This window comes from Roseomonas nitratireducens (assembly GCF_017813355.1).
GTDB classification, from domain to species: Bacteria; Pseudomonadota; Alphaproteobacteria; order Acetobacterales; family Acetobacteraceae; genus Neoroseomonas; species Neoroseomonas nitratireducens.
In genome coordinates, this window is the sequence record NZ_JAGIYZ010000001.1 from 1 (window position 1) to 55,293 (window position 55,293).

Annotated in this window: 51 protein-coding genes (1 of these 51 only partly in view); 24 read left to right on the forward strand and 27 right to left on the reverse strand. The window is 73.5% G+C overall.

The genetic code is table 11. The features are described 5' to 3' along the window. The 7 genes from J5Y09_RS00005 to J5Y09_RS00035 all read left to right on the forward strand — a co-directional run. Positions 1-1,429: DcaP family trimeric outer membrane transporter (locus J5Y09_RS00005; RefSeq protein ID WP_209349665.1), on the forward strand; the 1,429-nt coding region annotated here is incomplete at its 5' end. Between the two features lie 131 nt (positions 1,430-1,560). Beyond that, positions 1,561-2,745 carry a patatin-like phospholipase family protein gene (locus J5Y09_RS00010; protein WP_209349666.1) on the forward strand — a complete coding sequence of 395 codons (1,185 nt, stop codon included), beginning with the start codon at positions 1,561-1,563 and terminating at the stop codon, positions 2,743-2,745. Between the two features lie 128 nt (positions 2,746-2,873). After that, on the forward strand, positions 2,874-4,256 hold the full coding sequence (locus tag J5Y09_RS00015) for a M20/M25/M40 family metallo-hydrolase (RefSeq protein ID WP_209349667.1): 1,383 nt from the start codon (positions 2,874-2,876) through the stop codon (positions 4,254-4,256). A 10-nt stretch (positions 4,257-4,266) separates the two neighbouring features. After that, on the forward strand, positions 4,267-5,802 hold the full coding sequence (locus J5Y09_RS00020; protein ID WP_209349668.1) for an AbgT family transporter: 1,536 nt from the start codon (positions 4,267-4,269) through the stop codon (positions 5,800-5,802). Between the two features lie 48 nt (positions 5,803-5,850). Continuing rightward, entirely contained in the window at positions 5,851-6,306 is a 456-nt protein-coding gene (locus tag J5Y09_RS00025) for a hypothetical protein (RefSeq protein WP_209349669.1), read from the forward strand. A 22-nt stretch (positions 6,307-6,328) separates the two neighbouring features. Further along, on the forward strand, positions 6,329-7,006 hold the full coding sequence (locus tag J5Y09_RS00030) for a MarC family protein (RefSeq protein ID WP_209349670.1): 678 nt from the start codon (positions 6,329-6,331) through the stop codon (positions 7,004-7,006). A gap of 28 nt (positions 7,007-7,034) precedes the next feature. Beyond that, positions 7,035-8,864, forward strand: coding sequence for an SLC13 family permease (locus tag J5Y09_RS00035; RefSeq protein WP_209349671.1), 1,830 nt, complete (start codon positions 7,035-7,037; stop codon positions 8,862-8,864). A gap of 58 nt (positions 8,865-8,922) precedes the next feature. On the opposite strand, the gene J5Y09_RS00040 is transcribed toward J5Y09_RS00035, so the two are convergent. The 4 genes from J5Y09_RS00040 to J5Y09_RS00055 all read right to left on the reverse strand — a co-directional run bounded on the left by J5Y09_RS00040 (position 8,923) and on the right by J5Y09_RS00055 (position 12,249). Then, positions 8,923-9,747 carry a 23S rRNA (adenine(2030)-N(6))-methyltransferase RlmJ gene (locus J5Y09_RS00040; protein ID WP_209349672.1) on the reverse strand — a complete coding sequence of 275 codons (825 nt, stop codon included), beginning with the start codon at positions 9,745-9,747 and terminating at the stop codon, positions 8,923-8,925. Positions 9,748-9,873: 126 nt separating this feature from the next. Further along, positions 9,874-10,230: a hypothetical protein gene (locus tag J5Y09_RS00045; RefSeq protein ID WP_209349673.1), complete on the reverse strand. Its 357-nt coding sequence runs from the start codon at positions 10,228-10,230 to the stop codon at positions 9,874-9,876. A 64-nt stretch (positions 10,231-10,294) separates the two neighbouring features. Next, positions 10,295-11,191, reverse strand: a complete 897-nt coding sequence (locus J5Y09_RS00050; protein ID WP_209349674.1) for a diacylglycerol kinase catalytic domain-containing protein — start codon at positions 11,189-11,191, stop codon at positions 10,295-10,297. Positions 11,192-11,196: 5 nt separating this feature from the next. Further along, on the reverse strand, positions 11,197-12,249 hold the full coding sequence (locus J5Y09_RS00055; RefSeq protein ID WP_209349675.1) for an SPFH domain-containing protein: 1,053 nt from the start codon (positions 12,247-12,249) through the stop codon (positions 11,197-11,199). A 139-nt stretch (positions 12,250-12,388) separates the two neighbouring features. On the opposite strand from J5Y09_RS00055, the gene J5Y09_RS00060 reads away from it, so the two are divergent. Further along, complete coding sequence (locus tag J5Y09_RS00060) at positions 12,389-13,057, forward strand: NUDIX hydrolase (protein ID WP_209349676.1); 669 nt, start codon at positions 12,389-12,391, stop codon at positions 13,055-13,057. A 241-nt stretch (positions 13,058-13,298) separates the two neighbouring features. On the opposite strand, the gene tsaD is transcribed toward J5Y09_RS00060, so the two are convergent. After that, a complete protein-coding gene (tsaD, locus tag J5Y09_RS00065; protein WP_209349677.1) occupies positions 13,299-14,345 on the reverse strand; it encodes a tRNA (adenosine(37)-N6)-threonylcarbamoyltransferase complex transferase subunit TsaD in 1,047 nt (348 codons plus the stop codon). Positions 14,346-14,368: 23 nt separating this feature from the next. Between tsaD and hemC the strand changes: the two genes are divergently transcribed. The 4 genes from hemC (at position 14,369) to J5Y09_RS00085 (ending at position 18,801) form a co-directional block, all read left to right on the forward strand. Continuing rightward, entirely contained in the window at positions 14,369-15,355 is a 987-nt protein-coding gene (hemC, locus tag J5Y09_RS00070; protein WP_209349678.1) for a hydroxymethylbilane synthase, read from the forward strand. Between the two features lie 90 nt (positions 15,356-15,445). Further along, complete coding sequence (locus J5Y09_RS00075; RefSeq protein ID WP_209349679.1) at positions 15,446-16,147, forward strand: uroporphyrinogen-III synthase; 702 nt, start codon at positions 15,446-15,448, stop codon at positions 16,145-16,147. Positions 16,148-16,323: 176 nt separating this feature from the next. Beyond that, positions 16,324-17,535 carry a hypothetical protein gene (locus tag J5Y09_RS00080; protein WP_209349680.1) on the forward strand — a complete coding sequence of 404 codons (1,212 nt, stop codon included), beginning with the start codon at positions 16,324-16,326 and terminating at the stop codon, positions 17,533-17,535. Positions 17,536-17,544: 9 nt separating this feature from the next. Continuing rightward, the gene (locus J5Y09_RS00085) at positions 17,545-18,801 is read left to right on the forward strand and encodes a heme biosynthesis HemY N-terminal domain-containing protein (RefSeq protein ID WP_209349681.1); all 1,257 of its coding nucleotides are present in this window, start codon (positions 17,545-17,547) and stop codon (positions 18,799-18,801) included. A gap of 192 nt (positions 18,802-18,993) precedes the next feature. Here the strand turns inward: J5Y09_RS00085 and J5Y09_RS00090 are convergent, their stop codons facing one another. From J5Y09_RS00090 to J5Y09_RS00105, 4 genes are read right to left on the reverse strand one after another with little or no spacing between them, the layout of a single operon-like run. Then, a complete protein-coding gene (locus tag J5Y09_RS00090) occupies positions 18,994-19,743 on the reverse strand; it encodes an FkbM family methyltransferase (RefSeq protein ID WP_209349682.1) in 750 nt (249 codons plus the stop codon). After that, complete coding sequence (locus J5Y09_RS00095) at positions 19,740-20,189, reverse strand: TrmO family methyltransferase domain-containing protein (RefSeq protein WP_209349683.1); 450 nt, start codon at positions 20,187-20,189, stop codon at positions 19,740-19,742. Before J5Y09_RS00095 ends, J5Y09_RS00090 begins: the two co-directional genes overlap by 4 nt. Continuing rightward, the gene (locus J5Y09_RS00100; protein WP_209349684.1) at positions 20,186-21,070 is read right to left on the reverse strand and encodes a VOC family protein; all 885 of its coding nucleotides are present in this window, start codon (positions 21,068-21,070) and stop codon (positions 20,186-20,188) included. The genes J5Y09_RS00095 and J5Y09_RS00100 overlap by 4 nt, the downstream gene beginning before the upstream one ends. After that, positions 21,067-21,720: a glutathione S-transferase family protein gene (locus tag J5Y09_RS00105; RefSeq protein WP_209349685.1), complete on the reverse strand. Its 654-nt coding sequence runs from the start codon at positions 21,718-21,720 to the stop codon at positions 21,067-21,069. The genes J5Y09_RS00100 and J5Y09_RS00105 overlap by 4 nt, the downstream gene beginning before the upstream one ends. Positions 21,721-21,839: 119 nt before the next feature. On the opposite strand from J5Y09_RS00105, the gene aptA reads away from it, so the two are divergent. From aptA to J5Y09_RS00140, 7 genes are all read left to right on the forward strand, one after another. Further along, positions 21,840-23,174, forward strand: coding sequence for an omega-aminotransferase AptA (gene aptA, locus J5Y09_RS00110; protein ID WP_209349686.1), 1,335 nt, complete (start codon positions 21,840-21,842; stop codon positions 23,172-23,174). 8 nt (positions 23,175-23,182) lie between these two features. Beyond that, a complete protein-coding gene (locus J5Y09_RS00115; protein ID WP_209349687.1) occupies positions 23,183-23,968 on the forward strand; it encodes a DNA-binding transcriptional response regulator in 786 nt (261 codons plus the stop codon). Next, a complete protein-coding gene (locus tag J5Y09_RS00120) occupies positions 23,965-24,999 on the forward strand; it encodes a CobW family GTP-binding protein (protein WP_342451365.1) in 1,035 nt (344 codons plus the stop codon). The genes J5Y09_RS00115 and J5Y09_RS00120 overlap by 4 nt, the downstream gene beginning before the upstream one ends. Before the next feature lie 103 nt (positions 25,000-25,102). Continuing rightward, a complete protein-coding gene (locus J5Y09_RS00125; RefSeq protein WP_209349689.1) occupies positions 25,103-26,116 on the forward strand; it encodes a WD40 repeat domain-containing protein in 1,014 nt (337 codons plus the stop codon). Continuing rightward, a complete protein-coding gene (locus tag J5Y09_RS00130; RefSeq protein ID WP_209349690.1) occupies positions 26,113-26,940 on the forward strand; it encodes an aldo/keto reductase in 828 nt (275 codons plus the stop codon). Before J5Y09_RS00125 ends, J5Y09_RS00130 begins: the two co-directional genes overlap by 4 nt. A 73-nt stretch (positions 26,941-27,013) precedes the next feature. Then, complete coding sequence (locus J5Y09_RS00135) at positions 27,014-27,430, forward strand: DUF3775 domain-containing protein (protein ID WP_209349691.1); 417 nt, start codon at positions 27,014-27,016, stop codon at positions 27,428-27,430. Further along, a complete protein-coding gene (locus J5Y09_RS00140; protein WP_209349692.1) occupies positions 27,427-27,840 on the forward strand; it encodes a hypothetical protein in 414 nt (137 codons plus the stop codon). Before J5Y09_RS00135 ends, J5Y09_RS00140 begins: the two co-directional genes overlap by 4 nt. Here J5Y09_RS00140 and J5Y09_RS00145 read toward each other — a convergent pair. The 11 genes from J5Y09_RS00145 to J5Y09_RS00195 form a co-directional block, all read right to left on the reverse strand. Beyond that, a complete protein-coding gene (locus J5Y09_RS00145) occupies positions 27,827-28,549 on the reverse strand; it encodes a DUF1194 domain-containing protein (protein ID WP_209349693.1) in 723 nt (240 codons plus the stop codon). The two genes, J5Y09_RS00140 and J5Y09_RS00145, sit on opposite strands and share 14 nt — an antisense overlap. A 71-nt stretch (positions 28,550-28,620) precedes the next feature. After that, entirely contained in the window at positions 28,621-29,769 is a 1,149-nt protein-coding gene (locus J5Y09_RS00150; RefSeq protein WP_209349694.1) for a DegT/DnrJ/EryC1/StrS family aminotransferase, read from the reverse strand. 99 nt (positions 29,770-29,868) lie between these two features. Beyond that, positions 29,869-31,812, reverse strand: a complete 1,944-nt coding sequence (locus tag J5Y09_RS00155) for a polysaccharide biosynthesis protein (RefSeq protein ID WP_209349695.1) — start codon at positions 31,810-31,812, stop codon at positions 29,869-29,871. Positions 31,813-31,935: 123 nt separating this feature from the next. After that, a complete protein-coding gene (locus tag J5Y09_RS00160; RefSeq protein ID WP_209349696.1) occupies positions 31,936-33,123 on the reverse strand; it encodes a glycosyltransferase in 1,188 nt (395 codons plus the stop codon). Further along, entirely contained in the window at positions 33,120-34,190 is a 1,071-nt protein-coding gene (locus J5Y09_RS00165) for a UDP-N-acetyl glucosamine 2-epimerase (RefSeq protein ID WP_209349697.1), read from the reverse strand. Before J5Y09_RS00165 ends, J5Y09_RS00160 begins: the two co-directional genes overlap by 4 nt. Continuing rightward, positions 34,190-35,467 (reverse strand): glycosyltransferase family 4 protein, encoded by a 1,278-nt coding sequence (locus J5Y09_RS00170; protein ID WP_209349698.1) that lies wholly within the window; start codon positions 35,465-35,467, stop codon positions 34,190-34,192. The genes J5Y09_RS00165 and J5Y09_RS00170 overlap by 1 nt, the downstream gene beginning before the upstream one ends. Further along, on the reverse strand, positions 35,464-36,642 hold the full coding sequence (locus tag J5Y09_RS00175; RefSeq protein ID WP_209349699.1) for a DegT/DnrJ/EryC1/StrS family aminotransferase: 1,179 nt from the start codon (positions 36,640-36,642) through the stop codon (positions 35,464-35,466). The genes J5Y09_RS00170 and J5Y09_RS00175 overlap by 4 nt, the downstream gene beginning before the upstream one ends. A 43-nt stretch (positions 36,643-36,685) precedes the next feature. Continuing rightward, the gene (locus J5Y09_RS00180) at positions 36,686-37,291 is read right to left on the reverse strand and encodes a sugar transferase (protein WP_209349700.1); all 606 of its coding nucleotides are present in this window, start codon (positions 37,289-37,291) and stop codon (positions 36,686-36,688) included. Next, positions 37,260-38,492 carry an O-antigen ligase family protein gene (locus tag J5Y09_RS00185; RefSeq protein ID WP_209349701.1) on the reverse strand — a complete coding sequence of 411 codons (1,233 nt, stop codon included), beginning with the start codon at positions 38,490-38,492 and terminating at the stop codon, positions 37,260-37,262. Before J5Y09_RS00185 ends, J5Y09_RS00180 begins: the two co-directional genes overlap by 32 nt. Beyond that, on the reverse strand, positions 38,489-39,340 hold the full coding sequence (locus tag J5Y09_RS00190) for a hypothetical protein (protein ID WP_209349702.1): 852 nt from the start codon (positions 39,338-39,340) through the stop codon (positions 38,489-38,491). Before J5Y09_RS00190 ends, J5Y09_RS00185 begins: the two co-directional genes overlap by 4 nt. Next, positions 39,340-41,139 carry a heparinase II/III family protein gene (locus J5Y09_RS00195; protein ID WP_209349703.1) on the reverse strand — a complete coding sequence of 600 codons (1,800 nt, stop codon included), beginning with the start codon at positions 41,137-41,139 and terminating at the stop codon, positions 39,340-39,342. Before J5Y09_RS00195 ends, J5Y09_RS00190 begins: the two co-directional genes overlap by 1 nt. Positions 41,140-41,259: 120 nt before the next feature. Here J5Y09_RS00195 and J5Y09_RS00200 point away from each other — a divergent pair, with 120 nt between their 5' ends. Both J5Y09_RS00200 and J5Y09_RS00205 read left to right on the forward strand, forming a co-directional pair. Then, positions 41,260-43,905, forward strand: coding sequence for an SLBB domain-containing protein (locus J5Y09_RS00200; RefSeq protein ID WP_245216710.1), 2,646 nt, complete (start codon positions 41,260-41,262; stop codon positions 43,903-43,905). A gap of 204 nt (positions 43,906-44,109) precedes the next feature. Further along, positions 44,110-46,206: a YjbH domain-containing protein gene (locus J5Y09_RS00205; protein WP_342451366.1), complete on the forward strand. Its 2,097-nt coding sequence runs from the start codon at positions 44,110-44,112 to the stop codon at positions 46,204-46,206. A gap of 3 nt (positions 46,207-46,209) precedes the next feature. Here the strand turns inward: J5Y09_RS00205 and urtE are convergent, their stop codons facing one another. The 6 genes from urtE to J5Y09_RS00235 form a co-directional block, all read right to left on the reverse strand. After that, entirely contained in the window at positions 46,210-46,902 is a 693-nt protein-coding gene (gene urtE, locus J5Y09_RS00210) for an urea ABC transporter ATP-binding subunit UrtE (RefSeq protein ID WP_209349704.1), read from the reverse strand. A 3-nt stretch (positions 46,903-46,905) separates the two neighbouring features. Beyond that, entirely contained in the window at positions 46,906-47,643 is a 738-nt protein-coding gene (gene urtD / locus J5Y09_RS00215; protein ID WP_209349705.1) for an urea ABC transporter ATP-binding protein UrtD, read from the reverse strand. Next, complete coding sequence (urtC, locus tag J5Y09_RS00220) at positions 47,640-48,731, reverse strand: urea ABC transporter permease subunit UrtC (RefSeq protein ID WP_209349706.1); 1,092 nt, start codon at positions 48,729-48,731, stop codon at positions 47,640-47,642. The genes urtD and urtC overlap by 4 nt, the downstream gene beginning before the upstream one ends. Beyond that, entirely contained in the window at positions 48,728-50,293 is a 1,566-nt protein-coding gene (urtB, locus tag J5Y09_RS00225; protein WP_209349707.1) for an urea ABC transporter permease subunit UrtB, read from the reverse strand. The genes urtC and urtB overlap by 4 nt, the downstream gene beginning before the upstream one ends. 41 nt (positions 50,294-50,334) lie before the next feature. Further along, the gene (gene urtA / locus J5Y09_RS00230) at positions 50,335-51,579 is read right to left on the reverse strand and encodes an urea ABC transporter substrate-binding protein (RefSeq protein ID WP_209349708.1); all 1,245 of its coding nucleotides are present in this window, start codon (positions 51,577-51,579) and stop codon (positions 50,335-50,337) included. A gap of 230 nt (positions 51,580-51,809) precedes the next feature. Next, positions 51,810-52,136, reverse strand: a complete 327-nt coding sequence (locus tag J5Y09_RS00235; protein WP_209349709.1) for an NIPSNAP family protein — start codon at positions 52,134-52,136, stop codon at positions 51,810-51,812. A gap of 124 nt (positions 52,137-52,260) precedes the next feature. Between J5Y09_RS00235 and J5Y09_RS00240 the strand changes: the two genes are divergently transcribed. Genes J5Y09_RS00240 through J5Y09_RS00250 form a run of 3 tightly spaced genes read left to right on the forward strand, consistent with a single transcriptional unit; the run spans position 52,261 to position 54,888 of the window. Next, entirely contained in the window at positions 52,261-52,998 is a 738-nt protein-coding gene (locus tag J5Y09_RS00240; RefSeq protein ID WP_209349710.1) for a transporter substrate-binding domain-containing protein, read from the forward strand. Then, entirely contained in the window at positions 52,995-53,729 is a 735-nt protein-coding gene (locus tag J5Y09_RS00245; RefSeq protein WP_209349711.1) for a dienelactone hydrolase family protein, read from the forward strand. Before J5Y09_RS00240 ends, J5Y09_RS00245 begins: the two co-directional genes overlap by 4 nt. A gap of 22 nt (positions 53,730-53,751) precedes the next feature. Next, positions 53,752-54,888: an MFS transporter gene (locus J5Y09_RS00250; RefSeq protein WP_209349712.1), complete on the forward strand. Its 1,137-nt coding sequence runs from the start codon at positions 53,752-53,754 to the stop codon at positions 54,886-54,888. A gap of 1 nt (position 54,889) precedes the next feature. On the opposite strand, the gene J5Y09_RS00255 is transcribed toward J5Y09_RS00250, so the two are convergent. Next, a protein-coding gene (locus J5Y09_RS00255) for an aromatic ring-hydroxylating oxygenase subunit alpha (protein ID WP_209349713.1) crosses the window boundary here: on the reverse strand, positions 54,890-55,293 show its final stretch. The gene runs 601 nt beyond the window's last position; 404 of the gene's 1,005 nt are visible here — the last part of the coding sequence; its start codon lies beyond the right edge, outside the window; its stop codon occupies positions 54,890-54,892.

Below are 55,293 nucleotides of genomic sequence, written 5' to 3' on the forward strand. Positions count from 1 at the left end.
CGCCGCGGCGGCGGATGCGAGCGCCGCGGCGGCCGAGGCCCGCGCCGCGCGCGTGGCGCTGGAACAGGCTCAGGCCGATACGCCGCAGCGCGCCTCGGGCCCGCCCGGCCTCGCGCCACCCGACCCGATGGGCCGGGCCTTCGCGACGGAGGAGGCGCTGCGCTCGGACCTGCCGGGCATCGCCTTCCGTGTGCCGGGCACCGACACGCAGGTCCGGCTCTATGGTTTCGCCAAGCTGACCGCCGCCTACGACCTTGGCCCGCGCAACCAGACCGATGCGCCGGCGCCGCAATCCATCCCGCTGACGGGCAGTGCCGCCGACCGCCAGGGCGGCGATTTCGGCATGACCGCACGCTTCAGCCGCTTCGGCTTCGACACGCGCACGCTGACATCCTGGGGCACGCTGGAGACGCGGCTCGAGGGCGATTTCGGCGGCGGCGCGCCGACCTCCTCCAATGCCGTGTTCCGCCTGCGCCAGGCCTGGGCGGAACTCGGCGACGAGCGCCTGCGCGTGCTGATCGGCCAGGCGAACAGCCTGTGGAACGAAGGCGTCTTCGAGACGCTGATCGACGCGACGAACCTCAACCAGTCCTTCGTGCGACAGGCGCAGATCCGCCTGACCGGGCGGCTCGCGGAAGGCCTGACCGGCCAGGTTTCGATCGAGGCGCCTGAGACGGCCTTCACCTCGACCCTCGGCGTCTTCAGCCCGGGGGCGTCCCTGCAGGGTGGCGCGAGCCCGGCGGTCAGTTCCGTCCCCGACCTGCTCGCCCGGCTGACCTGGCGGCAGGATGGCGTGGAACTCGGCCTGCGCGGCATCCTCCGCCAGATCGAGATCCGCACCGACGGCACCGCGGCGCCGGTCGCGGTGTCCGAGACCGCGCCGGGCTGGGGTGTCGCCGGCCATGTCCGCATCCCGCTGCGGCTGCTGTGGGAGGCGCTCGGCCAGGACGAGATCGCCGCCATGGCCTTCTATGGCGACGGGATCGGGCGCTACTTCGCGGGGCAGACGTCCGGGCAGGACGCGCTGACCGACCTCGGCCTGCCGGGCGTGACCACGCCAGGGCTCGACACCATCCCGTCCTATGGCGCGACGCTCGCCTATCGCCGGTTCTGGGCGACGACGCTGCGCAGCACCTTCTCCTACGCCTATGCGCGAAACGACTACCCGTCCTATGCGCTGGCCTTCACGCCGGGCTCGGCCTCCGCGCTGTCGCTGAACCGGGAGACGCAGCAGGTCTTCGCCAACCTGATCTGGAGCCCCTTCGCGGAGATCCGCAACGGGAGCTTCGGCAGCGGCTGGCTCGATGTCGGGCTGGAATACGTGTTCACGCGGCGCGATCTTTACGGGGGCGCATCGGCGGCCGGGTCGGCCGGCACCGGGCACGGCATCGCCAACCGCTTCCTGTTCGCCGCGGTGGTGCGGTTCTGACGCATCCGCGGTTCCAGGCGTCACATACCCTCGCCTAGACTGCCGCCGCGCGGCCGCACCGGCGCGCGGGACAGCAAGCCGGAAGGATGGCCCTGATGCGGCGCCACGTCGGAACATGTCGGCGGGCCTTGGTGGCCCTGCTCGTCGTCGTGCTGGGGGGCTGCGCGAACATCAGCCGGCTCGACGCGCCGCCGCCGCCGACCATCGAATCGATCCCGATCCTCGGCGTGTCGAATGCGCGCTTCTGGGTCGATGCGAATCCCGACGCGCTGGTGGCGGAGTGGCAGGAGATGCATCGGCGCCAGCTGGCCGCCGCGCCGCGCGGCCGCCTGCCGCCGGCCCATTTCCTCGCGCTGTCCGGCGGCGGCGACAACGGCGCCTTCGGCGCGGGGCTGATGACCGGATGGACGCAATCCGGCCGGCGGCCGAGCTTCGACCTGGTGACCGGCATCTCCGCCGGCGCGCTCATCGCGCCCTTCGCCTTCCTGGGTCCGGACTACGATCCGCAACTGCGGGAGGTCTTCACCGAGGTCGCGCCGTCCGACATCGTCCGGCTGGGCAGCAAGCTGCGCGCGATCCTGTTCGCGGAATCGCTGGGCGACACCTCGCCGCTCTACAAGCTGATCGAGCGCCACGTGAATGCCGAGCTGATGGCCGCGATCGCGCGCGAATACGGCCGCGGGCGCCTGCTGCTGATCGGCACAACGAATCTCGACCTCGGCCGCCCGGTCTTCTGGAACATCGGGGCGATCGCCGCGAGCGGGCATCCCGGTTCGCTCGAGCTGTTCCGGCGCATCCTGCTGGCCTCGGCCTCGATCCCCGGCGCCTTCCCGCCGGTGCTGGTCGATGTCGAGCACAACGGCACCCCGCACCAGGAGATGCATGTCGACGGCGGCGCGACGCTGCAGATGTTCCTCTATCCGCCGCTGATCAACCTGCGCGCCGAACAGCAGGGCCGCATGCCGGCGCGGGAGCGCACGGCCTGGGTGGTGCGCAACGGGCGCCTGGATGTCGAATGGGCGAACACCGAGCGGTCCATCATCTCCATCACCGGGCGTGCCGCGTCCTCCCTGCTGCATTTCAGCGCAGTGAACGACATCGTCCGGATCTACCTGACGACGGCGCGCGACGGTGTGGGCTTCCGCCTTGCCTATATCGGGCCCGACTTCCGCACGCCGCGATCCGAGCCCTTCGAGACCGCCTATATGCGCGCGCTCTTCGCGTATGGGGAGGCGCAGGGCCGCGAGGGCGATCGCTGGCGGACCGGCCTGCGCCCCATCGGATCGATCGAACCGACGACCGCGCCGCCCCGGTGACGGCGCCGGCGGGACGCACCGTCAAGCCGCGGCATGGGATGCCAAGGCGGCGCGCCCGCTTTCCGGACTAGGGTCGAGCAAGGGCCGCGCCATCCGCCATGGCCACGCGCCCGCCAGGAGGAAACGCGATGGATCCGCTCGACGCCGTGCTCGCGCAGGTGGACGCAAATGCCGAGGCCGCGCTCGAGCGTCTTCTCGCGCTGCTCCGGATCCGCTCGATCTCGACCGACCCGGCCTTCGCCGCCGAATGCCGCGCCTGCGCCGAATGGCACGCGGCGGACCTGGCCTCGATCGGCTTCACCGCCGAGTCACGGCCGACGCCGGGCCATCCCATCGTGGTCGCGCATCATCGCGCCGGCGAAGGGCCCTCGGCATTGTTCTACGGCCATTACGACGTGCAGCCGGTCGATCCCGTGGAGCTTTGGGAACACGACCCGTTCGAGCCGCGCGTCGAGACGCGCCCGGACGGCACCAGGGTGATCCGCGGCCGCGGCGCGGCGGACGACAAGGGCCAGCTGATGACCTTCGTCGAGGCCTGCCGCGCCTGGAAGCAGGTGACGGGCAGCCTGCCCATCCCCGTCACGATCCTGCTGGAGGGAGAGGAGGAATCGGGCGGCGTCAACCTGCCCGGCTTCCTTCAGGCGCATGCCGACGAGCTGCGCGCCGACATCGGCCTGATCTGCGACACCAACATGTGGGACGCGGCGACGCCCGCTATCACGACGATGCTCCGCGGGCTGGTGGGGGAGGAGTTCACCATCACCGCCGCCGACCGCGACCTGCATTCGGGCTTCTACGGATCGGCCGCGACCAATCCGAACCACGTCGTCGCGCGCATCCTGGCCGACCTGCGAGACGCCGATGGCCGCGTGACGCTGCCCGGCTTCTACGACGGCGTGCCGGAACTCGACCCGGCGCTGAAGGCGCAGTGGGATGCGCTGCCCTTCGACCCGAAGGCCTTCCTCGGCACGGTGGGGCTTTCCGTGCCCGCGGGCGAAAAGGGCCGCAGCGTGCTGGAGATGACCTGGTCGCGCCCGACCTGCGAGGTCAACGGCATGGGCGGCGGATACCAGGGCGATGGCTTCAAGACCGTCATCCCGTCGAAGGCATCGGCGAAGATCTCCTTCCGCCTGGTCTTCGACCAGGACCCGCACAAGGTGCGGGAGGCGTTCCGCACCTTCGTCCGCGCCCGCGTGCCGGCGGACTGCACGGTGGAGTTCCTCGAGCACGGCGCCGGGCGCGCCATCCGCTTCCCGATCGAGGCACCCGCCTTCCAGAAGGCGCGCCAGGCGCTGACCGACGAATGGGGGAAGGAAGCCTTCTTCATCGGCGGCGGCGGGTCCATCCCCGTCACGCACATGCTCAAGACATCGCTCGGCATGGACGTGATCCTCGCCGGCTTCGGGCTGGAGGACGACCGCATCCACAGCCCGAACGAGAAGTACGACCTGACCTGCTTCCTCAAGGGCATGCGGTCCTGGGTGCGCGTGCTGCACGCGCTGGCGCGCTGAGGCCGCGGCCATGAGCGACGCCGCCGAAGCGCCCAAGACCGCGATGCAGAAGCTGCTCGACATGGTCGAGAGGGTGGGCAACCGCGTCCCCCACCCGGTGATGATCTTCGTCTACCTGATCGGGATCATCATCGTGCTGTCGACGCTGCTGTCGGTGTTCGGCGCGAAGGTCAGCTACCAGGCCTACAACCCCGCCACCGGCAACATCGAGCCCGCCGTCACCGAGGCGCGGAGCCTTCTGACCATCGAGGGCATCCGCTTCATGTACACCGGCGTGGTGGCCAACTTCATGAGCTTCACCGCGGTGGGCGTGATCATCATCGCGATGGTCGGCGTCGGCGTGGCGGAAGAATCCGGCCTGGTGAAGGTGCTGATCCGCAAGCTGGTGATCGTGGCGCCCCGCTGGGCGCTGTGCTGGATCCTGACCTTCGTGGGCATCATCTCCTCGATCGCGGCGGATGCCGGCTACCTGGTGCTGATTCCGCTCGCGGCGGCTGCCTTCCTGTCCGTCGGGCGGCATCCGCTGGCCGGGCTCGCGGTGGGCTTCGCTTCCGTCGCGGCGGCCTTCCTGGTGAACATCCTGATCGTGCCGGTGGACGGCATCCTGACCGAGATCACCAACGACGCCATCCGCCTCGTGGACCCGACCAGGTCGATCGACCTGGCGGCGAATGTCTGGTTCTCGATCGGTTCGGTGGTGCTGCTCACCGTCCTGATCGTCGTCGTGACGGAGCGCGTGATCGAGCCGCGCCTCGGCGCCTACACGGGCGACTACCAGGTGCCTGGCGAGAACGTGCTGAGCGAGGCGGAGTATCGCGGCCTGCGCTACGCCGGCTACGGGCTGCTCGCCGCCCTCGCCTTCGTGGCGTTGCTGCTGCTGCCGCCGGGTGCGCCGCTCCGCCACCCCACGACGGGCGCGATGATCAGCAACTCGCCCTTCATGAACAGCCTGATCGTGACGATCGCGCTGGTCTTCCTGGTCGCGGGGGCGGCCTATGGGCGCGGTGCCGGCACCATGAAGAACTCCGCCGACATCATCGCGGCGATGCAGAAGGCGATCGGCGGCCTGGGCGGGCTGATCCTGCTGCTGCTGGTGATCAGCCAGTTCATCGCCTTCTTCAACTACACCAACATGGCGACGCTGGCGGCGGTCTCGGCGGCCCGCATCCTCGAGGCGCTGAACCTGCCCTCGATCGCGCTGATCATCGGCTTCGTGATCGCCGTCATGGGCATCGACCTGATCATCACCGCGGCGATCGCCAAATGGGCGATCTTCGCGCCGGTCTTCGTGCCGCTGCTGATGCAGCTCGGCGTCGAGCCGGAGGTGGTGCTTGCGGCCTATCGCGTGGGCGACAGCCCCATGAACGCGATCACGCCGCTCAACGCCTATTTCGCGATGATCGTCACCTTCGCGATCAAGTACCAGAAGGAAGCCGGCGTCGGCACGGTGATCGCGCTGATGCTGCCCTATGTGATCTGGATCTCCTTGATCTGGACCATCTTTCTGGCGGGCTGGTACCTGCTCGGCATCCCGTGGGGGCTGTGATGTGTGCCCGCGCCGGCCCGGCGCCCGGATGGCGGGAGGATGACGCCCTTGAGGATCACGCGACGGAGCGCCGTGCCCGCCCTGCTGCTGCTCGCCGCCGCGCCGGCGGCGGCGCAGAATCGCGGCCGGCCGGATCCGAACCCGGATGGCTCGATCGAGATCGAGCAGGTGCGCGTCGGCGCGCTGGCGCTCGGCGCCTCGGTCGGCGGCGGGCGGCTGCGCTTCGGGGGGGAGGAGCACCGCTTCAACCTGCGCGGCATCGAGTTCGGCAGCCTCGGCGTCTCGACCCTCTCCGCGCGGGGGGAGGTGTTCAACCTGCGCCGGCTCGAGGATTTCGCGGGCCGCTATACCGAACGCACCGCCCCGCGCGCGCCCGGCAGCCCATCGGGGCCGGAGACGCGCTTCCTGCGCAACGCCGCCGGTGTGGAACTGCGCCTGCGGACCGAGCGTGCCGGCGGCCAGTGGCGGATCGGCGAAGCGGGCGTCACCATCGAGCTGCGCTGACGCGGCGCGGGCCGGCCGTGTCATGATCGACGGCTTCCTCGTCGCCAAGCTGCTCTCCTTCTGGCTGTTCGGCTTCTCGACGCTGATCAGCATCATCAACCCCTTCGGCATCGCCTTCGTCTTCCACGACATGACGCGGTGGCTGACGGCGCGGGAAAGGGCGCGCCTGGCCCGCCGCATCGCGATCAACGCCTTCATCGTGCTGCTGGTCGCGCTGTTCCTCGGCTCCCGCGTCCTGTCCTTCTTCGGCATATCGCTCGAGGCGCTGCGGATCGGCGGCGGGCTCGCCGTCGCCGCCTCCGGCTGGACCATGCTGCGCGCCGCGCCCGAGGCTTCGAAGGGACCGGAGGCGATGGACACCGCGCCGATCGAGCGCATGGCCTTCTTTCCCCTCACGCTGCCGCTGACGACGGGGCCGGGCTCGATCGCCGCCTCGATCGCGCTGGGCGCGGAGCGCAGCACGGAAGCCCAGGGCGTGCTGCTGGTCAGTGCCATCTCCTCGGTGCTGATCGCGCTGTCCGTCGCGGTCTGCGTCTGGGCCGCCTATGCCCAGTCGGCCGCGATCGCGCGACGAATCGGGCCCCAGGGCACGCTCGTCGCGACCAAGCTGACCGCCTTCCTGCTGCTGTGCATCGGCGTGCAGATAATCCTGACCGGGGTGACGGATGCGTTGCGCCCGCTCCTGGCGGTGCGGGGATGAGGATGCGCCGCGAACCACGAGGACGCCCATGACCAACGACCTGATCCTCGTCCTGGCCCTGCTCGGCGCGGCGATCGCCATGTTCATCGCCAACCGCCCGCGCATGGACGTGGTCGGGCTGCTGATGATCGTCCTGCTGCCCTTCACCGGGGTGATCACGATCAACGAGGCGCTGGCCGGCTTCGCCGACCCCGTCGTCGTGCTGCTCGCCGCCCTGTTCATCGTCGGCGATTCGCTGGTGCGGACCGGCGCGGCGCAGCGGGTGGGGGACATGCTGAGCGCGCGCTCGGGCGGCAGCCCGACGCGGCTGATGATCCTGCTGATGGTCGCCGCGGCCGGCCTCGGCGCCTTCATGAGCTCGACCGCGGTGGTCGCGATCTTCATTCCCATCGCGCTGCGCATCTGCCGGTCGATGGACGTCGCGCCGTCGCAGCTGATGATGCCGCTGTCCGTCGCCGCGCTGATCAGCGGCATGATGACGCTGGTCGCGACGGCGCCGAACCTCGTCGTCAGCGCTGAACTGGTGCGCCAGGGGCACCAGGGCTTCGCCTTCTTCGCCTTCACCCCCTTCGGCGTGCCGATCCTTGTCCTGGCGATCGGATACATGCTGTTCGCGCGCCGCTTCCTGCCCGACCGGCGCCCGCCCCAGGCGGGTGGCCGCCAGGCGCCGAGCCTCGCGGAATGGGTCGAGCGCTACAGCCTCGAGGGCCGGATCTATCGCGTGCGTGTGCTGGCTGGCTCGAACCTCGTTGGGCGGCCGCGCGAGGAGCTCGACCTGCGCCCCGAGGGCGTCAACCTGCTCGCCATCGAACGGCGGCGCTCGCTCGGCACCGCGATCCTGCGGCCCGCGCCCGCCGTCGAGCTGCAGGTCGGGGATGTCCTGCTGATCGACGTCCGCGCGCCGGCGCCGCGGTTGGAGGAACTGCGCGCGATCCATGGCGTCGAGGTGCTGCCGCTCGAAGGCGGCGTCTTCTCCGCCATCCCGTCGCAGGAGATCGGGATGGTCGAGGTGCTGGTGCCGCCCGAATCGCCGCTGATCGGCCAGACGGTGCTGGATGTCCGGATGCGCGGCGAATTCGGTCTGACCGTCATCGGCCTGCGCCACGGCAGCCGCGTGGTCGGGCCGGAGTTGCTGGAGGAACGGCTGAAGGCCGGCGACACGCTGCTGCTGACCGGCTTCTGGTCCGACATCCGGCGCCTCGGCGCCGAGGATCACGAGCTGGTCGTGCTGAACCTGCCGGCCGAGCATGCGGAGATCCTGCCCGCCGCCGGCCGCGCGGCCTTCGCGACGGGGATCCTCGGGCTGTTCGTCGTCGTCATCGTCGCGGGTTGGCTGCCGACGGTGCATGCGGCGCTGATCGCCTGCCTGCTGCTCGGGCTGACGCGCTGCATCGACCTCAAGAGCGCCTATGGCGCGATCTCGTGGAAAAGCCTCGTGCTCATCGTGGGCATGCTGCCCTTCGCCATCGCGCTGCAGCGGACGGGCGGCGTGGAACTCGCGGCCGATGTCGTGGTGGCCTTCGCGGGGGAGGCCTCGCCGCGCGTCCTGCTCGGGCTGATCTTCGCCATCACCGCGCTGCTGAGCCTGTTCATCTCCAACACCGCGACGGCCGTGCTGATGGCGCCGGTGGCCGTCGCCGTCGCCGGCGAGATCGGCGCCTCCCCGCAGCCCTTCGCGATGATGGTGGCGCTTGCGGCTTCGGCCGCCTTCGTCACGCCAGTCTCCTCGCCGGTGAACACGCTGGTCGTCGGTCCCGGCAACTACAGCTTCTTCGATTTCGTGAAGATCGGCCTGCCATTCACGATCGTGGTGCTGCTGGTCTCCGTCGCCATCGTCCCGTTCGTCCTGCCGCCGTAAGGCGGGTCGATCCGCGGCGCGGCGCCGGCGCGCGCGGCCGGCCCTCGCACGCCGTGCATCACTCGGGCGTCACCCGCTGGACGGACACGCCGGCGCCGGCCTCCGTCTCCAGCGCGGCGAGAAGCGCGGCGAGCATATCGCCGGCCGCTTCTTCGAAGCCGAAGGGCGGGTTCACCACCAGCAACCCGCTGCCGTTCAGCCGACGCGGATCGGTGGGCTCGCGCAGCCACAGCTCGGCCGCGACCACGTCCCGCACCGCGGAGGCGCGCAGCGCGTCGTGGAAGTCGCGTACCGGGGCGCGATGCTTCACGGGATACCAGGCGGCGACGATGGCGGCGCGGAAGCGCCGGTTCACCTCGGTGATCGCCGCTGCGAGGCGCGCGAACTCGTCCTCCTTCTCGAAGGGCGGGTCCAGCAGCACCAGGCCGCGCCGCTCGGGGAAGGGGGTCAGGGCGCGGATCGCTTCCCACGCGTCGCGGCGATGCACCGCCACCTGGCGGTCGCGTGCGAACAGCGTCCGCAGTGCGGCATGGTCCTCGGGGTGCAGCTCGCAGCAGGCGAGTCGGTCATGGTCGCGCAGCACGCCGCGGATCAGCGACGGAGATCCCGGGTAGCGCGCCGGGAAGCCCTGCGCGCGCAGCGCGTCGACATAGGGCGCGAGCGGACCGTCCCGCACATCCGCCAGCCGCAGGGCGCCCTTCGCCGCTTCGCCGGTGCGCTGGGCCTCGGTCGCGCCGAGGTCGTAGATGCCCCGCCCGGCATGGGTGTCCAGCACCGCGAAGGGCGCCGGCTTGCGCGCCAGCGCGCCGAGCAGCCACACCAGAAGGACATGCTTGAGGCAGTCCGCATGGTTCCCGGCGTGGAAGGCGTGGCGGTAGTTCATCGTGGCGCGGTCATGGCGCGATGCGGGGCGTCGCGCAATGGCGCGCTGGACGGCGGGTGCAATGGCGCGCTGGACGGCGGGTGCAATGGCGCGCTGGATGCCGGGCGCAATGGCGAGCGGCGCCGCTCAGTAGTGCGCCACCTCCACCAGCAGGCAGCCGCCGGGGCTGGCCAGCGTCGCGCGCCGCGCGCCATGCGCGATCGTCAGCGCGGCCGGCGCGTGCAGCGGCGCGGGATGCCCGTCGATCGACACCTCCCCCCGCAGCAGCAGGTATTCCTGCCAGTAGTCGCCCTCCGATGGCGGTGCCTCGGGCAGGGTGCCGCCCGGCGGCAGGCGCAGCATCTGCACCCGCGCGCCGCGGCCCGTGGTGGGGTCGAGCGAATTGGCCAGGATGCGCACGGCCACGCCCTCCGGTGCGCCGGGCAGGTGGAACCAGCCCTCGCCATCCTCGAACTGATGCACTTCCCCGGCGGTGACGCGCATGCGGGTTCCTCCCTTGGACAGGAGTCATCCTGCGACGCGACCCGGCGCGCGTCCCTGCGCCGGATCAAGCCGGCACGGCGAGGTTGAGCCGCCGCGCCGCGGGCGCGACGGTGACGCGGCGGCCCCAGCCGAAGGCCAGCCGGTCCGTCTCGATGCCGTCGGCGAAGATCGTGCCGCCCTCGTCCATCTCGGACGTCACGGTCAGCGGCGCGTCCTCCACCAGGCCGGCGACCAGGTCCGCCCCGGTCGCCGGCCCCGGCCAGGCTTCCCGCACCAGGAAGCCGAGCCGCGGCGCGGTCGGCGGCAGGTCGAGCCGCCGGCCCGTCGCGCGCTGGATCGAGGCCGCCCAGCCCGTCGCCCCCGTGCCCGTCGCGACGATCAGGCCGGAGGAGGATTGCCTCTCCCGCGCACCGTTCGCCATCAGCGTGTACCGCGCCGATTGGTGGCTGCGATGGCCGATGAAGACCTCGTTCAGCGCGAGCAGGCCCTCCCCGTCGTCGAGCCGCGCCTCGGCCATGGTGCGCGGTTCGAGAGCGATGCTGCCGGCGGCGGCCTCGGCGATCGCTTCCTCCGCCTCCGCGACGCGGAAGCGCACCAGCACCCCGGCGTTGCGGCCGGGCGCGGGGTCGATGCCGATCACGGTCTGGCCATCGAGGTACTTCGCGACGTTGGCGACGAGCCCGTCCGGGCCGAGGGTGAGCACGATATCCTCCGGCCCGAAGACGAAGCGCTCGAGCTCGCCGCGCATCAGCACCGCCTGTCGCCAGTCCGGCGGGATGGCGGCGCGGACGCGGCGCAGGGCCTCGGTGAAGTCGCGATGCGCCGCCTCCACTTCGCTCAGGTCGATCCCCCGCCGCTCCAGCACGAAGCGGGCGGAGGCGAGGGTCGCATGGGTGGCGCGGACACGGTCGAGCTCCGTCTCCCGCCGCACCAGCACCACCCGGGGGGCGAGGATCGCCATGGCCGTCAGGCCCCCTTCCGGGGCGCCGCGAGCGCGGCGCCGAAGGCATCGCCCAACTGCGCGACGATATCCGGGCCGAGATTGAGCGTGCCGATCTTGGCGGACGCCATGCCATGCCGCAGCGCTTCCGCGATGACGACGATGTCCGGCATGGACCGGGCGATCTCGGCGCGGGCGCGTTCCGCCTCCAGCCTGGCGCCGTCGATGGCGCGGGTCGCGGCGGCCTCGGCATCGGCGGCGACGCCGCGGGCCTGCGCGGCGGCGGTCGCGCCGATGGCCTGGGTCTCGCTCGCCGATTCGGCGGCGATGCGCGCGGCCTCGGCCTCGGCTTCGGACCTCGCGCGGGCATTGTCGCGTTCGCGGGCGATCAGCGCGGCGCGCTCCTCCTCCAGCCGGATGCGGGCGCGGGTCTCGTTCTGCGCGATCGCGGCCTCCTTCTCCACCGCCGCGGCGCGGCGGGCGAAGGTGGCTTCGTCCGCGCCCTGCTGCAGGCGTTCGAGCGTCGGCTGGCGCAGCGCGCGCACCAGTTCGGGGGAGGGCGAGAGGTCGGACAGCCGCACGCCGGCGAGGGCCACGCCGATCTCCTCGAACTGCCGGGTCGCGGCGAGCGCGGCCTCGACCGCCTGTTGCAGCGCGCCGATGCCGTCCGCGAGCAGCGTGGCGACGTCGCGCGCGCCGACATGGCGCTCGACCGCCGCCTTCACCAGGCCATCGATGAGCGCGCCGACCTGGGCCACAGGCTCCGCATTCGGGAAGCCGGTGCGCGGGTCGACCGAGAAGTCGAGCCTTTCGCCGAGCAGCAGCGGGTCGGCGGCGCGCCAGGTGACGACGCCCTGGGCGGTGACGGCCTGGAAGTCCCGCGTGACGGCGCTGACGGCGACGACGTTGTCGCGGTCATCGGCCGGCACCTCGACGAGGGAGGTGCCGCCGGCGGTGAGGAACCAGGCGGACAGGCCACGCCCCGAGCGGACGAGGCGGCCGTTGCGGTGGATGGCGAGGAAGGCGGAGGCCTCGGCGCGGGCGTGGGTCCAGGGACCGAGGCGGCGGATGGTGGTCATGGTGGCCTCCTTTCGGGCCGGTGCGGGCGAGGGGCCCGCTGGGGTGCTGCCTTCATACGCTTGCAATTCACAAAATGCAATTTGTAAATTGCATAACGCGCCTTGCAAGTCGGCGCCCGCCCGCCCCATCCTCCGTCCCATGGCCGGCCAGGAAAAACGCCCCATCGTCACCGTGGACACCGTGCTGTTCACGCTGCGCGACGGCCGCCTCGCCACGCTTCTCCAGCGCCGGGACAAGCCGCCCCATGCCGGCAGCCTGGCCCTGGTCGGGGGCTATGTCCGGCCGGAGGAAGACGCCTCCACCACCGATGCAGCCGCGCGCATCCTGGCCCAGAAGGCGGGGCTCGCGGGCCTGTTCCTCGAACAGCTCGCGACCTTCTCCGGGCCCGTCCGAGACCCCCGCGGCTGGTCGCTGTCCGTCGCCCACTATGCGCTGGTGCCGGAAGCAGCCCTCGCCGCCGCGCACGACCTCGACGCCTTCCCGGTCGACGACCCGCCGCCCCTGCCCTTCGACCACGGCGCCATCCTCGCCGCCGCACTCGCCCGCATCCGCAACAAGGGCGCGTGGTCGAGCCTGCCCGCCCTGCTGCTGCCGGAGACCTTCACCCTCCCCGACCTCAAGGCGGTCTACGAGGCGGTGATGGACGAACGCCTCAACGACAGTGCCTTCCGCCGCAAGATCACGGAACTCCGCCTGATCGAGGAAGTGCCCGACGCACGCAGCCCCGCCACCGCGGAACGCCGCCGCCCGGCGCAGCTCTACCGCCTGGCCCGCAGGGCGCTGGTGGCGTTCGACCGGGTGATCTGACGGGGACGCGCGCGAGGGGACGCCGCCCCCTCGCGCTCCCCCGCCGAGGGCCGAAAGGCCCTCGGAACCCAAGTGATTCAATCGGGGATGGCGGGGAGGGGGCTCGCAGGTGCGCCTTTCGCCAAGGCGCCCAACCGCCGCCTCCCCGCCAGCCCCGATCAGGTCCTGGCTTCCAAAGGCCTTTCGGCCTTTGGCGGGGTGAGGTGCGGAGAGGGGCAGCGCCCCTCTCTGCGGCGCCCCATCAAACCCCGGCCAACTCCGCCAGCGGCCAGCGCGGCCTGGGGTTGTGGTCGAGCGGGTCGCTCAGCCCCGCGTGCAGGCGTTCGATGCCGGCCCAGGCCACCATCGCCGCGTTGTCCGTGCAGTAGCGCAGGGGTGGCGCCAGCATCGGCACGCCCGCCATGCCGGCGACGCCGGCGAGTGCCGCGCGCACCGCCTGGTTCGCCGCGACGCCCCCGGCGACCACGACGGCGCTCGCCTCGGGCAGCATGAGGAGCGCGTTGCGCGCCCGGTCCGCCAGCACCGCGGCGACGGCGGCCTGGAAGGACGCCGCGACATCCGGATGCGCCGCGCCCTGCGCCACCGCCCGCGCCACCGCGGTCTTGAGCCCGCTGAAGGAGAAGTCGCAGCCCGGCCGCCCCAGCAGCGGCCGCGGCAGCGGCACCGCCCGCGCGTCGCCGCCGGCGGCCAGCCGCTCAAGATGCGGTCCGCCCGGCCAGGGCAGGCCCATCAGCTTCGCCGCCTTGTCGAAGGCTTCCCCCACCGCGTCGTCCAGCGTGCTGCCGAGCCTCCGGTAGCGACCGAGCCCTTCCACCGCGACGCATTGGCAATGCCCGCCCGAGACGAGCAGCAGCAGGTAGGGAAACGCGGGCGCGCCTTCGGGCAGCAGGCCCGGCAGGCGCGCGGTCAGCGCGTGCGCCTCCAGGTGGTTCACCGCGACGAAGGGCAGGCCGCGGGCGATCGCGACACCCTTGCCGAAGCAGGCGCCGACGATCAGCCCGCCGATCAGCCCGGGCCCCGACGTGGCGGCGACGGCGCCAAGATCGCCGAAGCCCAGCCCCGCGCGCGCCAGCACCCGTTCGGCAAGCCCCGGCAGGGCGGCGAGATGCGCGCGCGCGGCGATCTCCGGCACCACGCCGCCGAAGGCCGCGTGTTCCCGTTCCTGGCTCAGCACCCCCTCGGCCAGGATGCGTCCGTCGGGCGCGAGCACGGCGGCCGCCGTCTCGTCGCAGCTGCTCTCGAGCCCGAGCACCGGCCGATCCAGGGGAAAGCCACCTTCCGCGCGCATGGGCGGGGTTCTATGACGACAGCATGTCCCTTGCACACCCCGCCGCCGTGCCGAAGCATCGCCGCGCCCTGCCGCTGCGCGTCGGCACCCGCGCCTCGCCGCTCGCGCTCTGGCAGACGCGGGACTTCCTCGACCGCGTCACGCGCTTCTGCCCGGTGCTGCGCGACGCGAAGGCGTTCGAGGAACACCAGCTCATGACCTCCGGCGACCTCATCCAGGATCGCCGCCTGGCCGAGATCGGCGGCAAGGGGCTCTTCGCGAAGGAGATCCACGAGGCGCTGCTCGACCGCCGTATCGACTTCGCGGTGCATTCGCTCAAGGACCTCGAGACCGAGATGCCGCCCGGCATCGTGCTCGCCTGCACGCTGAAGAGGGAGGACGCGCGCGACGCGTTGCTGCCGGGGCCCGCCCTGCCCGCCTGCGACCCGGCGAACCCCTTCGCGGCGCTGCCGAAGGGGGCGGTCATCGGCACCTCCTCCGTCCGGCGCCAGTCGCAGCTGCTCCATGCGCGCCCGGACCTGCAGGTCACCATGTTCCGCGGCAACGTCCAGACCCGGCTGCGCAAGCTGGCGGAAGGGGAAGCCGCGGCGACGCTGCTCGCCCTGGCCGGATTGCGGCGGCTGGGGCTCGAGCCCGAGGGCAGCGTCGCCATCGACCCGGAGGCGATGGTCCCCGCCGCCGGCCAGGGCATCGTCGGCGTCACGGTGCGGGCGGACGACACCGAGCTGCACGAACTGCTCTCCGGCATCGAGGACCCCGAGGCGCGCGCCGTCTCCTCCGCCGAACGCGGGCTGCTCGCGGCGCTCGACGGGTCCTGCCGCACGCCGATCGGCGGGCATGCGCGGCTGCTGCCGGATGGCACGGTCCGGCTGACGGGCCTCGTCGCCCGCGCGGACGGGTCCTTCCTGCTGAAGCGGGTCGCGGAAGGCGCGGCGAGCGACGCGGCGCGGCTGGGGGATGAACTCGGGCGGGCGCTGCGGCGGGACAGCCCCGCCGATCTCTTTGCGTAGGAGGGCGGGGGAGGGAACTCCCCCGCGCCCCCTCCTTTGTTTGTCCGTCGGCAAGCCTGCTCGAGCGCCGCGGCCGCGACCCAGGGCGACATGATGGGCCGGGGCATCCTCGTCACGAGGCCGGAGCCGGGAGGGGCGGAGACGGCGCGCGCGGTCGCGGCGCTGGGCTGGCATCCGCTGCTCGCGCCGGCCCTGGTCCTGCGCGCGGCACCGGCCCGCGGCCTGCCGAAGGCGCAGGCGATCCTGCTGCCCAGCCGCGCGGCGGCCCGCGCGCTGCCCCCCGGCGAGACGCCGGTGCTCGCCGTCGGCGCCGGCACGGCGGCCGAGGCGCGCGCGCAGGGCTTCTCGCAAGTGACGGCCGCCGAGGGCGACGCGGCGGCGCTCGCCGCCCTGGCCGCGGAACGGCTCGACCCGGCATCCGGGCCGCTGCTGCTCGCGGTCGGGCGCGGCTACAGCATGGACCTCGCGCGGGCGCTCCGCGCGAGGGGTTTCCGCGTCATCCGCCGCATCGCCTACGAGGCCGCGCCGGCAACCGCCCTGCCCGAGGAGGCCCGTGCCGCGCTCGCCGCCGGCACCGTCGCCGCGGCGCTCTTCACATCGCCGCGGGGCGTGCGGATCACCCTCGCGCTGCTGCGCCAGGCCGGCCTGGCGGACGCCGCGCGCGGCATCCGCGCGCTCGCGATCAGCGAGCGCATCGCCGAGGCGCTGCGACCTCTGCCCTGGGCGGGCATCGCCGTGACGGAGCGGCCCGACCCCGCCCTGCTGCCGGCCCTGCTCGGCCCGCCGGGCTGACCGCCGTCGCAGGCGACCGGGCGCGGTCCCGTCGCGCCGAGCACCTCGAATCCCGCCGGCTTCCGGGGATTCGCCGGAAGTTGGCGGATACGGCGACCGTCGATGGAACCTTGGCCGACAGGAACGACCCAGCGCGGGGGGCGCCATCCGCCGCGCGGATTGCTATAGGGCGGCCCATGACCGAGACCCCGACCTCCGCGATCCGTCGCTACCTCGACCCCGCCGCGCTGCCGCTGCTGATCGGCGGAATCGTGCTGGTGCTGGCGGCGGCCTGGCTCTGGGTCACGCCGCGCCCGGTGCCGCCGCCGCATCCCTCGGTCGCCGCGCTGGCCGCGATGGACCAGCGCGTCGCGGCGCTCGCGGCGCTCGACTCGCGGGTTGCCGCCCTGGCCGCGCTCGACTCCCGGGTCTCGGCCCTGGCCGCCATGGAAGCGCGCATCGCGGCGCTGGAAGCGCGGCCCCCGGTCGACCTGGCGCCCATCGAGGGCCGCATCGCCGCCCTGCCGCCGCCGCCCGACCTGCGCCCGCTCGAAGGGCGCGTCGAGGGCGTCGCCGGCCGCGTCGCGGCGGTGGAGGCCCGCGCGGCGGAGGCGCTCGCCCGCCCCATTCCCGACCCGGCCGCCTTTGCCCCGCGCGGCGCGATGGAAAGCCTGACGACGCGCGCCGACCGCCTGTCCGAGCGGCTCGACGCCGTAGCCGCGCGCCAGCAGGCGGCGGATGCCGAGGCGATCCGCCGGACCGAGGACCTCGCGCGCAGCCTCGCCGACCGCCTTGCCGCGGCGGAGCGCGCCGAGGCCGAGCGCATCGCCGCCGCCGGCGTCGCGCTGGAACAGCGGCTGCGCGGCGCTGAAGCCGCGCTTGCCGCGCGCATCGTGGCGCTGGAACAGGCGCAGGCCCGAGTCGCCGCGCTGGAAGCCCGTGCGGCGCGGCTGGCCGCCTTCGATGCGCTGCGCGTGCGGCTCGAGGCCGGCCAGCCGCTCGGCACGGCGCTGGCCGCGATGCCGGAGGCGCCGGCGGCGCTGCTCCGCTACGCCGCCGCCGCCCCGCCGACCGAGGCCGCGCTGCGCCTGGCCTTCGAACCCGCCGCCCGCGCGGCGCTGGCGGCAAGCGAGCCGGCGCGGGAGGGGCAGTCGATGCTCGACCGCGCGGGCGCGCGGCTCTCGGGCCTCGTCACGGTCCGCCGGGGGGAGGAGGTCGTCTGGGGCGACGCCGCCGCCGGGGAGATCGAACGCGCCCGCCGCGCGCTGGAGGCAGGCGACATCGAGGGGGCGCTGGCGCGGCTCGAACGCCTGCCGCCCGCGGCGAAGGAAGCACTGGCCGCCTGGGCCGCGGAGGCCCGCGCGCTGGTCGCCGCGCGCGCGGCGCTCGCCGCCCTGGCGCCGGGCTGAGGCGCGGGCATGGGTCGCGCCCTTCTTCTGCTGGCGGCGCTCGCCGCCATCACCGCCGCCGCCTTCCAGCTCGCCAACACCGGCGGGCGGGTCGAGATCGAGGTCGGCGACACCTGGATCGGGGTGACCTTTCCGGTCGCGGTCACGCTGCTGGCGGTGGGTTTCCTGGCGCTGCACTGGCTGCTGCAGTTCCTGGGCTGGCTTGGCGGCATGCCGGGACGGCGCCGTGCCGCCCGCGCCGCGCGCCGCCGCGTCGAGGGCGACGTGGCGGTGACGCGCGCGCTGGTGGCGCTGGCCGCCGGCACGGCCGAGACCGCGCGCATCGAGGTCCGCCGCGCGCGGGAGATGCTGGGCGACACGCCGCAAACGTTGTTGCTCGCCGCCGAGGCCGAACGCCTCGCCGGGCGGGAGGATGCGGCGACCGTCGCCTTCAAGGCGCTGGCCGGGCGGTCGGATGCGCGCTTCCTCGGCCTGCGCGGCCTGTTGCGCCAGGCGATGCAGCGGGAGGATTGGGCCGCCGCCCAGCGCCTCGCGAAGGAGGCCGAGGCGGTGAACCCCGGCGCGGCCTGGCTGCGGGAGGAACGGCAGGTGCTCGCGCTGCGCACGCGGGACTGGCGGGAGGCGCTGGCGCTGTCCCCGCCCGCCGGGCCGCGCGCCGCGCTGGCGCTCGCCGCATCGGAGCAGGAGGCCGAGCCGGCGCGGGCGGCGGAGCTCGAGAAGCTGGCCTTCACGGCGGATCCCGCCTTCGCGCCGGGCGCGCTGGCGCATGCGAAGCGGCTTGGGGCGGCCGGGAGCGCGCGGCGCGCGCGGGCGGTGCTGGAGCAGGCCTGGCTCGCCGCGCCGCATCCTGACATCGCCGCGGCCTGGCTGGCCGGGACGCCGGAGAAGTTGGCCAAGGTGAAGGCGGCGGAGGACCTGGTCCACCGCAACCCGGACCATGCCGAAAGCCGCCTGCTGATGGCGCGGTTGGCGCTGGAGGCCGGGCTGACCGGCCGGGCGCGCGGCGAACTGGAGGCGCTGCTGGCGGCGGGTTCGGCCGACCGCCGCGCCTACCTGCTGCTCGCGCAGCTGGAGGAGGCCGAGCATGGCGACACCGCCGATGCCCGCGCCGCCCAGGCGAAGTGGCTGCGCGGCGCTGCCAACGCCCAGGGCGCGCCACGCTGGCGCTGCGGCGCCTGCGGCGCGGAGCATAATGGCTGGAAGGCGGAATGCGCCGGCTGCGGCACGGTCGGCCGCATCGCGTGGTCGGCGCCGGCGAAGGGGTAGGCCGGCCTCGGCATCCGCGGATGCGCAACAAGCGGATCGAGGCGCAGCGTCGATCCGAGAGCGCGAAGCGCGACCGCGCCCGGACCATCAGCCGCGCCCGGCGCACCAGGACACGGCGCGCAAGCCAAGCCCGCGCATGCGGGCGCCGGCGACGGAGGCAAACCAGGACTCCTCGCCGGCACCTGAGGCAAGCTAAACGACTCGCTCCGGCATCAGGCTCGCATACACATCGCCGCTGTTCGCTTCATGCGGCAGCGCGGCGATCCATCTCGCCATCGAATCGGCATCGAGCGGCGCGGCGTGCTCGAAGCGCATGCTCTCGCCGAGGCAGGCGTTGAAGGCGCGGTAGCCGAGCGCCGCGAGCAGCGCGAGGCATTCCGCCGCCACGTCGCGCTGGATGGTGGTGAATTCGAAGGACAGCGCGTGCGGCGGGCGCGTCAGGCCACGCAGCACCGCGGCCTCGAAGCCTTCCACGTCGATCTTCACGAAGGCCGGCAGACCGTGGCGCATGGCCAGCGCGTCGAGCGTCGTGACCGGGCGCGCAAGGGTCGCGTCCCAGCGCTGGCCTTCCCAGCCGGCCGCGCCCTCGGCCGCGGCGATGAAGGCGTCGGAGGCTGTTGCAACCGTCGGGTTGGCGGTGTTCAGCCGCAGCACCGCTTCCCCTTCCGCCGCGCCGAGCAGCGCCTGCACCAGCGCGATGCCGGGGTCGTCGCGGAACACGAGGCGCAGCGCGCGGGCCAGGCGCGGCTGCGGTTCCACCGCCACCACCCGCGCGCCGAGGCGGCGGAAGGCGAGCGCCCGGTCGCCCACATGCGCCCCGACATCGAAGGCGAGGTCGCCGGGGGCGAGGAAGCGCGCATAGAAGGCATCGAGCAGCGCCGCGCGGCCCGGCGCGTGGTAGGTCCGCAGCGAGGCGCCGACCGCCTTGGCGAAGCCCGTCATGCCGCCCGCGCCGGCTTGAGGTCGATGAGCGGCGTGCCGTCGACGCAGTCCAGGCCGCGGACCGTGACGGCGTCCTCGGCGACCGCCACCACCTCCACCACCGATGTCGCGATCGGGTTGGGGCGGTTGGGCGAGCGCAGGGCGAAGGTCCCGGCCGGCGCGCGCCCCTTCGGCGCCTGCACGAGCAGGTCCCGCCGCGCGAGGTGCATCCAGTACAGCACTTCCAGCCGGTCGCCGGGCGCGATGCCGCGCAGCGCGGGGCGCCAGGGGGCCTCGACCTCGATCCGGCACTCGGGCCCATCGGGCTGGCCGCGATGGGGGCATTCGGCCCGCGTCGCGAAGGGCGTGCGGATGCGGCCGATGAAGGCCAAGCCGGCGTCCGAGCGGTCGGGGACGCCGCCTTCGACCTCCCCGGGGCGCGTCGCGTGCCAGGCGGCCGCGCTCATGCGAAGACGATCGCCGCGCCGGCTGCGAAGGCCGGCGGCACCATGACGCCCTGGGGCGCTTCCAGCGTCGGGATGCCCGCCAGCACGCGCCGCGCGGCCGCGCCGCCATCGGCGGTGCGCACCACCATGCCCGCCATGTACGGGGAGGCAGGCGGGCTGACGCCGGGCAGCACCGTGGGCAGCGCCGCCTCGGTCAGGATCCGCACGCGGGTTTCGATCACCGGCGCGAAGGGGCCGGCGGCGCGCGCCGCGCCGGGCAAGCGCAGCAGGAAGCCGCCCGCCGGGTCCGGTTCCACGGCAAGGCCCGACAGGCGGGACAGGCGCGCGGCCGTCTCGGCGGGTTCGGCCGCGCAGAGGATCACCTCCTCCAGCGCCTCGGCCTTGTTGGCGTGGTCCATCCAGCGTTCCTGCCACACCAGTTCGGGCGTCAGGTGGCGGATCAGCTGGATGCGGCCCTCGGGCGGGTCGGGGAAGGGCAGGCGGGCGAATTTCGCGATCGGGCCGCCGGCCTCGACCGGGCGTTCCAGCCAGGCGATGCCTGGGATGTCGAGCCCCGCGGCGCGCAGCCGCGCGAGGTTCGCCTCCGGGTCCTCCATCGCCAGCGCGAGGATGTGCATCCCGGTATAGCGCGCGAGGAAGGCGTTGAGCGTGTTGTCGTACAGCGCCGGATCGAGGATCGCGATCAGCTCGATATAGCCGTGCCTGAGGAAGGCGCAGCGATTGCCCGACCCGTATTTCTCCACGGGCAGGTCGGGCCGGCGCCGGCCCGATTGCTGGGCGATGGGCGACAGGGCGAAGCCGAGCCGTTCATAGGCCGCGGCCATGGGACCGAGGTCGCGCGCGGCGACGCCCACATGGTCGATCGCGACGGCGGTGCTCATGCGGGGTTCTCGTATTTGTCGAGCTGCCAGGCGGCGGGCTCGGCCGCGGCCTCGGCGTACCAGCGTTCCATCAGCGGATGCGCGCGGACCGCCGCGACGTAGGCGCGCGAGGTCGCGGAGAGCTCCGGCCCCCAGGTCAGGAAGCGCGTCGCCACCGGCGCGTACATCGCATCCGCCAGGCCGAAGGCGGGCCCGAACAGGAAGGGGCCGCCATGGGCCGACAGCGCCTCGGCCCAGATCGCCTCGATGCGGGCGATGTCCGCCAGGGCTTCGGGCGTGCGGCGCTGGCCGGGGAAGCTGCGGCCGATGTTCATCGGCATGGCCATGCGCAGGCCGCGGAAGCCGGCATGCATCTCGGCGGCGATGGCGCGGGCATGGGCCCGGGCGGGGCGCTGCGCGGGCCAGAGCGCCGGGGCGATCTCAGCGCAGTATTCCGCGATGGCGAGGCTCTCCCACACCCGCGCGCCGTCGTGTTCCAGGTACGGCACGAGCCCGGCCGGCGTGGCCTGCTGCACCGCCGGGGTCACGCCGCCGGCGAGCGGGATCACCACCTCCTCCACCTCGAGTCCGGCGAGGCGCACCGCGAGCCAGCCGCGCAGCGACCAGGACGAATAGCGCTTGGTGCCGATGACGAGCCGTCCGTTGGCCATGCCCGCGCCCTCCTTCCGGCGCGGGCGGAGACTGCCATGCCGGGGCCGCCCGGCGAAGCCCGCTTGCCCGGGGGCGTCCAAGGGTGTTCCTTGCGGGCCTGCCGAGCCCGGAGGCCCCGATGAACGAGATCAGCGTGCCGCGTCCGAATTCCCTGGACGCCTTCTGGATGCCCTTTTCCGACAACAAGTACTTCAAGGGCGACACGTCGCGGCTGCTCGCGCGCGCCGAGGGCATGCACTACTACACGCCCGAGGGCCGGGAGATCCTGGACGGCACGGCGGGGCTGTGGTGCTGCAACGCCGGCCATGGGCGGCGTGAGATCGTCGAGGCGATCCAGAAGCAGGCCGCGATCATGGATTTCGCGCCGACCTTCCAGCTGGGCCACCCGATCGCCTTCGAGGCGGCGGCCCGCGTGGCGGAGCTGGCGCCCGAGGGCATGGACCGCGTCTTCTTCACCAATTCCGGCAGCGAAAGCGCCGACACCGCGCTGAAGATCGCGCTCGCCTACCACAAGGCCCGCGGGGAGAGCAGCCGCGTGCGGCTGATCGGGCGGGAGCGCGGCTATCACGGCGTGGGCTTCGGCGGCATGTCGGTGGGCGGCATCGGGACCAACCGCAAGCAGTTCGGCGCGCTGCTGCCCTATGTGGACCACCTGCCGCACACCCATGGGCTGAAGGAGAACGTCTTCGCGCGGGGCGAGCCGCCGGCGGGCGCGCACCTGGCCGATGCGCTCGAGAACCTGGTGGCGCTGCATGGCGCGGAGACGATCGCGGCCGTGATGGTCGAGCCCGTGGCGGGGTCCACCGGCGTGCTGGTGCCGCCCGTGGGCTACCTCAAGCGGCTGCGCGATATCTGCGACCGGCACGGCATCCTGCTGATCTTCGACGAGGTGATCACCGGCTTCGGGCGCCTGGGCACCAATTTCGGCGCCGAGCGGCTGGGCGTGACGCCGGACATCATGACCATGGCCAAGGGGCTGACCAACGCCGCCGTGCCGATGGGCGCGGTCGCCGTGAAGAACGGCATCTACGACGCGATCGTCGAGGGCACCGCGGCGGGCATCGAGTTCTTCCACGGCTACACCTATTCCGGGCATCCGCTGGCCGCCGCCGCGTCGATCGCGACGCTGGAACTGCACAAGACCGAGGACCTGCCCGGCCGCGCGCGGGCGATCGAGCCCTATTGGCAGGATGCGGTGCACAGCCTGAAGTCCGAGCCGAACGTGATCGACACGCGCGACATCGGGCTGATCGGCGGGATCGAGCTGGCGCCGCGGGCCGGCAAGCCCGGCCAGCGCGCCATGTCCGTGTTCCGCCGCTGCTTCGACGCCGGCGTGCTGGTGCGCGTGACGGGGGACATCGTGGCGCTCTCCCCGCCGCTGATCGTCGAGCGCCCGCATGTCGACCGCATGGTCGGCACGCTGGCCGAGGCGATCCGCGCCGAGGCGGCCTGACGGCCGGCATGGCTGAGCAGGAGGCAGAGGAGCAGCCGCCGCCGCTGGTGGTGCTGCTGGTCGACCCGCTGGCCGGGCCGCGCTCGGTCACCCAGCGCATGCTGGAGGCCGATGGCCACAAGGTGCATGTGGGCGGCGATTGGGCCGCGGCCGAGCGCCACCTGCTGCACCAGCAGATCGAGGCGGTGCTCATCGGCCTCACCGGCTTCGGCTTCGACGGGCTCAAGGCGGTGAAGGAGTTCCGCAAGCGCCTGCCGCCGCAATGCGACCTGCCGGTGGTCGGCATCGGCACGGGGCAGCAGCGGTCGGAAGACAGGCACGCCTTCGACGCCGGCTGCGACCAGCTCCTCGTCCGGCCCTTCGAGCCGGAGATGCTGCGGGAGGCGCTCGCCCGCGCCTGGCGCCTCCGCCGTCCGCCGCAGCAGCTGGACGACGAGAAGCGCGCCGCCCTGCGCACGGTGCACGGCCCCGCCGCGCTCGCCGCGCTGGACGATGCCGTGATCGCCGAGCAGGCCGCGATCGTCGCGCGCTTCTACGAGCATGGCGCGACCACCGAGGAGTATGTGGCGGCCGGCACCGCGATGGCGGCCGCGCTGGACGGGATCGGCCTCGTCGCGGCGCGGGACACCGCGGAGCGCCTCGTGACCCATTCCGCGGAGGGGCGGCGGCGCGTCTATCCGCTCATGTCCGCCCTGATCAAGGCGCGGGTCGCGCTGCGCGGCGACAGGATGATTGCGGCCCGCCAGGACCCCATATGGGCGGCGAGCGACACCACCCCCGGAGAGACCCAGTGAGCGAAACGAATGCGCGCGAGCCGGTGCCCGTCACCGTGCTGACCGGCTACCTCGGCGCCGGCAAGACCACGCTGCTCAACCGCATCCTGAGCGAGAACCACGGCCGGAAATTCGCCGTGGTGATCAACGAGTTCGGCGAACTCGGCGTGGACAACGACCTCGTCGTCGATGCGGACGAGGAAGTGTTCGAGATGAACAACGGCTGCATCTGCTGCACCGTGCGCGGCGACCTGATCCGCATCCTGGGCGGGCTGATGAAGCGGCGCGAACGGTTCGACGGCATCATCGTCGAGACGACGGGCCTCGCCGACCCCGCGCCCGTCGCGCAGACCTTCTTCGTGGACGAGGACGTCAAGCGCGCGACGAAGCTCGACGCCATCGTCACCGTGGTGGACGCGAAGCACCTGCCCGCGCGGCTCGCCGACAGCAGCGAGGCGCAGGAGCAGATCGCCTTCGCCGACATCATCGTCCTGAACAAGATGGACCTGGTCAGCGCCGAGGAGGCGGCCGAGGTCGAGCGACGCATCCGCGCCATCAACCCCTATGCCGAGATCCGCCGCGCGACCAAGTCCGACGTGCCGATCGACGCCGTGGTTGGGCGCGACGCCTTCAACCTCGCCCGCATCCTGGAGCGCGAGCCCGAATTCCTGTCGGGCGAGGATGAGCACGAGCACGATTCGGCGGTGAACAGCGTGTCCTTCGAGGTGGATCGCCCGATCGACCCGGAACGCTTCAACGCCTGGATCACCCAGGTGCTGGCGGCGAAGGGGCAGGACCTTCTGCGCACCAAGGGCGTGCTGCACTACGAGGGCGACAGCCGCCGCTTCGCCTTCCAGGCCGTGCACATGATCGCCGACGGCGACTTCATCGGCGAGGCGAAGGACAGCGACGCCCGCCGGTCCAAGATCGTCTTCATCGGGCGCGACCTGAACCGCCCCTGGCTGCGCCGCGGCTTCGAGGCCTGCCAGGCCGGCGAGGACGAGGCGAAGATCCAGGCGGAGATCGCGCGCTGGAGCCCGCCGCCGGCATGAGGCGCGCGACATCGTCGCCCTGGCTCCCGCCCTCGCCGTCAGTTCCCAACAGACAGAAGAAGGAGGGGGTCCGGGGGAGTTCCCTCCCCCGGCCTTTCCACCCATGAGCGCCACCGAAGCCGACTTCCTCCTCGAATCCCGTGGCAGCGCGAGCGAACTCGGCGCCTGGGTCATCGGCCTCGCCTTCTCGCGCGACAGCGCGCTGGCAGCCTTCGCGCTCGGCGACGGGACGGTGCGGCTCTCCGCAGCCTGGGCCAGCGTCGCGGCGCATGACGGCGCCTGCCTCGCCATCGCGCCCGACGCGAAGGACGGCTTCGTGACGGGCGGCGACGATGGCCGGATGGTGCGCGTCGCACCCGACGGCACGGCGACGGAACTCGCCAGGTACGGCTCCCGCTGGGTCGAGCAGGTGGCGACGCACGACTCCGGCCTGCGCGCCGCAGCGGTCGGCAAGGCGGTGCATCTTCTGGACGGGAAGGGCGCGGCGCTGAAGTCGCTCGCCCATCCGTCCTCCGTCACCGGCATCGCCTTCGACGCGAAGGGCAAGCGCATCGCGGCGTCGCACTACAACGGCGCCTCGCTCTGGTTCGTCGCGGCGAAGGAGGACAAGCCGCGGCTGCTCGAATGGAAGGGCAGCCACACCGGCGTCGTCATCAGCCCGGACGGGACGCATGTCGTGACCTCCATGCAGGAGAACACGCTGCATGGCTGGCGGCTGGCCGATGGGCAGCACATGCGCATGGCGGGGTATCCGTCCAAGACCAAGTCGCTCGGCTTCACCGCGAAGGGGCGCTGGCTCGCGACGGCGGGGGCGGATTGCATCGTGCTCTGGCCCTTCTTCGGCGGCGGGCCGATGGGCAAGGCGCCGACCGAACTCGCCGGCGGCGACGGCGTGCTCTGCACCATGGTCGCCTGCCACCCGACGCAGGAAGTGGTGGCCGCCGGCTTCGGGGACGGGCTGGTGCTGATCGCGGATATCGGCTCGGGGCGCGTCGTGCCGGTGGCCGCGCCGCGCGGTTCGGCGGTCTCGGCGCTCGGCTGGAACGATGTGGGCTCGCACTTGGCCTTCGGGACGGAGGCGGGCTTCGCCGGCATCGTGGACCTGACGCGGCGATGAAGGCCCCGATCCTCGAGACGCCGCGCCTGCGGATCCCGCGCCTCGGACTCGGCACCTGGGCGCTGCGCGGGGCGGAGGCGCAGCGCGCGGTCGAAGGCGCGCTCGGCCTCGGTTATCGCCACATCGACACGGCGGCGATGTACGGCAACGAGGAAGCGGTCGGCGCCGGCCTCGCCGCCTCGGGCCTGAAGCGCGAGGACATCTTCCTCACCACCAAGGTCTGGTGGACGGACCTCGCGCCCGACGCGCTGCGCGCTTCGGCGGAGGCGTCGCTGAAGCGGCTCGCCACGCCCTATGCCGACCTGGTGCTGATCCACTGGCCGGCGAAGGGGATGGACCTCGCCGCCTCGCTCGGCGCCTTGCAGCGGCTGAAGGCGGATGGGCTGGCGCGCGCCGTCGGCGTCTCGAACTTCCCGCCCGGGCTGCTGCGCCGCGCGCTCGGCCTCGGCATCGCGGAGATCGCGGCGCTGCAGGTCGAATGCCATGTCTATCTCTGGCAGGAACCGCTCGCCGCGCTGTGCCGGGAGCATGGTCTCGCACTGACCGCCTATTCGCCCGTGGCGAAGGCGAGCGTGAACGACGACCCGGTGATGCGGGCGATCGCCGCCAAGCACGGCGGGAGCCCGGTGCAGGTGGCGCTCGCCTGGCTGCTGGCGCAGGAGAACCTGGTCGCCATCCCGAAATCCGGCCGGATGGAGGGGCAGCGCGACAACCTCGCCGCCTGCAGCCTCACGCTCGACGCGGCGGACATGGCGGCGATCGCGGCGCTGCCGAAGGATCGGCGCCTCGTGAACCCCGAATTCGCGCCGGACTGGGCAGCCTAGCCTGCGGCCCGGGGGTGGCACGCCGCCCCCGGCCCATGCTTGATTGCCGCGCAAATCGACCGGAGCACCGATCATGCCCCCACGCAGCGACGACGAGGAATTCGACCTCGGCATCAGCCTCGAATCCATCGCCGCGATCGTCGACGCGGCCCGCGCCGTGCAGGAAGGCGAGGAAAGCGGCGCCGTGGCGCGGGAGGAGGACGAGGAGGAAGGCCTCGACGCCGAGGACGAGGAGAACATGGATGAGGACGCGCTGCGCGCCTTCATCGCCGACCTGAACGAGGACGAGCAGGCCTCCCTCATCGCGCTCGCCTGGATCGGCCGCGGCGACTATTCCGGGGAGGAGTGGGAGGAAGCGCGGACGCTCGCCAAGGAGCGCAACATCCGCGACCCCTCCGAATACCTGCTCGGCATCGAGATGCTGGGCGACATGCTGGAGGAAGGGCTCGCGGAACTCGGCCTGTCGCTCGAGGATGCGGACGGCTCGTGAGGATCCTGCTGGTCCTGCCGCTCGCGCTCGCGGTCGCATCCTGTTCCGCCCGCGATTCCGCGGTGGCGGAGGACGGGCGCGAGAGGCTCGTCGGCCTGCGCGCGGACGATCTGCGGCTGTGCGCCGGCGTGCCGAACCTGACCGCGTCGTCCGCCGGCGGGGAGTTCTGGACCTATGACCGCACGCCGCCGGCCTCGGGCGTCTCGGCGCCGGTGCCTGTGATCGGCGGCTCGCTCAGCGTGGCCGCGGGCTCGACCTGCCGCGTGACGTTCCAACTGGTGGACGGGCGCGTCACGCGCATCGGCTATTCGGCCGAATCGGCGCTGCCGCTGTCGCAGAACGCGGCCTGCGCGCCGGTCGTGCAGGGCTGCCTGGGCATGGTCGACCGGGGCACGGTCAGGCGGGAATAGGCCCGTCCCACGGCCGGCCGGCGATCTCCCGGATCAGCTTGCGCTTCACCGCGACGCCGAAGCTCTCGAAATCCTCGGCGACGATCATGAAGGCGCCGTCACCGCCGATCACGTTCTCCCGGTAGTAGTCGTCGAGCGGCACCGGCGGCAGCCGCCCGAAGGTCGGCCGGTCGTTGACGATGGGCAGGCCGTTGATGGTCATGCCCTCGGCGACCGCGGCGTCGCGTTCGCGGTCCGCCGGCGGGCCGGAATTGTTCACCCCGTCGCCGGAGACGTCGATCACGCGCCGCGTCGCCTCCCACGGGCATTCCGCCATCGTCGCGCGCGAATGGCGGATGGCGCCGGAGATCGAGGTCCAGGACAGCGAGGCGCGCGGCGCTTCCGCGAGTTCCGCGGCCCAGGCATCGGCATGCGCCTGCGTCGCGATCCGCCGCCAGGGGATGACCGTGCGCTGGTACTCGATGCCGGCCCATTCGACATAGGCGATGCCGACCGCGCCGATCATGCCGCCACGGATGGCCGCGACCACCACGGGGTCGGACACGGCCGTGCGGTAGCCTTCCCGCTGCAGCCGCGCCTCGTCCTCGTCGATCGAGCGCGAGACGTCGACGGCCAGGACGAGGGCGACATCGACCGCCTCCTCCGCCCTCGGGCCGCGGAGCGGAACGGCCGCGGCGCCTGCCGCGGCGAGAAGGGTTCTCCGGCGCATCGTCGCCTCCTCGGCTCGATGCGCCATGGTGCGCCGCGGCGCAGCCCGAATTCAACCGTTACGTGTGGCCGTTACAGGGCGGCCAGCACGGCTGCGGCGGCGCGCGCCGCATCCGCCTCGCTCATGTAGGGGTGCATCGGCAGCGACAGGACTTGGTGGCAGAGCGCCTCGCTCACCGGCAGGGCCGGCGGGCCGCCGGCGACCGATGCCGCGTGATGCGCCGCATAGGCCGGTTGGTGGTGCAGCGCCTTCGGGTAATAGATGCCGCAGCCGATCTTCGCCTCGCCCAGCGCCGCCTGCACCCGTGCCCGCGTCGCCGCCTCGGGCAGGCGGATGGTGTAGAGGCCATAGGCGTTCTCGGCGCCCGTCGGGTTGCGCTGGACGCCCACGCGCCCCGACAGCGCCGCGTCATAGGCGGCGCCGACCCGCCGCCGCTGCGCGAGTTCCCCTTCCAGCAGCCCCATCTTGGCCAGGAGGATCGTCGCCTGGATGGTATCGAGCCGGCCGTTCATGCCGGTGCGCTCCACCTCGTAGCGCGTCTTGCCTTCGCCATGGGTGCGGAGCGAGCGATACAGGTCGGCCCGCGCCGCGTCGTCGGTCAGCAGCGCGCCGCCGTCGCCATAGGCGCCGAGCGTCTTGGTCGGATAGAAGGACAGCGCCGCGGCATGGCCCCAGCGGCCGAGCCGCTTGCCGTGCAGCGCCGCGCCGAAGGCCTGCGCCGCGTCGTCCAGGGCGAACATCCCCTCCCGCGCGCAGATCGCCTCGATCGCCTGCCAGTCCGCCGGCAGGCCGAACAGGTCCACGCCCACCACCGCCCGCGGCCGCAGCCTGCCGTCCTTCTTCACCAGCGCGATGCGGCGCTCGAGGTCGGCGATGTCGATGTTGAAGGTCTCGGCCTCCACATCGACGAAGACGGGCGTCGCGCCGAGCACGAGCGGCACCTCCGCCGTCGCGGTGTAGGTGAAGGCGGGCAGGAAGACCGCGTCGCCGCGGCCCACGCCCTCGGCCATCATCGCGATCTGCAGCGCATCGGTGCCGGAGGAGACGCCGACGGCATGCGCGCAGCCGGCGAAGGCGGCGAGCCGTTCCTCGAATTCGCCCACTTCCGGCCCGTTGATGAAGCGCCCGCTGTCGAGCACCGCCGCGATGCGGCGGTCCAGCTCGGGCCTGATCAGGGCCTGCTGGGCCTTCACGTCGAACAGCGCGATGGGGGCGGTCATGTCTGGTCCTCGGGCTCCCGCAGGGTAGGGGCCCTCATAGACCCTGCCGCCGCGTCGCGCGAAATCACCCTTGGTGACCTTGTGCAACGCAACGCGCCGCTACCGTGTCGCGACCGTTCCTTCCGGCGCGTGCTCGAATTCCGGCACGAGCCGGCCGAGCTGCGCGAGCGCCGTGCGCGGGCTGCCGCCGCGCGACGCCGCCGCGATCTCGTCGATGGCGCGCCCGACCAGCGCCGTGTCGGCCGTGCGCGGCGTCGCCACCAGCAGGCCGGGATATTCGGTCGGCCGCGGCGCCTCCTTGCCGTGGAACAGCTCCTCGAACAGCTTTTCCCCGGGGCGCAGGCCGGTGAAGCGGATCTCGACATCCTCGTCCGGGCGCAGCCCGGCGAGGCGGATCATCCGCCGCGCGAGGTCGACGATCTTCACCGGCTCCCCCATGTCGAGGACGAAGATGCCGCCCTCGGCCAGTTCGGGGGGCATGTTCTCGGGATCGGTGGTGCCGACGACGCTCGCCTGCAGCACGAGGCCCACGGCTTCGCGCACCGTCATGAAGTAGCGGCGCATGTCGGGATGCGTGACGGTCAGCGGCCCGCCGCGTTCCAATTGCCGGCGGAACAGCGGCACGACGGACCCGGTCGAGCCCAGCACATTGCCGAACCGAACCGTGATGCAGCGCATCCCGGCCGTGGCGGGCCGCGCTTCCTCGCCGCGGGTGGCGCGGGCGTCCATGTCCAGCGCCTGGCAGTACATCTCGGCGAGCCGCTTCGACGCGCCCATGACCGAGGTCGGGTTCACCGCCTTGTCGGTCGAGATGAAGACCATCGCCAGCGTGCCGACCGCGCGCGCCGCATCGGCCACGATGCGCGTGCCCAGCGCGTTGGTCAGCAGCCCTTCCAGCGGGTCGTTCTCGACCATCGGCACGTGCTTCAGCGCGGCGGCGTGGAACACCAGTTCCGGGCGGATCTCCTCGAACAGGCGGCGGATGCGGGCTTCGTCGCGCACATCGGCGAGCACGGCGCGGCGCGCGACCTCCGGGTGCTTTTCCCGCAATTCGAGGTCGATCTCGTAGAGAACGTATTCGCCGTGGTCGAGCAGCGTGAGCGTGGCCGGCCCAAGCGCGGCGACCTGGCGCGCAAGCTCTCCGCCGATCGTCCCGCCCGCGCCGGTGACCAGCACGCGCCGCCCCTGCACCAGCCGCGCCATGCCTTCGCGGTCGAGCGGCACCTGCGGCCGGTCGAGCAGGTCCTCGATCGAGACCGGGCGGAGCTCGACGCGCCGTTCCCCATCCCCGCCCGCCGGATCGAGCCGCGTCGGCGCCGGCGCGCGCCGCACCGGCACGCCATGCCGGTCGGCGGCGTCGAGCAGCGCTTCCAGCGCCGGCGGTTCGAGCCCGGAGGCGAGCACGATGACCGAGGGCAGCCGCCCTTCCGCGCGCAGGGCGTCCAGCACCTGCTCGGTATCCTCGACCGTGCCGAGGATGGCGTGGCCCTGCATCCGCCGCCCCGCCTGCCGCGCGCGCAGCGACAGGATGCCCAGCACGCGATAGGGCGCCAGCCGGTCGCGCGACAAGGCGCGCAGGAACAGGTCCGTCCCTTCCGCCGCGCCGACCAGCAGCACGTTCTGGGCATCGGGCGCGGCTGCGCTGGCGTGGCGTTCGGCCTGCAGCAGGCTGGCCACCCGCGCGGCCAGCAGCAGCGCGGCGAGCGTCGCGCCGTGGATCACCGGGAAGGCGCCATTGGGTGGGCGCCACCCATCCGCGACCTGCAGGCCGGCGATGAACAGCATGGCTGCGCCGGCGGCCGCGCCGACCACGGCCAGCAGGTCCTTGAGCCCGGCGAATCGCCAGTACTGCACCGGCAGGCGCAGCGGCGCGCCGGCGGCGAGCAGCGCACCCACTGCGCCCGCGATCGCCGGCGCCCACCAGCCCGCCGGCGGCCAGGCGCCGGGGGCGGCGAGCCACAGCGCGACCGGCAGCGCGGCCGCGGCGAGCAGGCTGTCCAGCGCCAGGTTCAGCAGGATTCGATGCGACGGGCCGCGGGCCATGCGCCGGCTATAGGCCGCGCCCGCGCCGTCGGCCAGTGCCGCGTGGCGCCGCCGGTGGCCGGGCCCCTGCCTGCCGGCGCCCTTCCGGGGCCAATCCCGGCGGATCGCCGCGCGCGCCGCCCATCACGCGGTGGCGGGCGGCAGCGGCGCGAGGTCGCGGTACAGCGCCACCAGCCGCGCCGCCTCCCCCGCCCAGCCGAAGCGCCCCAGTGCCGCTTCGCGCCCGGCGGCGCCCATGGCCGCGCGCCGCCCGGGGTCCGCCAGCGCCGCCACGGCCGCCGCGATCGCCGCCGGGTCGGCGGTGTCCACCAGCAGGCCGCAGCCGGCCTCCCGCACCACCGCCGCCGTTTCTGGCGCGAAATCCGGCGCGATCACGGGCAGGCCCGCCAGCATGTAGTCGAACAGCTTGTGCGGCAGGGCGAGACGGTGGTTGCGATCCACCGGCTGGAACAGCACCAGGCCGATGTCGCAGCCGGCCAGGGCCTCGGGCAGCGCGTCCTGCGGCTGCCAGCCGCGATCCTCGATCCGGTCCGCGACGCCGAGGCCCGCGGCGCGGGCGCGGAAGGCGGGCTCTGTCTCGTCCGTGAAGCGGCCCAGCAGCCGCAGCCGCGTGCCCGCCGGCGCCGCCGCCAGCACATCCGGCAGCAGCATCGACCCGCGCGTGCGCCCCAGCACGCCCAGATGGACAAGGGTAAGCGGTCCGTCCGCCATGCGCGGCGGCGGCGCCGGCACGGGCAGGGCATGGTTGCGCACGGGAACGAGGCGCGCGGGGGGCGGAAAATCCTCCGCCAGCCCATCCCGCGCCAGCACCACCGCATCGGCCAGCCGCCCGGCGATCCGGCAGGCCGCGCGGAGCGCCGCCCGCGCCAGCGGCCGCAGCGCCGGCGGCAGCCGCGTGTCGAGGCGCGAGGGATAATGCTCATGCACGTCGATCACGACGCGCGCGCCGGACCGGCGCGCGGCGAGCAGCGCGGCGAACCAGGCGTCGGGCTCATGCGCATGCAGCACCGCCGCGCCCGATCGCGCCGCGCGGCGCACCAGTGCGGGAAAGCCGAGCAACCGCCCCAGCCAGCCGCCGCCGCGCCGGTAGGGCGCGAGCGCCACGCCATCGAGCTGCTCGCGCCCGCTGCGCGCGCCGCGCGTCGCGACATCCGGGCAGAGATGCCGCACGCGCCACCCGGCCGCGGCCAGCGAAGCGCCCTGCTTGCGCACGATGCGCACATCCTCGGGCGGATGCGCGGCGGACAGCATGACGATGAGCGGCGCGGCGCCCTGGCCGCCCTGCCGCCATGCCTGTCCCCGCCCGGTCATGGGCGGAGAATCTCCGCGAGATGCGCGCGCATCCGGTGTCCCGCCCTGCCATCCCAGAGCGGAATCGGCGCCGCGCGGCCCGGCGGGGCCATGACCGCATCGGGCAGCTCCTCCGGCGCCACCAGCCGGTTGCCGCCGGCGGCGAGCGTGACCGGCCGTTCGGTGGACGGGCGCAGCGTCAGGCACGGCAGGCCGAGCAGCGCGGCTTCCTCCTGCACCCCGCCGCTGTCCGTCACCGCGACCCGCGCGCCATCCATCAGCGCCAGGAAGTCGAGGTAGCGCAGCGGCGGCAGCCGCAGCACGCCCTCAGGCAGGTCGAAGCCGAAGGCGGCGAGCCGCGCCGCCGTGCGCGGATGCATCGGCCAGGCGAGCGGCAGGCGCCGCGCCGCCGCCGCGAGGCCGCCGAGCACGCGCCCGAGCATCCCCGGGTCGTCCACATTGGCGGGCCGATGCAGCGTGACGATGCCATAGCCGCCGCGCGCGTGCCCCCCCGGCAGCGGTCGCGTCCGCGCCGCCGGGCGATGGCGCAGCAGGCTGTCGGCCATGGCGTTGCCCACGGCGCGCACGCGCGCGGGCGGATGGCCCTCGGCCAGCAGCCGCGCCGCCGTCGCCTCGTCCGGCGCCCAGAGCGGGTCGCAGATCGCATCCAGCGCGCGGCGGTTCACCTCCTCCGGCATGTCGGCGTCGTCGCAGCGCAGCCCGGCTTCCAGATGCGCGGCGCGGATGCCGCGTTTGCGCGCGGCCAACCCGGCCCCGAGCGCCCCGTCCACATCGCCCGCCACGACAATTAGCGCGGGGCGTTCCGCCGCCCAGGCGGCCTCGCAGGCGATCATGGTGCGCGCCACGCGTTCCGCCGGCGCGCCGCCCGCGATGCCGAGCGCGATGGCCGGCGGCGGCAGCCCGAGATCCTCGACCAGGTCGCCGAACATCGTCGCGTCGTGGTGCTGGCCGGTGTGCAGCAGGCGCGGCGTGCAGATCGGCGGCGCCTCGGCCAAGGCGTGCCAGAGTGCCGCGATCTTCGGCAGGTTGGGCCGCGCCGCCACCACCAGGTGGAGGATTGGCGCCATCAGCGCGCGCGCGCGCCTTGCCCGCCGGATGGTACGGCGCTGCGGCGGGGCGCGGCGTCGGCGGCGGCGCGTTCCGCGACATCGCAGAAGCGCTCGGCCAGCAGGCGCTGGTCCCACAGGGCGACGGCCTGGCGGCGCGCGGCTTCCCCCATGCGGACGCGCAGCGCGGGGTCGGCGGCGAGGCGTTGCAGCGCATCGGCCAGCGCCGCCGCGTCGCCCGGCGGCACGGCGATGCCCGAGGGCCCGTCCTGCACGATCCGCGCGGCGCGCCCGGGCTGGTTCGTCACCACGGGCCGCCCGGCCGCGAGCCCGTCCATCAGCTTGTTCGGGCTGATCCATTCGGCGAAGGCAGGCTGGTCGGCCAGCAGGTGCAGCGCGACCTGGCCGCCGGAAAGCAGCGCGCCGAGCATCGGCCGCGGCAGCGGGTCGAGGAAGGTGACGTTGCCGAGCCCCTCGGCCGCCGCGCGCGCAAGCAGCGCCGGCTTTTGCGCCCCGTCGCCGACCAGCAGGATGCGCAGCCGCCGCTCGCCGCGCGCGCGGAGCAGCGCGGCGGCGTCGAGCAGCGTGTGCAGTCCGTTCGCCCGCCCATGCGTGCCCGCATAGATCGCTAGGCATTCCCAGGGCATCGCCGGCGGCGGCCGCCAGGGCCCGACATGCGGCCCGAAGGTGCCGAGGTCGCAGCCATTCGGCACGACATGCACCCGCGCCGGGTCGGCGCCGCGCTCGAGCGCGGTTTCCGCCATGCCGTCCGACAGCGCGACGATGCGCGCCGCGCGCCGGCACGCCGCATCTGCAAGCCGGTTCATCGCCGCGAGCACCGGCCGCGGCACGCCGCCCAGCGCGCGCGGCAGTTCGGGCCAGGGGTCCCGAATCTCGAACAGGAAGGGCGTGCCGCGCCGCATCCGCGCCGCCAGCGCCGGCAGCGCCACCGTCAGCGGCGTGGAGGAAGCGACGACAAGGTCGAACCTGCCGGACGCGGCGAGCCCCGCCGCGCGCCGCGCGAAGCGCAGGAAGGCGACGGTGCGCCGCGCCAGCGGCATGGCGTTGCCATAGGGGATGTCGAACTCCACCACCCGGTGCCGCCCGACGCGGCCTTCCCGCGCCCCGTCGCGGTAGGCCCCGCCAAGGCCGGTCGCGGCGCCCTCGTACCGGCCGCAGGCGACCGTCACGGCATGGCCGCGCGCGGCCAGCGCCTGGGCCATCGCATGGCTGCGCTGCGGCACCGCGCCGGCGGGCGCCGAGTAGTGCTGGTGCAGGTAGAGGATGGACAGGCTCATGCGCGATGGCAGCCGCGGATGGCCGCGACGATGCGCGCTTCCTCCGTCGCCGTCATGGCGGTGCCGGAGGGCAGGCAGAGCCCTCGCGCGAAGAGTCCCCGCGCCACCGCCCCGCCGGCCGACGGCGCGCCGGCGAAGACAGGCTGGTCGGGCAGCGGCTTCCACACCGGCCGCGATTCCGCGCCGGCGGCGGCGAGCGCGCGGCGCACATCCTCCCTGTCCGCGCCGAAGCGGGCCGGGTCGACCAGGATGGCGCTGAGCCAGCGCGTCGCCTGGCCCCAGGCCGGTTCGGGCATGAAGGCGAGGCCCGGCAGGTCGCCGAGCGCCGCCCGGTAGCGCGCGAACAGCGCCCGCCGCGCCGCGATGCGCGCCGCCAGCGCCGTCAGCTGCGCGATGCCCACGGCGGCGAGCAGGCTCGGCATCGCATAGGCATGGCCGGTCAGGGCGTGCTGGTAGTGCGGCGCGGGGTCCTTCGCCTGCGTCGCCAGGTGCCGCGCACGGCCGAGCAGGATCGGGTCGTCCCCCGCCAGCGCGCCGCCGCCGCCCGCGGTGACGATCTTGTTGCCGTTGAAGGAGAAGGCGGCGAGCCGCGCGCCCTGCCCCGCCCGCCGCCCGCGGATCGTCGCGCCGAGGCCTTCCGCGCTGTCGCTCAGCACCGGCACGCCATGCCGGTCGCAGGCGGCGAGGATCGCGTCGAGCTCGCTCGCCTGGCCGTAGATGTCGACCGCCACCACCACCTTCGGCAGGCGCCCGCGTCGCGCCGCGGCGGCCAGTTCCCGCCGCAGCAGGTCCGGGTCGAGGGTCCAGGAGTCCGGGGCGACGTCGAGGAAGCGCGGCACCGCGCCCATCTGCACCGCGGGCGCCACCGTCGCGATGAAGGTGAAGCCCGGCGCCCAGACCTCATCCCCCGGTTCCACGCCGAGCACCCGGTAGGCGAGGTGCAGCGCCGCCGTGCCGGAACTGGTCGCGAGCACGTGGCGGAAGCCGGTCGCGGCGCAGACCGCATCCTCGAAGGCCGCGAGCGCCGGGCCGGCCGGCGCGACCCAGCCGCTGTCCAGCACGCCGCGCAGCGCCGTTTCCTCGAGCCCCGTCAGATGCGGCGGCGAGAGCGGGATGCGGCGCGGCAGGCCCGTGACCGCATCTGGCGCGATGGCTGGCTGGGCACGGCGCGGCATCGCGATGAACGTCACGGAGGCAGAATAATCGATTTCCTCGCTATCAACCAGGGGTTATATCGGAGTCGTTGCGAAAGGCCGGCATGGTCGCGTGGCCGGGCGCCGTCGCGCCGCGCCCGCTGACCGCCAGCGCCGCGCAGCGCGCCAGCAAGGCGAGATCCCGCGTCAGGCGCGGCGGCGCGTCCGCATAGGCGGCATCCAGCGCGAGACGCGCCGGCCAGGGCACCGCGTTGCGCCCCGCGGCCTGCGCTGCCCCGGCAAGCCCCGGGCGCACCAGCAGCCGCCGTGCCTCGCGCGGCGTGTAGCGCGCGACGTAGGCCACCGGCAGCGGGCGCGGGCCGACCAGGCTCATCTCCCCGCGCAGCACATGGACCAGCTGCGGCAGCTCATCGAGCGCGCAGCGCCGCAGCAGGCGCCCCAGCCGCGTCAGCCGCGCCGCGTCCTCCCCCGGCCCCTCGCGCATCGTCCGGAACTTCACCAGCACGAAGTGCAGCCCGCCACGCCCGGCGCGCAGCTGCCGGAACAGCACCGGCCGGCCGAGCGCGAACCGCACCAGAAGCGCGATCGCCGCCATGAGCGGCGCGAGCGCGACGAGCAGCGCCGCCGCGCCGACGACATCAAGCGCGCGCTTGCCGAAGCCTGCGTACATGGCGCGGTGCTGCCTCCACTCCCAGGCCGAGCGCGAGGCCCAGCGCGAACCAGCCCATCCGGTTGCCGAGGTCGGTCGAGACCATGGTCGTGAGCGCCACCGGCAACACCAGCGCCGCGACGCGCGCCGCCCGCCCGGCCTCGGCCCGCGCGGCGAGGCGCAGCGCGACGAGCGCGCCGCCGCCGAACGCGGCCAGCCACAGCACGAAGCCCGGCAGCCCCGCTTCCACCAGCGCTTCCAGCGCGTGGTTGTGCGGATGCAGCCCGCGCCGTTCGCCATGCCCCGCGGCAATGGCGAAGCCGCCCGGCCCGAGGCCCCAGGGCAGCGCGCGGCCGGCGAGATCGAGCGCCCCGCCCCAGAGCCCCGCGCGGCCCGAGGCGGCGAGATCACCCTCAGCGATGCGCTCGACCGTGCGGAGTCCGGCGGCCAGCGTCGGGTCCGCGAGCAGCACCGCGAGCCCCGCCAGCCCCCCGCCGGCCACGAGCGCGGGCCAGGCCAGCGCCGCCCCGGGCCGCCCGCGCCGCCACAGCAGGATGGGCGGCACGGCGGCGACGGCGAGGGCGAGCGCCGCGAGCGCCGCCCGCCCGCCCGGCAACAGCGCGGCGGCGGCCAGGGCGAGGTTCAGCGCGACCCAGGGCAGGCGTCGCGCGCCGCGCGCCTCGGTCGCGCGCAGCGCGGCGAGCCCCGCGGCCGAGGCGATGGCGAGCCCCGCCACCTGGTACTGCACGCGCACCAGGTCGGGATTGGCGCCGGGCAGGCCGCCCAGCACGACGCGGTCGGTCGCGATGCCCCAGGCGATGGCACCCGCGACGAAGGCGCCGATGGCAAGCGCCGCGTCGGCACAGCGCCGCAGCAGCGCCGCATCGCCCGCGACCATCATGCCGGCGGCAAGCATGGCGGGGGCGAGCAGCACCGCCTCGGGCAGTTTCGCGGCGAGCACGGTCGAGGACGGGCTCCAGGCACCGGCCAGCGCGAGCCAAAGCCATAAGGCACCGCAGGATGCGAGCGGCAGCGCGAGCGACGGCGCGACGCGCCAGTCCCGCGCGAGCGCGTGGAGCGGCAGCAGCATCGCCAGCAGCATCGCCGCGGCGAGGGTGACGTCGAAGGGCAGGGCGGCGAGCGGCGGGGCCGATTTCAGCGCGCCGCCGAACTGCATCGCCGCGGCGGCGGCGCCGATGCTGGCGGCGGCCGCGCCCTTCATTCGGCGGGCGCCGTCTCGGCCTGCGCGCCGCGCAGCAGCAGCAGCGCGAGGGCTGCGAGCACCGCCGCGAGCGGGGCGGCGAGCGCCAGCAGCGCGACCAGCAACGGGCGGTTCGGCAGCGAGGGCCGTAGCTCGACCGAGGGGGCGGAGACGAGCCGTGCCGCCACCACCTCATCCGCCGAGACGACGAGGCCGGCGCGCTGCTGCTGGGCGAGCAGCTCGTACAGGCTCGCGCGCAGGAAGACGTCGCTCTCCTGCGCGATGCGCCGTTCCAGCACGGCGATGCGGCGTGCCGCCTGCTCGGCGAGGTCGGCGCGCACCTTGGCCTCCGCGAAGCCGTGCAGCCGCGCGAGCAGGGCGAGGGCCAGGGCGGGGTCGGCATGCGCGACCTCGATCGTCCAGGTGACGGAGGCGAGGCTCTGCGTGACGGAAAGATTCCGCTGCAGCCAGTCCAGCACGTCGTCGGCGTCCGCCGGACGGTCCAGGCCCATGGCGCGGCGCAGCATCCCGCCAGGGCCCTCCGCGCGGGCGTCGGTCAGCGCCTCGGCGATGGTGGTGCCGGCCATGGCGTGGCGGGCGGCTTCCGGCGTGCGCAGCGCGCCGAGATAGACCGCGAAATTGCCGGCCGGGCGCGTGTCGAGCAGCCCGCCCGGCGCGAAGGGCGTGGGCGCGAGCAGGGAGGAGACGGCGAAGGCCGTCGTCTCGGCGGGCGCGACGATGGCCTGTGCGACATGCGCGCGCGGCGCGGCGAGCACGAGCGCCGCGCCGGTGGCCCAGATCGCGAGCGCGGCGCCGAGGATCCTGCCGCGCCAGCGCCACAGCCCGGCGATCAGCAGCGCGGCGGGCATCAGGCCACCTCCACGCGCGTCGTCAGGCACCCGACCGGCGCCGCGGCGACGAGCTCCAGCACGGGCGCGGGCCGCACGACGCCATAGGCGGGGCTTTCCCAGCCCTCGGCGAGGCGGATGGCGCAGGGCGCGTCGGCGGAAAGACGAATGCGCGCGCGCGGTCCTTCCGCGCCGTCCGCCGTCGCCCGCCATGGGCCAGGGCCGAGGCGCCAGCGCAGCACCGCGCGCGCGAAGGGGCCGGAGATCCGGTCCCGGACGGCCAGGCGCCGCGCGCCGAGGTCGAAGCGGCGTTCGTGCCGGCAGCCGCGATGGTCGGTCATGGCCGCGCCGTCCGGCAGCGCGGTGCAGCGCGGCCAGCGTGCGAACAGGAACCGCCCGGCCCGCGGCATCTGCGGATGGTCGTCGAACTGGATGGTGTTGTGGCCGGCGACGCCAACGAGCGCATCCGTCCAACTGCCCCGCCCGGGCGGCGGCGTGTAGGCGCCGGTTCCGCCATCTGCCAGCAGCGGCACGCCATCCGCCGTCAGGTCGAGATGGAGGATGTCCTCCTGCCCCGGGCGGAAGCGCAGCGGCGCGCCGGTGCGCAGCAGCAGGCGCAGCCCGTCGCGCGCAGCGCCCATCCAGCCCTCGCTGCGCCACGCCGCATCGCCCGTGAGCACGGCGCCGGCGGGCGCGAGGCCGAGCCAGGCGCAGCCCGGATCCGCCGCGCCGCCCACATCGGCGTCGCAGAACATCCGCGCGGCGCGCGCCAGGCTGCCGCGCGCGTCGAAGGGTCCGCGCAGCGAGAGGTCGGCGAGCGCGGAATCGTCGCAGGGCCCGCAGCGCGGCAGCGCGCCCGTCGCCGGGTCCGCAGCGCGGTGGAGCCAGCGCGTGGCGGCCGCGGCGCGCGCGGCGAAGGGCGCGGCGAAGGGTGGCGCGCCATGGCGGCGGCGGAACCATTCGGCGAGCGCGAGCGTGTCGAGCAGCAGCCGGTGATAGGCGGGCGAGGCTTGCGCGAAGGCGCCGTCCGGCGCGACCAGCCGCGTGACGGCACGCGCGAGGTCGCGCGCGCCGCGGGTCGACATCATCGCATCCCGCAGCAGCAGGCCCAGGACGAACAGGCCGGCGGGCTCGCTGACCGCATGGTTGTTGTCCTGGGCCATGGCATAGGCGCGCGTCGCGGCGATGCGGCGCGCATGCAGCGCGAGCAGCGCGCGCATGGCCGGTGGCGGGTCGCGGTCGGCGTCCAGCAGCGCGAGCGCGAGCGCCAGATGCAGCGCGCGCAGCGCCGCTTCCTGGCCGCAGGCCCAGGCCGGCCCGCGGAAGGCGGGGTTGGCGGCGGCCCAGCGGGCGAGCAGCGCCTCGGACGCGGCCAGATGCCCGTCTGTCGGCGCGAGGCGTGCCGCCATGGCGAGCCAGGGCAGCGCGGCGAGCCGATGGCGTTCCCAGACGGGGCGGATGTCGCCGGCCCCATGCAGGTCGAGCGCGACGGCCTGCGCCATGGCGTCGAACGGCCCATGCCAGCCGCCGGCGGTCGCGGCGTCCGCCGCCGCGGCGAGCGCGGCCGCATCACCGGGTGCGCGCGCCGGCTGGGCCGCCCGAGGCAGGAACGGCCCCGAAAGCGGATCATCGCCGGCGCCGAGCGCCCTGGCGGCAATCCCTGTCGCGACCCGCATCCGATGCCACAGCAGCAGCCCGACGGGACGCGGTCCCAGCCGCCACGCGGCATCGGCGAGCAACAGGGCGCGCGGCCAGCCGGGTGCCACGCGGCCTGTCTCGGCCGGGGTGGCAGGCGCGGCCGAGGCCAGGTGTCTGGACATGGTCACGATATCGGAACAGTTGTATATCAGGAATGAATCCTGCCGCCAGACGATAGAAGCCCCGTGTCGCATCGCCCGAGGAGAGGACCACCGCCCTGGCCGCGGCGCCTGCTGGCGACGATGGCTGGGCTCGTGGGTCTGGCAGGTTCGGCGCTGGGGCAGACCGGGCCCTCGCCGCTGCTCGCCCCACCGAGCCTTCCCCCCGCCATGGCCGCACCCGGCGCGCTTCCCGGACTGTCGCCCGGCGCGACGGGAGAGGCGCTGCAAAGACTGCTCGATGCCGGCGCCACGCGCGGCCCGCCCGCCGGCCTGCCGCGCGGCGTCGCGCCAGCCGCGCCGCCGGCGCAACCCGCGCCCGTGACCCCCTACGCGGAGGAACCGCTCTCGGCCGCGGAATCCTTCTTCGCCGGGCGGCTCGACGGACCGCCGCTGCGCCAGTTCGGCTACGACACCTTCCGCAACGGCGCCGCCCCCGCGCCGGCCTTCGGCGCCCTGCCGGACGACTACGTCCTCGGCCCTGATGACGAGGTGGTGCTCGCCTTCCGCGGCCGCGCGCGGCAGACGCTGACCCTGCGCGTGGGCCGCGACGGGGCGCTGCTGCTGCCGGACCTGCCGCCGGTGCCGGCCGCCGGGCGCACGCTGGCGGCGCTGCGGGCGGATCTCGAGGCACGGGCGGCGCGCGACCTGTCGGGGTCGGAGGTCTTCGTCTCGATCGGCCAGGTCCGGCAGGTGAATGTGCTGGTGGCCGGCGAGGTGCTGCGGCCCGGCTTCCACGGGCTGAACGCGCTCGCCTCGGTGCTCGACGCGCTGTCGGCGGCCGGCGGCGTGCGCAAGACCGGCTCCCTGCGCGCGATCCGCGTCGAGGGGCCGCGCGGGCGGCGGACCATCGACCTCTACGCCGTCATCGCCGACGCGCCGGGCGATGCCGATCTCGCGCTGCGCGAAGGGGACCGCATCGTCGTCCCGCCCGTCGGCGGCACGGTGGCGGTGGCCGGGGACGTGGCGCGGCCGGCGATCTACGAATTGCCGCCGCGCGCCGCGGCCGCCCCGCTCGCCGAGATGCTGGCGCTCGCCGGCGGCACGCTGCGGGCCGGCGGCAACCGGCTGCTGGTGCAGCAGAACGATGCCGCCGGGCGGCGGTCCTTCGCCGAACTCGCGCCGGCTTCGACGCTGCGGCGCGGCGATGCGCTGCTGGTGCAGCCCGGCGCCGACGTGGCGGCGAACCTCGTGCGCCTGTCGGGACACGTCGCCGCGCCGCTGACGCGCGCCGCGGCGGGCGGGCCGCGCCGGCAGACCGTGCGCGGGCTGATCGGCGACCGAAGGCTGCTGCGCGACGATCCCTATGTGCGGCTCGGCGTGGTCTGGCGCGCCGATGCGCGCACGGGGCAGCGCGGCTATCTCGGCTTCGACCTTGGCCGCGCGCTGGAAGGGCGCGGGGATCTGCCGCTGCAGGATGGCGACGAGGTGGTGGTGCTGGCGCGCGCCGACGTCGCCTTCCTCGCCTCCCCCGCCGTGCAGCGTGCGCTGCGGGGGGAGGCGCCGGTGCCGCCGGCGCAGGGCCAGGCGCCCGCGCCGGATTGCCCGGCGCTGCTCGCGCTCGCCGTGGCCGCGCGTGCCTCCCCGCAGCGTTTCGCCCATGCGCGCGGCGCGGGCTTTCCCGATATCGGCGCGGCACCCTGCCCGCAGGCCTTTCTCGACCACCCCGACCTGCCCGTGTTCCTGATCGACCAAGCGGTGGTGCTGACCGGGGAAGCGCGGCGGCCGGGGCTGTTCCCGATCGTCGAGGATACCGGGCTCGACCAGGTGATCGCCGCCGCCGGCGGGCTGTCGGACGCGGCCGACCTGCGCGTGGTGGAATTCGCGCGCGAACCGCCGGAGCCTTCAGGCGCCATCCCGCTCGCGCGCACGCGGCTCGACCTGACCAGCCGCAACTTCGCGGCGATCCGCCTGTCGCCACGCGACACCGTGCGCATCCCGCGCGGCTTCGGCGACCGCGATACCGGGCCCGTGACGCTGGTGGGCGAGTTCCTCCGCCCCGGCACCTACGACATCCGGCGCGGGGAACGCCTGTCGGAAGTCATCGCGCGCGCCGGCGGGCTGACGCCGCAAGCCTATCCCTACGGCGCCGTCTTCACCCGCGACAGCGTGCGCCAGCGCCAACAGGAAGGCTTCCAGCGCACGGCGCGGGAGCTCGAGACCAGCCTGATCCAGGTCGCGGCGGGCCAGGCGGTCGCCGGCACGCGCGGATCGACCGTCGATCTCGGCTCGGCCATCACCGCCGGGCGCGAACTGGCCAATTCATTGCGCGAAGCCCGCGCCGCCGGGCGCATGGTGGTGGAGGCGAACCCCGTCATCCTCGCCGCGCGGCCCGAGCTCGACGTGCTGCTCGAGCCCGGCGACCTCGTCGCCATGCCGAAGCGGCCGAGCGAGATCACCGTCGTCGGCGCGGTGCTGAACCCGGGCTCGCTGCAATTCCGCACGGGATGGCGTGCGTCGGACTACGTGCGTGCCTCCGGCGGGGCGCAGCGCTTCGCCGACCCGCCGCGCGCCTTCATCGTGCTGCCGAACGGGCAATCCACCGCCGCGGGCCTGTCCGCGTGGCAGCAGGGCGGGCCACCCGTGCCGCCGGGCAGCCTCGTCGTCGTGCCACAGGATCCGAGCCCCTACGAAACCTGGGGCTTCGTGCGCGACCTGACGCAGGTGCTGGGCCAGGTATCGGTCTCCGCCGCCGCGCTGGCCGTGATCGCGCGCGAGGCGAACCGGTAGGGCGTGGACGGCGGTGGCGCGACGGGGAGGGCGCTGCCCTCCCCGCACCCCACCCGCCAAGGGCCGAAGGGCCCTTGGAACCCGATACATGGGCGGTTGGAGGGAGGGGCGCGAAGCGCGCCCGGGCGTCCGCGCGTCTTCAATGCCCCTCCCTCCAACCGCCCATCTCATGGTGTCCAGAGGCCTTTCGGCCTTTGGCGGGGGGTGCAGGGGGGCAGCGCCCCCCTGCTGCTGTCCGCCGCCCTCCTCGCCCTCCCGCTCCCCGCCCGTGCGCAGGACGGCACCGGATCGAACTGGGGCGGCGTCGGGTTGGTCGAGATGCGGAATGCGCGGTTTCGCCTGGATGGGATGGTGGAGGCGGGCGCGTCCTTCCGGCATCAGCGGCGCTTCTGGTTTGTCGGCTTCCAGGCGCTGCCCTGGCTCGAGACGACCTTCCGCGTCGCCGAACGGCTGAACGGCACGACGGGCGAAGGGATCGTCTCCGACCGCGCCTTCGACGTGAAGATCCGGCTGTGGGAGGAGAATGACTGGCGGCCCGCGCTCGCGGTGGGGATCCAGGACATCGCCGGTACCGGCCTGTATGGCGGCGAGTATGTCGTCGTCTCGAAGCGCTTCTGGGATGTGGACCTGACGGTCGGGCTCGGCTGGGGGCGGCTGGGCACGCGGGCGGACGGGAACAATCCCTTCCTCGACATCTCGCCCCGCTTCGGGGAGCGGACGCGCGATGTCGGCCAGGGCGGCACGCTGCGCATGGGCAGCTATTTCCGCGGCGAGGATGTCGCGCTGTTCGGCGGCATCGAGTGGAGCCTGCCGGGCTTCGAGACGCCGTTCGGCACCGTCGAGGGGCTGCGCGCGAAGATCGAGATCAGCGGCGATGCGCTGCGCGATGAACGCGGCGGCTATCCCGCGCGCACGACGAACCTGCGCGGCGAGGCGCGCTCGCGCGTGAATGCCGGGCTGCAGTGGTCGAGCGACTGGCTCGACCTTGGCGTGCACTGGGTGCACGGGACGGATCTGGTGCTGCGCGCATCGGTGCGGATGGACCCCGCCGATCCGCCGCGCGCGCCGCTGGCGCCGCCGCCCGCCATGCCGGGGCGTGGTGGGGCGGCATCGCCGGCCGAGCGTGTCTTCGCGGCGCTGGGGGAAGTCGGGCTGCGCGGGCTCTCCTTCGGTGTTGTCGGGGAGGAAGCGCGCATCGCCGTCGCTGGCGGGCCGTACCGCACCCTGGCGCATGTGGTCGGGCGCGTGGCGCGCGCGGTGCAGCCGCATCTGCCGCGCGGCGTGGATCGTCTGCTGATCGCTTGGCAGCGGGAAGGCGTGGAGATTGCGCGCGTGCTGATCCCGCGCGCGGCATTGGAAGCCGCCGCCCGTGGCCATGGCAGCGCGGAGGAGGTCTATGCCGCCGCGATCCTGATGGCGCCGGGGGAGGCGTTCGAGGACGTGGAGGCGGCGCGGGGCCCCTTCCTCGACTGGTCGCTGGAACCGCGGTTGCGGGTCGTGCTCGGCGATCCGTCGCGCACCTTGCGCTGGCAGGCGGCGCTGGTCGCCGGCGCGCGGCTCGGCTTCGGGCAGGGGCTGGCGCTGGGCGGCAGCGTGTCGCAGGTGGTGGTGCAGAACCTCGATGGCGCGGCGCCGTCCGATTCCGTGCTGCCGCGCGTGCGGTCGGACTATGCGCGCTATGCCGATGAGGGGCGCGACCTCGCCGTGCCGACGCTCTATGGCGAGCGCATCTGGACGCCTGCGCCGGATGTCTTCGCGCGCGTCACGGCCGGATATCTGGAGCCGATGTTCGCCGGCCTGTCCGGCGAGGTGCTGTGGCGGCCGCATGACCGCCCCTACGCGCTTGGCGTCGAGGTCGCGCATGTGGCGCAGCGGGATTTCGACCAGCGCTTCGGCCTGCGGGACTACCGCGTCACGACGGGGCATGTCTCGGTCTACGCCGACCTTCCCTGGTGGAACCTGACGGCGACGGTGCGTGGCGGGCGCTATCTGGCGGGCGACTGGGGCGGGACGCTGGAGGTCGCGCGGCGCTTCGACAGCGGCATCGAGGTCGGCGCCTTCGCGACGCTGACCGACGTGCCCTTCGCGCGCTTCGGCGAAGGATCCTTCGACAAGGGGCTGTTCATCCGCGTGCCGCTCGACCTGTTCGGCGCGCGCACGCGGTCCTCGGTCGGCACGGTGATCCGCCCGACGCAGCGCGATGGCGGGCAGCGACTCGCGGTGGACAATCCGCTGTGGGAGGTGACGCGCGACGGGCGGGCGGAGGCGCTGGCGCGCGGCGCCGCCTGGTTCACGCGATAGCAGTTAGACCGTCAGCAGCGGCCGGACGGCGTCTTCCTGCAACTGGTCGGCGGGGCCATCCAGCACGACCTCGCCGCGCACCATGACGGCGATGCGGTCGGCAAGTTCGCGGGCGAAGTCGTAGTACTGCTCGACCAGCACCACCGCCATGCCGCGGTCGCGCGACAGGTGCCGGATGACGCGGGCGATGTCCTTGATGACGGATGGCTGGATGCCTTCCGTCGGCTCGTCGAGGATCAGCAGCCGCGGTCGCGCGCAGAGCGCCCGGCCGATCGCCAGCTGCTGCTGCTGCCCGCCGGACAGGTCGCCGCCGCGCCGGCGCAGGAACTGTCGCAGGATGGGAAACAGGTCGAAGATCTCGCCCGGCACCTTAGACCCGCGCGGGGCGGCGGCAAGCGCGGTCTCGAGGTTCTCCTGCACCGTCAGGAAGGGGAAGATCTCCCGCCCCTGCGGCACGTAGCCGATGCCGGCGCGGGCGCGTTCGGCCGGCGGCAGGCGCGTCACGTCGCGCCCTTCCCAGGTGATGCTGCCGCCCTGCACGCGTTCAAGCCCGATGATGGCGCGCAGCAGGGACGACTTGCCCACGCCGTTGCGGCCGAGCACGGCGGTCACCTTGCCGGGTTCGGCGACCAGCGACACGCCGCGCAGGCAGCGGGAGGCGCCGTAGGAGAGGTCGATGGCGGCGACGTTCAGCATGCTTCAGCGCCCGAGATAGACCTCGACCACGCGCGGGTCGTTCTGCACATGGTCGATCGAGCCTTCCGACAGCACGCTGCCTTCGTGCAGGACGGTGACGCGGCAGCCCAGCGCGCGGACGAATTCCAGGTCGTGCTCGACGACGACCACGCTGTGCTTGCCGGCGATGCGGGCGAGCAGCGCCGCGGTGTGCTCGGTCTCGGCATCCGTCATGCCGGCGACGGGTTCGTCCACCAGCAGCAGTTCCGGGTCCTGCATCATCAGCATGCCGATCTCGAGCCACTGGCGCTGGCCGTGGGAGAGGATGCCGGCCGGGTCCTGGGCGCGGTCGGTCAGGCCGGTCTCGGTCATCACTTCCTCGACCCGCGTGCGGCCCTCGCCGGACAGGATCCAGCGCAGGCAGGCGATCGGGCCGCGCGGCGCCTTCAGGGCGAGTTCGAGGTTCTCGAACACCGTCAGCGCGTCGAACACCGTCGGCTTCTGGAACTTCCGGCCGATGCCGAGATTGGCGATCGCGGCTTCGTCCATCCGCGTCAGGTCCGAATCCCCGAAGGTGGCGATGCCTGCGGTGGGGCGCGTCTTGCCGGTGATGACGTCCATCATGGTCGTCTTGCCCGCGCCGTTGGGGCCGATGACGGCGCGCATCTCGCCCGGTTCCACGACCAGAGCGAGGTTGTTCAGCGCCCGGAACCCGTCGAAGACGACCGACACGCCGTCGAGATAGAGCCGCCGCCCCTTCACTTGCCGCGCCCCTGCAACAGGCCGATCAGCCCCTTCGGCAGGAACAGCGTGACCGCGACGAACAACCCGCCGAGCACGAACAGCCAAAGGTCGGGCGCGGCGCTGGTCAGCCAGGTCTTGAGTCCGTTGACCGAGAAGGCGCCGAGCACCGCGCCGACCAGCGTGCCGCGGCCGCCGACCGCGACCCAGACCACGGCCTCGATCGAGTTGCCCGGGCTGAACTCGCCGGGATTGATGATGCCGACCTGCGGCACGTAGAGCGCGCCGGCGAGCCCGGCCATCATGGCGGAGGCGACGAAGGCGAAAAGCTTGTGCCGCGTCACGTCGTAGCCGAGGAAGCGGACGCGGCTTTCCGCATCGCGGATCGCGGTCAGCACGCGGCCGTACTTGGTCGCGGTCATCCAGCGGCACAGCAGGTAGCAGACCACGAGCGAGACGAGGGAGGCATAGAACAGCGCCGCCCGCGCGGCGCCGGTGTTCAGCGGCATCCCCAGCAATTCCTTGAAGTCGGTGAAGCCGTTGTTGCCGCCGAAGCCCATGTCGTTGCGGAAGAAGGCGAGCATCAGCGCATAGGTCATGGCCTGCGTGATGATCGACAGATAGACGCCGGTGATGCGGCTGCGGAAGCACAGCCAGCCCAGCACCAGCGCGAGCACCCCCGGCACGAGCAGCACCATCAGCATGGCGAAGGCGACATTGTCGAAGCCGAGCCAGTACCAGGGCAGCTCGCGGTAGCCGAGGAACACCATGAAGTCCGGCAGCACCGGATGCCCATAGACGCCGCGCGGCCCGATCAGGCGCATCAGGTGCATCCCCATCGCATAGCCGCCGAGGGCGAAGAAGGCCCCGTGCCCGAGCGAGAGGATGCCGGCATAGCCCCAGGCGAGGTCGAGCGAGAGGGCGAGGATCGCGTAGCAGATCCACTTGCCCGAGACGGAGACGAGGAAGTCCGACACATGCAGCGCATGCGTCTCCGGCAACTGGTTCAGCACCGGGAAGGCGGCAAGCAGGCAGACCGCGCCGATCATGCCCGCCCGCAGGCCGAGCCGCAGGCGCGACGGCGGGGTATCGAGGGCGGTCGCGCTCATGCTTCCGCCGCCCGGCCCTTCTGCGGGAACAGCCCGCGCGGGCGCCGCTGGATGAAGACCATCACGGCCACCAGCACGAAGACCTTCGCCAGCACCGCGCCCGCCCAGGGTTCGAGCACCTTGTTGACCAGGCCGAGGCCGAAGGACGCGATCAGCGTGCCCGCCAGGCTTCCCACCCCGCCGAACACCACCACCAGGAAGCTGTCGATGATGTAGCCCGTGCCGAGATTGGGGGAGACGTTGTCGATCTGGCTCAGCGCCACGCCCGCGATGCCCGCGATGCCGGATCCGAAGGCGAAGGTCAGCGCGTCCACGCGCCCGGTGCGGATGCCCATGGCGGCCGCGATCGGGCGCCGCTGCGTCACCGCCCGCATCTCCAGCCCGAAGCGGGTGAAGCGGATGGCGGCGACGATCAGGAGGAAGAAGGCCAGGCTGAACAGCAGGATCCACAGGCGGTTGGCGGTGACGGGAATGTCGAAGGGCAGCATCAGCGTGCCCTGCATCCAGGGCGGGCTGGTGACCTCGCGGTTCTGCGCGCCGAAGGCGAGGCGCACCGCCTGCTGGATCATCATGCCGACGCCGAAGGTCAGCAGCAGCGTCTCCAGCGGCCGTCCGTAAAGGTGCCGGATCAGCCCGCGTTCCATCAGCAACCCGGCGAGCCCGGCGACGAGGAAGGCGGCCGGCACGGACAGCGGCAGCGCGAAGGGCGCGAGGCCTGGGATGTCGCGCAGCGCCTGCTGTACGAGGAAGGTGGTGTAGGCGCCGAGCATGACGAATTCGCCATGCGCCATGTTGATCACGCCCATCACGCCGAAGGTCACGGCGAGGCCCAGCGCCGCGAGCAGCAGCACGGAGCCGAGCGACAGCCCCTGGAAGAAGGTCTCCGCCGCGCGACGGACGGCGAGCCGGCGGTCGATCGCCGCGACCGCGGCCTCGATCTCGGCCAGCAGTTCGGCATTCTGGGCGCGGGCCTCGAGCAGGATCGCGCGCGCCTCGGGCGAGGAGGACGCGCCGAGCGTCGCGATCCCCGCGCGCTTCTGCGCCGGGTCGGTCGCGACGATCCGCGAGGCGGCGAGCGCGAGTTCCATCCGTTCGCGGATGCGCGGCTGCGTCTCCCGCGCCAGGGCGGCGTCGAGCAGCGGGACGTTCTCCGCCGAGCGGCTGCGGAACACGGCTTCGGCCGCCGCCAGCCGTTCCGCCGCGTCGGGCGAGACCAGTTGCAGCTTGCCGAGCGCGCCGCGGAGCGCCACGCGAACGCGGTTGTTGATGCGCACCGTCTCGGCGCCGGCGGCGTCGGCGGGCGCGCCAGTCGCGGCCTCGATCCCGCCGGAATCGGTGCGGATGACGAGCGTGCCGTCGGCGCGGCGCAGCAGGCGTCCATCGGACAGCGCGCGCATCGGCGCGATGGCGCGCGGGTCGCCGAGCGAGCCGAGCCGGTCGGCCGCTTCGGCCTGCGCGCCGAAGCCGCCGCCGAGCCCGGCCAGCGCGTCGAGGAAGGCGTCCTGTGCCCGCGCCGGCAAGGCCAGCGCGACCATCAGGACAAGGGCGAGCAGTCGTGCCATGTCAGTCGGCGGCGGGGCGGCGCGGGGCCGCCCCGGTCGCGTCACCCGCGACGCCGGTTGGCGTTCTCGGGGATGAAGGGGGACCAGTTCTCGGCCACGATCGGGCCGGACGTCTTCCAGACCGTGTTGAACTGCCCGTCCGCCTGGACCTCGCCGATCATGACCGGCTTGGACAGGTGGTGGTTGCGGTGCATCTCCAGCGTGAAGCCGGACGGCGCATCCACCTTCTGGCCGTACATCGCCGTGCGCACGGCATCGACGCCCGTGGTCCCGGCCTGCGCCACCGCCTGCGCCCACATCTTGAAGCCGACATAGGTCGCTTCCATGGGGTCGTTGGTGACGCGGCGCGGGTTGTTGATGTAGGCGCGCCAGAGGTTCAGGAACTCGGTGTTCGCCGGCGACTGCACCGACATGAAGTAGTTCCAGGCGGCCAGGTGGCCGACCAGCGGGCGGGTGTCGATGCCCGCGAGCTCCTCCTCGCCGACCGAGAAGGCGACCGAGGGGATGTCCTCGGCCTTGATGCCCTGGTTGCCGAGTTCCCGGTAGAAGGGAACGTTCGCGTCGCCGTTGATGGTGGAGACGATGGCGGTCTTCTTGCCCTCGCCCGCGAAGCGCTTCACCCGCGCGACGATGCCCTGCCAGTCGCTGTGGCCGAAGGGGGTGTATTCCTCGAGGATGTCGGCATCGGGGATGCCCTTCGAGTTCAGGAAGGCGCGCAGGATGCGGTTGGTCGTGCGCGGATAGACGTAGTCGGTGCCGAGCAGCGCGATGCGCCGGGCGCCGCCGCCATCGGCCGACATCAGGTATTCCACCGCCGGGATCGCCTGCTGGTTCGGCGCGGCGCCGGTGTAGAAGATGTTCCGGCTCTCCTCCTCGCCCTCATACTGGACAGGGTAGAAGAGCATGCCGTTCAGCTCCTCGAACACCGGCAGGACCGACTTGCGGGACACCGAGGTCCAGCAGCCGAAGGTCACGTCCACGCGGTGCACCTGGAGCAGCTCGCGCGCCTTCTCGGCGAACAGCGGCCAGTTGGAGGCGGGGTCGACCACCACCGCCTCGACCCGCCGGCCGAGCAGGCCGCCGCGGCCGTTGATCCAGTTCACCATCATCAGCACGGTGTCGCGCAGCGCCGTCTCGCTGATCGCCATGGTGCCGGACAGCGAGTGCAGAACGCCGACCTTGATCGGCGCGCCCTGGCCGAAGGCCGGGCTGATCGCCGGGGCGGCGAGCGTGGCGCCGAAGCCCATCAGCGCGGCGCGGCGCGAGATCCTTGTCACGTCGGTCATGGGGCTTCGCCCTCCTCCTGCTGCGCAGGCCGCTTCCGCGCGCCACCGGAAATCGGTGCGCCGCGTCCTGCACGGTGGATGGGCAAAGCGAACCGCGTGCCATGCGCGAACCGCGGGCAAGGCGGGACAAGCTGGCCGGAATGCCTGCCGGCGCGGCAGAATTGGCGCGCCGGCGGGTCGTTCTGCGTGTCGAATGGGCACATGACGGCCGGGTCATGGCCCCGACAGGGTCACTTCACCGAGGAAAAGCCCGTCGGCTGCAGGATGGCGTTGGTCACCTGCGCGACGATGGCGCCGTCCTTCTCGGTTTCGGCCCGCGCCTTCAGCCATTCGGGGTCGGCGGCGAAGGCGTTCCACTTCGCCTCCCGCTCCGCGAGCGATTCCCAGGCCAGCAGGTAGTGCAGGTCCTGGTTCGATTCGCCAATCAGCGTCGTCCAGAAGCCTGCCTGGCGGATGCCGTGCTTCGCCCAGAGCTTCAGCGTGATGGTCTCGAACCGGTTGAGCAGCGCGGGCAGGCGGCCCGGCACGCAGCGATAGATGCGCAATTCGTGGATCATGTCTCGTCTCCTCCCGCCCGCTTGGCGGCGCGGGCAGCATGCGCGGCGCGGCGCCGCGCGCAAGGCCGCGCCCTGGACGGGCGCGCGCCATCGCCGTCTACTGCCCGGCGATGAGGAAACGACCATGACCCAAGATGTGCTCGCGGCGCTGGCGCCGCGCGGCGTGCTGCGCGCCGGGATCAACCTCGGCAACTTCCTGCTGGTGAACGGCCGTGGCCCGAATGGGGACCCCGAAGGCGTCGCCCCCGGCATGGCGCGCGCCATCGCCGACCGGCTCGGCGTGCCCGTCCGCTACGTCCCGTATCCGAGGCCGGGCGACGTGGCCGATGCCGTCGGCACGGATGCGTGGGATATCGCGCTGATCGGCGCCGAGCCGCAGCGCGCCGAGCACATCGCCTTCACCGCCGCCTATGCCGAGATCGAATCGACCTACATGGTCCCGCCCGGCTCCCCCATCGCCACGATCGACCAGGTGGACCGGCCCGGCGTGCGCATCGCCGTCACCGCGCGCGCCGCCTACGACCTCTGGCTCGAGCGCAACGTCCGCCATGCGACGCTGGTGCGGGCCGAAGGACTCGACGGCGCCGCGAGGCTGTTCGTCGAGCAGGGGCTGGAGGCGCTGGCCGGCCTGCGCCCGCGGCTGATCGCCGATGCCGCCGCCATGCCGGGCACGCGCATCCTGGACGGCCAGTTCACCGCCGTGCAGCAGGCGGTCGGCATGGCGCGCGGCCACGCCGCCGCCGCCCGCTTCCTGGCCGACTTCGTCGAGGAGGCTAAGGCCAGCGGCCTGGTGGCGGGCCTGATCGCGCGCCACGGCGTCCAGGGCCTGAGCGTCGCCGGCCCGGCGGAGCGCGCCGCATGATCGAGACCACCGAGGACATCCCGACCCGCGACGGCGCGATGGAGACCTTCGTCGTCCGCCCCGATCGCGGCCTGCATCCGGCCGTGCTGATGCTGATGGACGCGCCCGGCATCCGGGAGGAACTGCACGACATGGCGCGCCGGCTCGCCACCGCCGGCTACTGCGTGCTGCTGCCCAACCTGTATTACCGCGCGGGGCGCGACACGAAGTTCGGCCCCGGCGTGCTGACGGAAGGCGACCCGGACCGTGCCCGCATGCGCGCCATCCGCACCCGCATGACGATCCCGCCGGCGATGGAGGATGTGGGCGCCATGCTCGCCTTCCTCGATCGCGCGGGGATCGCGGCGCAAGGCCCCGTCGGCGTGCATGGCTACTGCATGAGCGGCCCCTACGCGCTCGCCGCCGCCGTGCGCTATCCGGGACGCATCGCCGCCGCGGCCTCCATCTACGGCACCTGGCTGGTCAGCGAGGCGGAGGAAAGCCCGCATGCGACGCTCGGCCGCGGCCGCGCCGAATTGTACATCTGCTGCGCCGAGCATGACGACCTGGCACCCCTGCCGATGGTGGCGGAACTGCGCGCGCTGTTCGATGCCTCGGGCGCGCAGGGCGAGCTCGAGATCCATCCCGGCGTCCATCACGGCTTCGCCTTCCCCGGACGCTGGTGCTACGACAAGCCGGCGGCGGAGCGGCATTGGGAGAGGCTGATCGCGCTCTATCGCCGGCGGCTCTGAGCGCGTGGCGCCGATGCCGCCCATGCCCTGGGCGCTGCTCGCCGCGGGCTGCTTCGCGATGTTCGCGGCTTCCTCCTCCGGCACCACGCGCGCGCCCTTCCTGCTCGACATGGCGCGCGACCTCGCCTCCTCCCTGCCCATGGTGGCGAACCTGATGGCGGCGACCTCCATCTCCTGGGGCGTGTCCTCCATCCTCGCCGGGGCGGGATCGGACCGGTGGGGGCGGCGGCCCTTCCTCGTGCTCGGGCCGCCGGGGCTCGCGCTCTGCCTCGTCGGCGTCGCCATGGCGGAGGGATACTGGGCGGTCGCGCTCTGGGTCACGCTGGGCGGCTTCTGCGCCGGCGGCTTCACCGGGGTGATCATGGCGGAAGCCTCCGCGCGCACGGTGGATCGCCAACGCGGGCGGGCGCTCGGCTGGATCATGGCGGGGCAGTCGGTGACCCTGCTGGTCGGCGTGCCGATGGCGGCCTGGATCGGCGCGCATGTCGGCTGGCGCGGCGTGCATGTGGCGACGGCGGGGCTCGCGCTGCTGGCCGGGCTGTTCCTGTTCCTCGCGACGCTGCGCCCGGCCGGCGATGGCGGCGGCGGGGGCGGCGCACGGCCGAGCCTCGCGGGTGCGATGTCCGGCCCCGTGCTGCGCCTGCTGTCGATGGGTGTGGCGGAGCGCGTCTGCTACGGGCTGACGGCGGTCTACTACGCGACCTTCCTGCAGGCGACGCACGGGCTGTCGGCCGCGGGCGTCGCGCTGCCGCTGCTGGTCTTCGCCTTCGGCCACATCCTCGGCACGGTGATCGGCGGGCAGGTGGCGGACCGGCTGCCGAACCGGCGGCGGACCTTCGGCGTCACGCTGATCCTGTCCGCCCTGGCGGCGCTGCTGCTGTTCGGCTGGACGCCGTCCCTGGCCGTGACGGTCGCGGCGGGGTTCCTCTATGCGCTGGTGATCGCGGTGGCGCGGCCCTGCCTGATGGCGGCGCTGGCCGAGGTGCCCGACGATGTCCGCGGCACCGTGCTCGGCATGAACGTCACCTCGGCGAGCGTCGGATGGCTCGCCGCGGCGGCGCTGGGCGGCGCGGTGGTGGGGTCCTTCGGCTTCGCGGGCTTCGGGCCCTTCGCGGCGGGCTTCGCGCTGCTCGGCGCAGCGCTCGCGCTGCGGCGCTGATTCAGGCGGCTTGCGTCGCTTCCCGCGCGATGACCGCGGCCAGCATGCGGCGCATCAGCACGCCGGGGCGGTCGGAAGGCATGTTGAACTCGATGCCCGATTGGTCGAGCGGCACGTCCGGGTCGGTGCTTTCCAGGATGTCGCGATCCTCGTTCGTCACGATGCGGTCGAAGGCGATCACGTCTTCCGCCTTCGCATCGGCTTCGGTGTCGTTGCGGAAGACGAACTGCACGACCTGGCTGTTGGCATCGTCGATCGGCGTCGCGCAGGTGACGATGCTGTGGGACAGGCCGTTGGGGTAGCGGATGCGCAGCTTGCGCAGGAAGGGCATGTACCAGCGCCCGCGCATCGAACGGACGGTCTCGTCATTGTCCATCCGCAGCACCTTCTTCTGGATCTCCGGGT

What these genes read in the sequence shown, in the direction of transcription:
- J5Y09_RS00090 (WP_209349682.1), bottom strand. Translation starts at nt 19,743, where the DNA reads ATGACGGGCTTCGCCAAGGCGGTCGGCGCCTCGCTGCGGACCTACCAC.
- J5Y09_RS00130 (WP_209349690.1), top strand. Translation starts at nt 26,113, where the DNA reads ATGAAGGCCCCGATCCTCGAGACGCCGCGCCTGCGGATCCCGCGCCTC.
- J5Y09_RS00015 (WP_209349667.1), top strand. Translation starts at nt 2,874, where the DNA reads ATGGATCCGCTCGACGCCGTGCTCGCGCAGGTGGACGCAAATGCCGAG.
- J5Y09_RS00195 (WP_209349703.1), bottom strand. Translation starts at nt 41,139, where the DNA reads ATGTCCAGACACCTGGCCTCGGCCGCGCCTGCCACCCCGGCCGAGACA.
- J5Y09_RS00150 (WP_209349694.1), bottom strand. Translation starts at nt 29,769, where the DNA reads ATGACCGCCCCCATCGCGCTGTTCGACGTGAAGGCCCAGCAGGCCCTG.
- hemC (WP_209349678.1), top strand. Translation starts at nt 14,369, where the DNA reads ATGTCCCTTGCACACCCCGCCGCCGTGCCGAAGCATCGCCGCGCCCTG.
- J5Y09_RS00020 (WP_209349668.1), top strand. Translation starts at nt 4,267, where the DNA reads ATGAGCGACGCCGCCGAAGCGCCCAAGACCGCGATGCAGAAGCTGCTC.
- J5Y09_RS00160 (WP_209349696.1), bottom strand. Translation starts at nt 33,123, where the DNA reads ATGACCGGGCGGGGACAGGCATGGCGGCAGGGCGGCCAGGGCGCCGCG.
- J5Y09_RS00060 (WP_209349676.1), top strand. Translation starts at nt 12,389, where the DNA reads ATGGCCGGCCAGGAAAAACGCCCCATCGTCACCGTGGACACCGTGCTG.
- J5Y09_RS00170 (WP_209349698.1), bottom strand. Translation starts at nt 35,467, where the DNA reads ATGAGCCTGTCCATCCTCTACCTGCACCAGCACTACTCGGCGCCCGCC.
- J5Y09_RS00115 (WP_209349687.1), top strand. Translation starts at nt 23,183, where the DNA reads ATGGCTGAGCAGGAGGCAGAGGAGCAGCCGCCGCCGCTGGTGGTGCTG.
- J5Y09_RS00235 (WP_209349709.1), bottom strand. Translation starts at nt 52,136, where the DNA reads ATGATCCACGAATTGCGCATCTATCGCTGCGTGCCGGGCCGCCTGCCC.
- J5Y09_RS00245 (WP_209349711.1), top strand. Translation starts at nt 52,995, where the DNA reads ATGATCGAGACCACCGAGGACATCCCGACCCGCGACGGCGCGATGGAG.
- J5Y09_RS00180 (WP_209349700.1), bottom strand. Translation starts at nt 37,291, where the DNA reads ATGTACGCAGGCTTCGGCAAGCGCGCGCTTGATGTCGTCGGCGCGGCG.
- aptA (WP_209349686.1), top strand. Translation starts at nt 21,840, where the DNA reads ATGAACGAGATCAGCGTGCCGCGTCCGAATTCCCTGGACGCCTTCTGG.
- J5Y09_RS00125 (WP_209349689.1), top strand. Translation starts at nt 25,103, where the DNA reads ATGAGCGCCACCGAAGCCGACTTCCTCCTCGAATCCCGTGGCAGCGCG.
- J5Y09_RS00040 (WP_209349672.1), bottom strand. Translation starts at nt 9,747, where the DNA reads ATGAACTACCGCCACGCCTTCCACGCCGGGAACCATGCGGACTGCCTC.
- J5Y09_RS00175 (WP_209349699.1), bottom strand. Translation starts at nt 36,642, where the DNA reads ATGCCGCGCCGTGCCCAGCCAGCCATCGCGCCAGATGCGGTCACGGGC.
- J5Y09_RS00030 (WP_209349670.1), top strand. Translation starts at nt 6,329, where the DNA reads ATGATCGACGGCTTCCTCGTCGCCAAGCTGCTCTCCTTCTGGCTGTTC.
- urtA (WP_209349708.1), bottom strand. Translation starts at nt 51,579, where the DNA reads ATGACCGACGTGACAAGGATCTCGCGCCGCGCCGCGCTGATGGGCTTC.
- urtB (WP_209349707.1), bottom strand. Translation starts at nt 50,293, where the DNA reads ATGGCACGACTGCTCGCCCTTGTCCTGATGGTCGCGCTGGCCTTGCCG.
- J5Y09_RS00250 (WP_209349712.1), top strand. Translation starts at nt 53,752, where the DNA reads ATGCCCTGGGCGCTGCTCGCCGCGGGCTGCTTCGCGATGTTCGCGGCT.
- J5Y09_RS00145 (WP_209349693.1), bottom strand. Translation starts at nt 28,549, where the DNA reads ATGCGCCGGAGAACCCTTCTCGCCGCGGCAGGCGCCGCGGCCGTTCCG.
- J5Y09_RS00100 (WP_209349684.1), bottom strand. Translation starts at nt 21,070, where the DNA reads ATGAGCACCGCCGTCGCGATCGACCATGTGGGCGTCGCCGCGCGCGAC.
- J5Y09_RS00075 (WP_209349679.1), top strand. Translation starts at nt 15,446, where the DNA reads ATGATGGGCCGGGGCATCCTCGTCACGAGGCCGGAGCCGGGAGGGGCG.
- urtC (WP_209349706.1), bottom strand. Translation starts at nt 48,731, where the DNA reads ATGAGCGCGACCGCCCTCGATACCCCGCCGTCGCGCCTGCGGCTCGGC.
- J5Y09_RS00135 (WP_209349691.1), top strand. Translation starts at nt 27,014, where the DNA reads ATGCCCCCACGCAGCGACGACGAGGAATTCGACCTCGGCATCAGCCTC.
- J5Y09_RS00240 (WP_209349710.1), top strand. Translation starts at nt 52,261, where the DNA reads ATGACCCAAGATGTGCTCGCGGCGCTGGCGCCGCGCGGCGTGCTGCGC.
- J5Y09_RS00080 (WP_209349680.1), top strand. Translation starts at nt 16,324, where the DNA reads ATGACCGAGACCCCGACCTCCGCGATCCGTCGCTACCTCGACCCCGCC.
- J5Y09_RS00055 (WP_209349675.1), bottom strand. Translation starts at nt 12,249, where the DNA reads ATGACCACCATCCGCCGCCTCGGTCCCTGGACCCACGCCCGCGCCGAG.
- J5Y09_RS00045 (WP_209349673.1), bottom strand. Translation starts at nt 10,230, where the DNA reads ATGCGCGTCACCGCCGGGGAAGTGCATCAGTTCGAGGATGGCGAGGGC.
- J5Y09_RS00085 (WP_209349681.1), top strand. Translation starts at nt 17,545, where the DNA reads ATGGGTCGCGCCCTTCTTCTGCTGGCGGCGCTCGCCGCCATCACCGCC.
- tsaD (WP_209349677.1), bottom strand. Translation starts at nt 14,345, where the DNA reads ATGCGCGCGGAAGGTGGCTTTCCCCTGGATCGGCCGGTGCTCGGGCTC.
- J5Y09_RS00095 (WP_209349683.1), bottom strand. Translation starts at nt 20,189, where the DNA reads ATGAGCGCGGCCGCCTGGCACGCGACGCGCCCCGGGGAGGTCGAAGGC.
- J5Y09_RS00155 (WP_209349695.1), bottom strand. Translation starts at nt 31,812, where the DNA reads ATGGCCCGCGGCCCGTCGCATCGAATCCTGCTGAACCTGGCGCTGGAC.
- J5Y09_RS00105 (WP_209349685.1), bottom strand. Translation starts at nt 21,720, where the DNA reads ATGGCCAACGGACGGCTCGTCATCGGCACCAAGCGCTATTCGTCCTGG.
- J5Y09_RS00035 (WP_209349671.1), top strand. Translation starts at nt 7,035, where the DNA reads ATGACCAACGACCTGATCCTCGTCCTGGCCCTGCTCGGCGCGGCGATC.
- urtE (WP_209349704.1), bottom strand. Translation starts at nt 46,902, where the DNA reads ATGCTGAACGTCGCCGCCATCGACCTCTCCTACGGCGCCTCCCGCTGC.
- J5Y09_RS00190 (WP_209349702.1), bottom strand. Translation starts at nt 39,340, where the DNA reads ATGCCCGCCGCGCTGCTGATCGCCGGGCTGTGGCGCTGGCGCGGCAGG.
- J5Y09_RS00050 (WP_209349674.1), bottom strand. Translation starts at nt 11,191, where the DNA reads ATGGCGATCCTCGCCCCCCGGGTGGTGCTGGTGCGGCGGGAGACGGAG.
- J5Y09_RS00165 (WP_209349697.1), bottom strand. Translation starts at nt 34,190, where the DNA reads ATGGCGCCAATCCTCCACCTGGTGGTGGCGGCGCGGCCCAACCTGCCG.
- J5Y09_RS00200 (WP_245216710.1), top strand. Translation starts at nt 41,260, where the DNA reads ATGGCTGGGCTCGTGGGTCTGGCAGGTTCGGCGCTGGGGCAGACCGGG.
- J5Y09_RS00185 (WP_209349701.1), bottom strand. Translation starts at nt 38,492, where the DNA reads ATGAAGGGCGCGGCCGCCGCCAGCATCGGCGCCGCCGCCGCGGCGATG.